Here is a 55,154-nt window from a genome sequence, read left to right on the forward strand (position 1 = left end):
GAGCGCGGGCGCGCCCCGACACATCTACGACGAGGCGAACCTGCTGCTCGGGCAGACCGTGCCGCAGGGCAGCAGGATCCGGTTGCAGAAGGACGCCGCGAACGACACCACGTACGCGGTCGACTTCGTGAGTCTGGAGCAGGCGGCCCAGCTGCCGAACCCGGACCCGGCGGCGTACGCCGTGCCGGCCGGATTCTCGCAGCAGGCCGTGCAGGACGCCCTCGACAAGGTGCGGATGGACACGACGGGCAAGCTCGTCGGCGTGTATCTGCCGGCCGGTGACTACGAGACGTCGAACAAGTTCCAGGTGTACGGGAAGGCGGTGAAGGTCGTCGGCGCCGGGCCGTGGTTCACGCGGTTCCACACGCCGTCCTCGCAGGAGAACACGGACGCCGGATTCCGCGCGGAGGCGAGTGCGAACGGATCGACGTTCGCGCACTTCTCCTTCTTCGGGAACTACACGTCCCGGATCGACGGCCCGGGCAAGGTCTTCGACTTCTCGGACGTCGCGGACATCACCATCGACGACGTCTGGAACGAGCACACGGTGTGCCTGTACTGGGGCGCCAACACCGACCGGGTCACCATCAAGAACTCCCGGATCCGCAACACGTTCGCCGACGGCGTCAACATGACGAACGGCTCGACGGACAACCACGTCGCTAATAACGAGTCCCGGGCGACCGGCGACGACAGCTTCGCACTGTTCTCGGCGATCGACGCAGGTGGCGCGGACGAGAAGAACAACGTCTTCGAGAATCTGACGTCGCTGCTGACCTGGCGGGCCGCGGGCCTCGCCGTGTACGGCGGCTACGACAACACGTTCCGCAACATTCTCATCGCGGACACGCTCGTCTACTCCGGTGTCACCATCAGCTCCCTGGACTTCGGGTATCCGATGAACGGGTTCGGCACCGGCCCGACCGCCCTGGAGAACACCTCGATCATCCGCTCCGGCGGCCATTTCTGGAACGGGCAGACCTTCCCCGGGATCTGGATGTTCTCGGCGTCGAAGGTGTTCCAGGGCATCCGGGTCAATGAAGTCGACATCGTCGATCCGACGTACAGCGGCATCATGTTCCAGACCAACTACGTAGGAGGCCAGCCACAGTTCCCGATCAAGGACACGATCCTGACGGACGTGACGATCACAGGCGCACGCAAGAGCGGCGACGCGTACGACGCCAAGTCCGGTTTCGGCCTGTGGGCCAACGAGATGCCGGAGTCGGGCCAGGGCCCGGCGGTCGGTGAAGTCACCTTCCACAACCTCAAGTTGAACGACAACGCGGTGGACATCCGCAACACGACGTCCACCTTCAAGATCAACCTGCAGCCGTAGTACGCGGCAGCGTTTCACCCCCTTCGGCGCCTAAAGGAACCTCGGTTCCTTTAGGCGCCGTTCTCCTGCTACAGTCACCTCACGAACTAACGGGACTACTGAACCGTTTACGAGGGAGACCGTCATGGAGTACCGCCAACTCGGGGCCTCGGGCCTGAAGGTTCCCGCGCTCAGCTTCGGAGCCGGGACCTTCGGAGGGCAGGGCCCCCTCTTCTCCGCCTGGGGCAGCGCCGGGATCGACGAGGCCCGGCGCATGGTCGACCTGAGCCTCGACGCGGGCGTCACCATGTTCGACACCGCCGACGTCTACTCGGACGGGGCGTCCGAGGAAGTACTGGGCGCGGCGCTCAAGGGCCGCCGCGACCAGGCCCTGATCTCCACCAAGGCGGCACTGCCGACCGGCGAGGGACCGTACGACGCCGGAGTTTCGCGCTCGCGCCTGATCAGGTCGGTCGAGGCGGCGCTGCGCCGCCTCGACACCGACCACATCGACCTGTTCCAACTGCACGCCTACGACGCGAGCACGCCGATGGAGGAGGTCCTGTCGACGCTCGACGACCTGGTCGGGGCGGGCAAGATCCGCTACACCGGCGTCTCCAACTACTCGGGCTGGCAGCTGATGAAGGGGCTCGCCGAGTCGGAGAAGCACGGCCGGCCGCGGTTCGCCGCGCACCAGGTGTACTACTCGCTCGTCGGCCGCGACTACGAGTGGGAACTGATGCCGCTCGGCGTCGACCAGGGCGTGGGCGCCGTCGTGTGGAGCCCGCTGGGCTGGGGGCGGCTCACAGGCAAGATCCGGCGCGGGCAGCCGCTGCCGGAGAACAGCCGACTGCACCGGACCGCGCAGTTCGGACCGCCCATCGAGGACGAGCACCTCTACCGCGTCGTCGACGCGCTCGACGAGATCGCCGAGGAGACCGGGAAGGCCGTCCCGCAGATCGCGATCAACTGGCTGCTGCGCCGGCCCACCGTCTCCTCGGTGCTCATCGGGGCGCGCAACGAGGAGCAGTTGAAGCAGAACCTGGGCGCCGTCGGCTGGGAACTGACGCCCGAACAGGTCGCGAAGCTCGACGCGGCGAGCGAGGTCAAGGTTCCCTACCCGTACTACCCGTACCGGATCCAGGACGGGTTCCGGCAGCTGAATCCGCCGACGGTCTGAGGCTCAAAAATGACTGTCAACCCGAGGTTGACGCCCTCCTACTGTCAACCTAAGGTTGCCTCATGGCTACTCCACACGGAACGACGCAGCCCATCCGTCTCGACGACCTCATCGCAGGCATCAAGAAGGCCCACGCCCAGCCGCTCGAACAGCTCGAGGACGCCGTCATCGCGGCGGACCACCTCGGCGACGTCGCCGACCATCTGATCGGGCACTTCGTCGACCAGGCCCGCCGCTCCGGCGCCTCCTGGACCGAGATCGGCGCGAGCATGGGGGTGACCCGGCAGGCGGCCCAGAAGCGGTTCGTCCCGAAGGCCGCCGAGGCCGACCTCGACCCGAGCCAGGGCTTCAGCCGGTACACGGTCCGCGCCCGCAACGTGGTGGTCGCGTCGCAGAACGAGGCCCGCGCCGCCAACAGCGCCCAGATCACCCCGGCCCATCTCATCCTCGGTCTGCTGCACGAGCCGGACGCGCTCGCCGCCAAGGCGATCCTCGCGCAGGACGTCCTGCTCGACACCGTGCGCCAGGCCGCGACCGCGGCGCTGCCGCCCGCGACCGAGGACATGCCGGCCCTGGTGCCGTTCGACGCGGGCGCCAAGAAGTCCCTGGAGCTCACCTTCCGTGAGGCCCTGCGGCTCGGCCACAACTACATCGGCACCGAGCACATCCTGCTCGCGCTCCTCGAGCACGAGAACGGCTCGGGGCTCCTCACCGGGGCGGGCATCGACAAGGAAACCACCGAGGCACATGTCCTCGCGGCCCTCGCCGCGCTCACCGAGGCTGCCGAGGAGGTGGGCGGGAAAGACTGAAGTACCCACCGCGAGATGGCACAGGGCCGGCGGGGCGCGGTGTCCGCGGACGTCCCATAGACGCAGGTGGGACACTGTCCGCATGACTGACCGCTCAGGAACCCCCGCCAGGCCGGACGATCTCGTCGACCTCGACGAGCTGGTCGACGCTTATTACACGAGGGAGCCCGACGTCGCGCGCCCCGAGCAGCGCGTCGTCTTCGGCACGAGTGGCCATCGCGGCTCCAGCCTCGACGGCGCCTTCAACGAGAAGCACATCGCGGCGATCACGCAGGCCATCGTCGAGCACCGCACGGCCGAGGGCATCACGGGTCCGCTGTTCATCGGCCCGGACACGCACGCCCTCTCCGCGCCCGCGCTCAAGACAGCGCTCGGTGTGCTGGCGGCCCATGGTGTACGCGTCATGGCCGACACGCACGACGGTTTCGTACCGACGCCCGCGCTCAGCCACGCGATCCTGCGCTGGAACCGCGAGGGGCCGGACGACCGCGCCGACGGCATCGTCATCACACCGAGCCACAACCCGCCGCGCGACGGCGGCTTCAAGTACAACCCGCCGCACGGCGGCCCCGCCGACTCGACGATCACGTCATGGATCGCACAGCGCGCCAACGAGCTTCTGGAGGACCCGAGTTGGGCGGCGCGCACGGCCGATTCACCGGCCGCCGAGCGCTACGACTTCCGTGAGGCCTACGTCGAGGACCTGCGGAACATCATCGATGTGGACGCCATCCGGCAGGCGGGCGTGCGGATCGGGGCCGACCCGCTGGGCGGCGCGAGCGTCGACTACTGGTCGCGCATCGCCGAGATGTACGAGCTGAACCTGACCGTGGTGAACCCGGCGGTCGACCCGACCTGGCGCTTCATGACGCTCGACTGGGACGGCAAGATCCGGATGGATCCGTCGTCGGCGCCCGCGATGGCGTCGGTGCTCGCGCGGCGCCACGACTACGATCTCCTCACGGGCAACGACGCGGACGCCGACCGGCACGGCATCGTCACCCCGGACGCCGGTCTGATGAACCCGAACCACTATCTGGCCGTCGCCATCCACTACTTGTTCTCGCACCGGCCCCAGTGGTCGGCGTCGGCGGCAGTCGGCAAGACACTCGTGTCGAGCGCCGTCATCGACCGGGTCGCCGCCTCCCTCGGCCGCGAGCTGGTCGAAGTGCCGGTCGGGTTCAAGTGGTTCGTGCCCGGCCTGGTGGACGGCTCGGTCGCGTTCGGCGGCGAGGAGAGCGCCGGGGCGAGCTTCGTCCGCAAGGACGGCAGCGTCTGGACGACCGACAAGGACGGCATCCTGCTGGCCCTCCTCGCCGCCGAGATCACGGCGGTGACGGGGAAGACGCCGTCCGAGTACTACGCCGAACTCGCCGCGGAGTACGGGGCGTCGGGCGCCGCGTACGCCCGGATCGACGCCAAGGCGACGAAGGAGCAGAAGGCGCGCCTGTCGAAGCTGACGGGGGACGCGATCACCGCGGACACCCTGGCCGGCGAGCCGATCACCGCCCGGCTGAGCGAGGCTCCGGGCAACGGGGCGGCGATCGGCGGCGTCAAGGTGACCACGGAGAACGCCTGGTTCGCGGCGCGGCCCAGCGGCACCGAGGACGTGTACAAGATCTACGCCGAGTCGTTCCGCGGGGCCGAGCACCTCGCGCAGGTACAGAGCGAGGCACAGGCGATCGTGGACGCGGCGCTCGCCTGACAGGCGCGGCACCGGCTCTCAGCCGCGGGCGGTCTCCGGCAGGCCGGGGACCGCCCGCGACCGAGCCCAGCACGTAGCTGTGCGGGTGTCGTTCTAGCTGCTCGCGGGGCAGCCTGCCCGTGAGCACGCGTCCTCCGGGTGCGCGGGGACGGGTGACCGAGCGTCGGCAGGGCGTCTACGCGAGCAGTGCGCGCGGCCACTGTTCGTGCGGGACGTGGCACCGGGCGTGCGGGCCCTGTCGGTGAGGTCGGGGGCCTCGATGTCCTCGGCGTGGGCCTTGGGCCAGACCCTGGTACTGGGGCTCGGCGCCGACGGACAGACCGCACAGAACCTGGCCGCGCGTCCCGACCTGGTGGTCGGCCTGCCGGGGCCGGGCCTGTGGCAGTCGGTCGAACGGCTGGCCCCGCTGACCGGCCGCAACCCGGTGCCCGCCACGAAGCCGCACGGCTGCCGCTTCGAGCCGGACAAGTTCGTGGCGGCGGGGCTGACTCCACAGCCGTCCGTCACGGTGCGCCCGCCGCGGATCGCCGAGTGCCCGCTGCAACTGGAGGCGCGGGCCGTAGACGTACGGCACGACGCGGGCGGGGACTTCGTCATCATCGAGGCCGCGGTGCGCCAGGTGCACGCCAGCTCCGACATCGTCGTACCCGGCACCGACCACATCGACCCGGTGGCCTGGAGCCCGCTCGTCTACAACTTCCGCCACTACTTCGGCCTCGGCCCCGAACTCGGGCACACGTACCGCAGCGAGACGGCCGACAGGACCCGGACCGGCGTCGGACAGCGGCGACGGCAGGATTGATCAAACCTTTGCCGTTGGCCGGATCGTACTGGTCGCCCGAGGCAACTGAAGTCAACGCCCCCGTCGGACAAGGGATTTGCGAAGGGGATCATTGCGGCCCGGCGGTCGGCGCGCGGCCGAAACCCTCCGGGTCGGCCGGTCGGCCGCGTTACGGCGACGTTGACCGGGCCCGCCGCCATGACACACGCTCGACATATAGATGCCGTGTACAACCGACTCGGCCCCGGGCTCCACCCCGCCTGCTCCCAAGCAGGTCAGCGGGGCCCTGTCCGGCTGTCCACGGTGGAACGTGAAGCAGGAGGAAGCGTATGTGTGGCATCACCGGCTGGATCTCCTTCGACCGTGACCTGCGGGCCTCGGCCGACGCGTTGCATGCGATGACGCAGACGATGGAGTGCCGCGGCCCCGACGACCGCGGCACCTGGATCGAGGGTCCGGCGGCGCTCGGACACCGCAGGCTCGCCATCATCGATCTGCCCGGCGGCCGGCAGCCCATGACGGCGACGACACCGAGCGGCACGATCGCTCTCGTCTACTCGGGAGAGACGTACAACTACACCGAACTGCGCGCCGAACTCGTCGCCCTGGGCCATGAGTTCAGGACCGACTCGGACACCGAGGTGGTGCTCCGCGGCTACCTCGAATGGGGCGAGGAGCTGCCCGGGCGACTCAACGGCATGTACGCGTTCGCCGTGTGGGACGGCCGCGTGGACAAGCTGCTGATGATCCGCGACCGGATGGGCATCAAGCCGTTCTACTTCTACCGGACGGCGGACGGCGTGCTGTTCGGCTCCGAGCCCAAGGCGATCCTCGCCAACCCGCTCGCCAAGTCCCGCGTCACCCTGGACGGTTTCCGCGAACTGTTCACGTTCGTGAAGACTCCGGGGCATGCCGTGTGGGACGGGATGCACGAGGTCGAGCCGGGCACGGTCGTCACCGTCGACCGTTCCGGGCTGCGCAGCCGCGCGTACTGGACGCTGGAGACCCGCGCGCACACCGACGACCGGGACACGACCATCGCCACCGTGCGGGAACTGCTCGACGACATCGTGCGCCGCCAGCTCGTCTCGGACGTGCCGCGCTGCACCCTGCTGTCGGGTGGTCTCGACTCGTCCGCGATGACGGCGATAGCGGCGCGGCAGCTGGCGGAGCGGGACGAGAGCGTCCGCAGCTTCGCTGTCGACTTCGTCGGCCAGGCGGAGAACTTCGTCGCGGACGAGCTGCGCGGCACCCCCGACACCCCGTTCGTGCACGACGTGGCGCGCCTGGCCGGTACCGACCACCGCGACATCGTGCTCGACTCGCACGCGCTGGCCGATCCGGAGGTGCGGGCCCGGGTGATCCGGGCGCGCGACATCCCGGCGGGCTTCGGCGACATGGACGCCTCCCTGTACCTCCTCTTCCGCGCCATCCGCGAGCACTCCACGGTCGCGCTCTCCGGCGAGTCGGCGGACGAGGTGTTCGGCGGATACCTGCAGTTCTTCGACGAGGACGCCCGCAACGCCGACACGTTCCCGTGGCTGGTGCAGATGGGCCGGCACTTCGGTGACGACGCCGACGTCCTCCGCCCCGACCTGAGCAAGCGTCTCGACCTGGCGGGTTATGTCGCCGACAGCTACGCGAACGCGGTGCGCGGCATCCGGCGCCTCGACGGGGAGAGCGATTTCGAGTACCGGATGCGGCGCATCTGCCACCTCCACCTGACCCGGTTCGTACGGGTGCTGCTCGACCGCAAGGACCGGGCCAGCATGGCGGTGGGCCTGGAGGTGCGCGTGCCGTTCTGCGACCACCGGCTCGTGGAGTACGTGTACAACACGCCCTGGGCGCTCAAGTCGTTCGACGGCCGCGAGAAGAGCCTGCTGCGCGAGGCGACCGCGGACGTGCTGCCGCAGTCGGTGTACGACCGGGTCAAGAGCCCCTACCCCTCGACGCAGGACCCGAAGTACGCGATCGCGCTCCAGGACCACGCGAAGGACCTGCTCTCCCGTCCCTCGCACCGCGTCTTCGACCTGGTCGACCGCGACCGCGTGGCCCGCGCCGCACAGCGCGACACACCGCAGATCACCCAGTCCTCCCGCCGCGGCCTGGAGCGCACCCTGGACCTGGCCCTGTGGCTGGACATGTACAACCCGGAACTGGTCCTGGACTGACCCCAGGCCCACCACGCGCACTGGCGGACCGGCCCGCGGTGTGCCTACTATCCGCGGCAGCATCGCGTGCCGGTCACCGTCCGGGTGAGGCATGGAGGTGCCGGAGTTGCCCATCGGAGGCAATCCATCGTGTCGGTCCAGCTCAACCACACCATCGTGCACGCCCGGGACAACCGGGAATCCGCCGAGTTCCTCGCACACATCCTGGGACTCGAGGTCGGGGCCGAATGGGGCCCGTTCGTCGCACTCGACCTGAGCAACGGCGTGACCCTGGACTTCGCGTCCATCCCCGCCGAGTCCATCGTGACGCAGCACTACGCCTTCCTCGTCACCGAGGACGAGTTCGACGGCATCTTTCAGCGCATCAAGGACGCCGATATCACGTACTACGCGGATCCGCACGGCAAGCAGCCGGGTGAGATCAACCACCACGACGGCGGTCGTGGCGTGTACTTCATGGATCCGGTGAACCACGGCATGGAAGTCATCACCCGTCCCTACGGGGGCGGCGACAACTGAGAGACGGGTGACGGGGCCGCGTCGACGACGCGGCCCCGTTCCCTACGTCCGCTCCCTCGCTCAGCGGAAGTCCGTGACGTGCAGGACGAGGTACACCGTCCCCACGATCAACGCCACCAGTCCCAGCACCCCGAGGCCGAGAGCCGTCCGCCGGGCCGGACGGCAGGCCAGTTCGGCGTCCTCCTGACGCACGCTCGCCGAGCACGGCAGCGCCGCGAGCCCATACGTCACCAGACCGGCCGTACCGAGCGTCAGGCCGAGTCCGAGCCACGTCACACCCGCGGACATAAGGGACATAGATCTGATTCTGCGTCCATTGCGGCGATCCCGCTAGCCCGGCGGGAAAGGGCCGAACGGGTGCAACCGGCCGCGGGCGTGGGGTCAGCCGCCGTACACGTCCTCCACATAGCGCCCGTCGGCGACGAGTTCGGCGAGCCACTGCTCGGCCGCGGTTGCGTCAGCGCCCGGGACGTGCTTGCGGTAGAGGTCGCGGAACGCGGCGCGCACCCCCGGAGCCATCCTGGCGCCGTCCCCGCACACGTACACCCGGGCGCCGGCGTCGAGCAGTTCCCACAGTTCGGCGCCCTCGGCGGCGATGCGGTGCTGCACGAAGGCGTGTCCGTCGACGGGTGCGTCACTGAAGACCGGGCGCAGGGAGATCGCCCCGGCGGCATCGGCGGCGCGCAGCTCGTCGGCGTGCAGCAGGTCCCGCTCCGGGTGGTCGCAGCCGAAGTAGACGAGGCCGGGCGGGAGGTGGGCGCCCGACGCCGTACGGTCGAAGCGCTCGGCGATCGCGCCACGGAACGGCGCGAGACCCGTGCCCGCCGCGATCATGACGACCGGCCCGGGCGCGTCGTGCCGGATCCGGAAGGCGTCGCGGCACGGCTGGACGCGGCCGAGCACGGTGTCGCCGGGCCGCAGGGCCGCCAGATGGGTGGAGCCCGTACCCCGGTAGCGGCCGTCGCCGGACGCGGCGGGCGCGTCCAGGACGGACACCATCAGGTCCACATGGCCGGGGAGCACGGCGGGGCTCGACGAGACCGAGTAGTGGCGCGGCTTCAACGGCGGCAGCAGGTCGAGGAGTTGCGTCCAGGTGAGGACGGAACGCAGAGCCGGGTGGGCCTCGACCAGTTCGACGAATGTACGGGGGTCGTCCTGGGGCAGCGCCTCGAGCGCGGCGGCCTCGGGCGGGCAGGGGTTCGCCGCGGCGAGCACGGCGACCTGCTCGGGGGTCGGCCGGTGCTGCAACTCGACGTGCCGGGCGAGGAGTTCACGTACCGTCAGCGGCCGGTCGACGGCGATGGCGTCGCGGCGGGGCCGGTCGGTGCGGATGTCGAGCACGGTGTCCGGGTCGAGGCCGAGCGCGCGCACGGCCCGGTCGACGAGGGCGGGTTCGTGCGCGGGCAGCACCGTGAGGTGGTCGCCGGTCCGGTAGGTGCCCCCGTCCGGCAGCGCGAGCCGCAGGAACCGCTTGGCGCGCGGGTGCTCCGCGGCCGTGAGGTCGTACGCCTCGGTGACGGTCAGCGGGGCGAGCCCGTGCCGGGCGGCGGCAAGGTCCAGCGGGCCGCCGGTGATCTCGCGGATCTCGTACGCCGCCGAGGGCGCGGGTCCCGCGTCGGTGGCGCCGGGGTCGCCGTACCGCTCCAGGAGCGCGGCGCGCAGGCCCGTGGTGAAGGTGCGCACGGTGCCGGTCAGGTCACCGGAGGCGTCGGCGGCGGCGCGCTCGCAGAGCCGCTCGGCGCCGAGCGCGGCGAGGCGGTTGTCGATCCGGGTGGGGACGTGCTGGTAGGTGGCGGCCCAGTTCCGGTCGCCGACGCCGAGCACGGCGTACACCGCTCCGTCGAGGGAGCCGTCCGCGGCCCGGTCGAGCTGCTCGACGAACTCCCGGGCGTCGTCGGCCGGTTGACCGTTGTAGGAGGCGGCGACGACGATCACCGGCTGGTCTGTGGGCAGCTTTTCGGCGTAGGTGTCGAGCGGGGCGACCTCCGTCGCGCAGCCGAGGGCGGATGCTTCGTCGGCGAGCTGTTCGGCGAGGCTCCGGCAGGTGCCGTAGTTGCTGCCGTGCAGGAACAGGGCGCGGGTCCCGGCCCTGACCCGTACCGGCAACCCGGCCACGTCGAGGACCTGTTCCGGGGCCGCGGTGTGCCCGGGCAGCGGGAGGTGGCGCCGGTCGGACGGGGTGCGCGGGGCGAGCGTCAGGGTGAATCCGTCCGGCTTCATGGTGAGGGTCTCCTTCACCGTGAGCCGGTAGTCGGCGTGGTCGCGCAGCCGGTAGCGGTGCACCAGCATCGCGAGCAGCATGGTGGCCTCGTGGAGCGCGAACTGCCGCCCGATGCAGGCGCGTTCGCCGGTACCGAAGGGCTTGAAGGCGTGCGGGGAGCGGGCCGCCTCGGCGTCGGGCGTGAACCGGTTCGGGTCGAACCGCTCCGGGTTGTCGCCCCAGACCGGCCGGCGGTGCAGCATCGGGGCGAGCACGGTGACGCCCTGTCCGGCGCGGACGGGGACGCGTCCGCCGAGCAGGGTGTCCTCGCGGGCCTCCCTGCTGAACGCCGCCGCCGTGGGCCACAGGCGCAGCGCCTCGTTGAGGACCTGGCGGGTGTAGGTGAGCCTGCCGACCTCGTCGAAGTCCGGCTCGGGGTCGGCGGTGTCGCCCCAGAGGTCGTCGACCTCGCGGCGGACGAGGTCGAGGACGGCCGGGTTCTTGGCGAGGTAGTACAGGGCGAAGGACATCGCGCCGGAGGTCGTCTCGTGTCCGGCGATCAGGAACGTGATGACCTGGTTGCGGATGTTGGCGGCGTCCAGGGTGCCGCCCTGCGGGTGCTCGGCGGTGAGCATCAGGCCGAGCAGGTCGTCGGTGTGCTGCTCGCCGCCGCGGACCCGGGCTGTGATGACGTCGTCGACGACCTGGGCGAGGTAGTCGGCGTCGGTGCGGAAGGCGGCGTCGGCCGCCGAGTGGTCGCCGCCCGGGGTACGGGCGAGGCGCTTCATGCTCCACTCCAGGCAGCGCACCATGGACTCGACGAACGGGTGCGGTTCGCTGCCCTCGAAGGACCCGAAGTCATAGCCGAACCCGGCGAGCCCGATGGTGTCGAGCGTCATCCGGGTCATGTCGCCGGGCACGTCCACGGGGCTGCCGTCGTGGGCGGCGCGGTCCCAGGTGTCGACGAGGCGGCGCGCGACGCGGTACATCACCGGGTGGTAGGCGCGCATCGAGCCGAGGGCGAAGGCGGGCATCAGGATGTCGTGGGCGCGGGCCCAGTTCGGCTCGTCGTTGTAGGCGGTGAACAGGCCGTCGGCGGCGAAGGCGCGGACGTTCTCCAGGGCGGGCCCGATGTGCTTGGCGAAGCGGGTCTCGTCGGCGAGTTCGGTGACGAGGTCCAGGTCGGCGACGAACAGGGCGTCGCGGCCGTGCAGACGGCGCACCAGGGCCGGGCCGTGCTCCCGCATCAGGCCCATGACCTGCTGCAACGGGGCCGCTCCCGGCCCGGTGGCGGAGATGTCGATGAGCGGCACGCCGTAGGTGGGGGACGGCGGGAGCTGCGTGGGGTGCGGCATGGTGCGGCAACTGCCTTTCGAGGGTGGGGGGATCGGCGCCTCCAGCTTGCGCCCGCTCCCCCGCCCGTCCGCGCCACCGCACTACATGATTGTGTAGTGAGGGAACGGCACGGCGGGCTTGTGCCGGGAGCGGGTTCGTGGGTGGCGCGGCACCCGCATCGGCGCGGGCCTCCGTCGGCGCGGATCCCCCATCGGCACGGACCCGTGGCCGGACGCGGTCGGGAGAAGGAGGAGCAAGCACGGTGGACGCGGTGGTGTGGCGCAATCGCGCGCTGGTCCTCTTCGACCGCATACCGATGCCGGTCGCGGTCTGCGATCCGTACGGGGTCGTGCGTCTGGCGAACGCCGCGCTCGCCGCCGAGTGGGGCACGACGCCGGGCCGGCTCAAGGGCCGCGAGCTGCTGCACCTGTTCGCCCCGAGCGACGGGACGCAGGTCGACCGGATCGTCGAGGCCCTCAAGCTGCGGCGCCGCTCGCGCTACGCGGTGGCGGTGACCTGGCGGGGCACCGACGGGACCGGCCGCAGCGGGGAGCTGATGGTCGACCCGGTGAGCGAGACCCCGAACGCGCTGCCCGACCTGCTGGTCATGCTGCGGGTGACGGGCGAGGCCGCACCGCACCCGGCGGCCGGACCCGCGCCGCTGCATCCGAACGAGGAGCGGATCCTCGCGCTGCTCGCCGCGGGCGCGACGACGGCACGGGCGGCCCGTGAGACGGGCCTGACGACCGACGGGGTCACCTACCACCTGCGCCGCCTGTCGCAGCGGTGGGGCGCGGCCAACCGCACCGAACTGGTCGCCCGCGCCTACGCGTTGGGCGTACTGGAACCCGGGGTGTGGCCGCCCCGGGTCAGGTCGTCCGGGCCGGGCACCGGCGCGCCGGACGGGACTCCGCCGGCTCTGTAGGCGGCGCGGCCTGCGGCAGCCGCCCGCGCCGAGGTGGTGCGCGGCGCGTTTCCCGGGCAGGCTCGTCAGCGAAGCCCGCGCAGGGACCCGGCTCTGGAGGTTCATCCCGTGAACGGCAACGACTCGCTCGGCAAGAAGGGCTTCAAACGGTCCCGCAGTCATTTCGCGGACCGGATCACGGCCGACGGCAGGGACGGCTGGCCGGTGGAGGCGGGCCGTTACCGGCTCGTCGCGAGCCTGGCCTGTCCGTGGGCGAGCCGCGCCCTGGTGGTGCGGCGGCTGCTCGGCCTGGAGGACGCCCTGCCCCTGGCGGTCACCGACCCGATCCAGGACGACCGCAGCTGGCGTTTCACCCTCGACCCGGACGGCCGGGACCCGGTCCTCGGGATCCACCATCTCAGTGAGGCGTACGACGCCCGCGAGAAGGACTATCCGGGCGGTGTCAGCGTGCCCGCGATCGTCGACGTACCGTCCGGGAAGCTCGTCACCAACGACTACCAGCAGCTCACGCTCGACCTGAGCACCGAGTGGACGGCGCTGCACCGGGAGGGCGCGCCCGACCTCTACCCGGAGCCGCTGCGCGACGAGATCGACACGGTGATGGAGGACGTCTACCGGGACCTGAACAACGGCGTGTACCGGGCCGGGTTCGCGACGAACCAGAGCGCGTACGAGGACGCGTACCGAGATGTGTTCGGGCGCCTGGACGCTGTCTCGGAGCGCCTCGCCGGCCGGCGCTATCTCGTCGGCGACACGATCACGGAGGCGGACGTACGGCTGTTCACGACGCTGGTCCGCTTCGACGCCGTCTATCACGGCCATTTCAAGTGCAACCGCAACAAACTGACCGAGGATCCGGTGGTGTGGGCGTACGCGCGGGATCTGTTCCAGACGCCCGGGTTCGGTGACACCGTCGACTTCGACCACATCAAACGGCATTACTACCAGGTGCACACGGGCATCAACCCGACCGCGATCGTGCCGCTGGGGCCCGACCTCTCGGGCTGGCGGACGCCGCACGGCCGGGAGAAGCTCGGCGGGCGTCCGTTCGGCGACGGAACGCCGCCCGCGCCTCGGTAGAGCCGGTCCGGGGCAGGCTCTAAGGTCGGTGCGTACGTCCCACCGGTCACGGAGTCGCCATGTCCCGCCCTTACGTGCTGTTGTCCGCCGCCGTCTCGCTCGACGGCTGCCTCGACGACGTCGGGCCCGAGCGGCTGCTGCTGTCCGGGCCCGAGGACTTCGACCGGGTCGACGCGGAGCGCGCGGCGAGCGACGCGATCCTCGTCGGGGCGGGGACGCTGCGCGCGGACCGGCCCCGGCTGCTGGTCAACTCGCCGGAGCGGCGCGCGCGGCGGGTCGAGGAGGGGCGGTCGGCGTACCCGCTGAAGGTGGCGGTCAGCGGCTCCGGCGATCTGGACCCGGCGGACCCGTTCTGGACGACCGGCGACGAGCGGCTGCTCTGCACCACGGACAAGGGCGCGGAGCTCGCCCGGCCGCGCCTGGGCGGCGCCGCCGACGTGGTGGCGCTCGGCCCGGCCGTCGACTGGGCGGCGCTCCTCGACGATCTCGGGGCGCGTGGCGTGCGGCGGCTGATGGTCGAGGGCGGTGCGCGGGTCCACACCCAGTTGCTCCAGCTCGGGTTCGCGGACGAACTGCGGCTCGCAGTCGCCCCGTTGGTGGTCGGCGAGCCGGACGCGCCCCGGCTGTTCGGGCCCGGCGCGTATCCGGGCGGGCCGCGCGGGCGGATGCGGGTGCTGGACACGGAGCGGCTGGGCGACGTGATCGTCACTCGGTACGCGCCGACGGTGCCCGGCACCCTCGGCGTGGCCACGGCCGCGGACCGGCACTGGCTGCGGATCGCCTGTGACCTGGCCGTGCGGTGCCCGCCGTCCGAGACCGCGTTCAGTGTCGGCGCGGTGATCGTCGCGGCCGACGGCACGGAGCTCGCGCGGGGCCATTCGCGGGAGGCCGGCGACCCGGTCGTGCACGCCGAGGAGGCGGCGCTCGGCAAGCTCGCCGCCGGCGATCCGCGCCTTGCCGGGGCCACGGTCTACAGCAGCCTGGAACCGTGCGCCCACCGGGCGTCGCGGCCGAAGCCGTGCGCGCGGCTGATCGTGGACGCGGGCGTGCGGCGGGTGGTGACGGCGTGGCGGGAGCCGGACACGTTCGTGCCGGGCGCCGACGGGATCGGGGTGCTGGCCGACGCGGGCGTCGCCGTCGCGGAGGTGCCGGAGCTGGCCGAGGCCGCGGTGCGCCCCAACCGGCACCTGGTCCCCGCGGGGACGGGTCAGGACTGAGAGCTCGCTCGCTCGCGCGGCCGGGACGGTGTTCCGCCTGACACGTGCGCGGGCTTGCGCGGGGCGCCCCGCTGGACGACCCCGACGGCGGCGAGCCCGAGGGCGAGGCCGAGCGCGGTGCGGACGCCGAACGATTCACCGAACATGAGTGCGCCCCACACCGCGGTCACCGGTGCCATCAGGAACATCAGGGTGTTGACCTGCGTCAGGCCGCGCCTGCGCAGCACGACCCAGTACAGGCCGTAGCCGCCGAACGTCGACAGGCCGACCAGCCAGGCGATCGCGAGCCAGAAGGACGGGGCGGCGGGCGGAGCGACCTGCCCGGCGGCGACGGCGAGGGCGGTGAAGACGACAGCGCTGGTGGCACAGTGCACGGTCAGCGCGGCCATCGGCTCCACGCGCGTCGGCGAGCGGCTCTCCACGAAGGTGGCCGCCACCAGTGCCAGCATGCCGAGGAAGGGGATCGCGTACGCCCATCCGGCGACGCCGGTGACCGCTGCCGCGTCGGCCGTGGTGACGACCACGACCCCGGCCACGCCCAGGCACAGGCCGAGCCACTGGCGCGCGGTGACGTACTGCCGCAGCAGCGGCCCGGCGAGGGCCCCCGCGACGAGCGGCTGGGTGCCGTCGATGAGGGCGGTGGTGCCGCTGGAGACGCCGAGCTGGATGGCGTAGTAGACGGTCAGCAGATAGCCGCTCTGCGACAGGGCGCCCACGACGGTCTGGCGTCCGATGTCGCGGAGCGTCAGACCGCGCCACCAGCGCCGGCCCGCTGTCGCGGCGACGGCTCCGAGGACGAGCGCCAGCGGCAGGAAGCGCCACATCAGCGTGGTCACGGCGCTCGCGTCGCCGGCGCCGAGCTTGGCGCCGATGAAGCCGGAGCTCCAGGTCAGGACGAAACCGAGGGACAACAGGACGTTCATGGCGCGGACACCGCCTCACGTACGAGGTATACAGATCTGTTTACTCTGGCGCCCACTATACAGATCGGTATACCCTGGAGGGCATGCGAACGACGCCGACCCCAGTCCAGCCGACCCCGGCCGCGCCGGCCGCGCCGGCCCCGGCACCTCCGGCCGTCGACCCCGACCGCGCCGATCTGACCCCGGCGGCGCGCCGCGTCCTGGAGACCGCCTCGCGGCTGTTCTACGAGCGCGGCATCCACGCCGTGGGCGTCGACCTGATCGCGGCCGATGCGGGCGTCACGAAGAAGACGCTCTACGACCGGTTCGGCTCCAAGGAGCGGATCGTCGTGGACTACCTGGCCACGCGGGACGCGCGCTGGCGGGCGTTCCTCGCCGCGCACCACGACCCGGCGGCGCTCTCACCGGTGGACCGCGTGCTGGCGGTCTTCGACGCCTCGCGGGAGTGGATGGCGGCCCACAGCGGCAAGGGCTGCAGCATGGTGAACGCGCATGCCGAGATCAGCGATCCGGCCCATCCCGCGTACGCCGTGATCACCGGGCAGAAGCAGTGGATGCTGGAGCTGTTCACCCGGCTCGCGGAGAACGTGTCGCCGGACGCCGCACGGGAGTTGGGCCGCTCCCTGATGCTGCTGCACGAGGGCGCGCTGGTCACGGACGGGCTCGACGTCCTGCCCGACGCGTTCGGCCGGGCGCGCCGGCTCGCGGCGTTCCTGCTCTCCACCGCACGGCAGGCGCGATGAGCTGGGAGCCGGGCGGACCCGGCGTCCTGCGCCTGCCCTCGGGCCGGCTCGTGCGCGGCCGCGGGCTGCGCCGTCCGCTGCCACCGGGCCCGCCGCCCACGTACGCCGTCCATCTCCTCGGCGGCCAACCGCCGCCTGTGGAATGGGAGTCGGTCTGGCTGCGCTGGCCGGACTTCCGGCTGCCGTCCGACGCCGGACGCGCCCGTGCCGTGCTGCTCGACGCCTGGCGCAGGGCCCCCGACGAGCGCGTGGAGCTGGCGTGCGGGGGCGGGCGCGGCCGGACCGGGACGGCGCTCGCCTGCCTGGCCGTCCTGGACGGCGTACCGGCCGCCGACGCCGTCGCGTACGTGCGCCGCCACTACGACCGGCACGCCGTGGAGACGCCGTGGCAGAAGCGGTACGTACGCCGCTTCCGCGCCCCCGGAAAATGAGTTGCGCGCGGCGGTGACCCGCTGCGCACCATGGGCGGGACACGTCCTCGCCCGTTCAGGAGACCCGCATGCGCCGATTCCTCGAAGCAGTTCAGCGACCCCGCCGGACCCCAGCTTTCGAGGACTCGACCTTCCATGCAGACCCAGCAGGTACGCACGACCCTGAACATCGGCATTCTCGCCCACGTCGACGCCGGTAAGACCAGCCTCACCGAGCGGCTGCTGTTCGACACCGGCGCCATCGACCGGCTCGGCAGCGTCGACGGCGGGGACACCCGCACCGACACCGGCGCGATCGAGCGGCAGCGCGGCATCACGATCCGCTCGGCCGTCGCCGCGTTCACCGTCGGTGACACGCAGATCAACCTCATCGACACCCCGGGCCACTCCGACTTCATCGCCGAGGTGGAGCGGGCCCTCGACGTGCTCGACGGGGCCGTCCTGCTGATCTCCGCGGTGGAGGGTGTCCAGGCACAGACCCGTGTGCTGCTCAAGACGCTGCGGCGGCTCGGCCTGCCCACGCTCGTGTTCGTCAACAAGATCGACCGGGCGGGCGCACGGACCGCGCCGCTGCTCGACGACATCCGCCGTCGGCTCACCCCGCATGTCGTGCCGCTCACGGAGGTGCGGGGAGCCGGCACGCCGGGCGCCACCGTCACCGCCCGTCGCCTCGGGCACCCGGCGGTGCGGGACGAGGCCGCCCGCGCGCTGGCGGACGTCGACGACACGATCCTGGCCGCGCTGGTCGACGGGCCACCGCCGGACGCCGACGCGGTGCGCGCGGCGCTGACGGCGCGGACCGGCGACGGCACCCTCCATCCCGTCCTGTTCGGCTCGGCCATCGGCGGCCAGGGAGTGCCCGAACTGATCGAAGCGGTACGGGAGTTCATTCCCGCGATCACGAAACCCGGAGCGGAGTCCGCGCTGCCGGCCGGCACCGTGTTCGCCGTCCGACGCGGCCCTGTCGGGGAGCGAATCGGCTATCTGCGCCTCTACGAGGGCCAGGTACGGGCCCGTCAGAAGGTGACCTTTCTGCGGCACGACGCCGAGGGCGGCACGGAGCGGATCGCCGGACGGCTCACCGGGATCCGGGTCGTCGGCGCCGAGGGTGACACCGCCGGGCCCGGCCAGATCGCCGAGGTGCGCGGCGCGGCCGGGATCCGCGTGGGCGACCGACTGGGTGAACTCCGGTGCGGAGAACCCAGGTTCGCCCCGCCGACCTTGCGGACGGTGGCCCGGGCCGTACGGGCGGGCCAGGGCGCCGCGCTGCGCTCGGCCCTGCTCGAACTCGCCGACCAGGACCCGCTGATCCACGCCCACCCGGAGCCCGACGGCAGCACCGCGCTCCTCCTGTACGGAGAGGTGCAGAAGGAAGTACTGGGGGCCACCCTGGTCGGGGAGTTCGGCATCGAGGCCGCGTTCGAGCCGAGCCGGATCCGCTGTGTGGAGCGCCCCGCGGGCACGGGCGAGGCCCTGGAGGAGAGGGGCCACCGCAGCACGACCGGGCTGCCCGCGACCGTCGGTCTGCGGATCGGACCGGGACCGCACGGCTCCGGCCGCGTCTTCTCGTACGAGACCGAACTGGGCGCCCTGCCGCGGGCGTTCCACCAAGCGGTCGAGGACACGGTGCACGCCACCCTGGCACAGGGCGGGCCGCGGGGCTGGCCCGTGACGGACTGTCATGTGACTTTGACCCGCTCGGGATTCGACTCCCCCGTCAGCGTGGCGGGTGACTTCCGGACCGTGACCGCGCTCGTCACCCGGCAGGCCCTGGAGCGGGCCGGGACCGTGGTCCATGAGCCGGTCCACACCTTCGAGGTCGAGGTCCCGCTGGACGCGCTCGCTCCCGTAACCGCTCAACTGTCGGCTCTGGGAGCCGAGTTCGGACGTACGACGGGTGGGCAGGAGGCATGGCTGATCACCGGCAGGCTGACGGCACGCAGGGTGCGGGAGATCGAGCTGGCGCTGCCGGGGCTCACGCGCGGCGAGGGAGTGTGGTGGTCGCGTGTGTCGGGCGACCGTCCGGTCCGGACGTCGGAGGCCCTGCCGCAGGCGTGATCAGTCGATACGGTGGAACAAGGCCTCCTAGGGATCGACGAAGGAGGTTCCGTCATGACGTCGAGGGCTGTGCCACTGCCCCGTTGGGCGAAACTCTTGGGCGTACTGGTGCTGGTACTGGTACTCGTCTTCACCGGGCTGCGTCTGATGCACCGGCTGGGCGATGTCTTCGGTACCGAGACGCACGACCGGTCGGGCCCCGCGCTGCTCAAGTCGGTGCGGGATCTGAGCCGTTACGAGGCCGCGTCCGGGAACTTCCAGGTCGTGGTGGACCTGGAGAAGGACACCAAATACCTCCCGGACGCGATCCGCGGGACCCGGACCCTGTACATCGGGGCCGGCAGCGTGGACGCCTACGTGGATCTCGGGAAGATCGGCTCCGGGGACGTCCGGGTGAACGACGCGCGGACGTCGGCGACGCTGAAGCTGCCGCACGCACAGCTCGGCAGCCCCGCCCTCGACACGGACCGCTCCTACGCCGTGTCGAAGCAGCGGGGTCTCCTCGACCGGCTCGGCGACCTGTTCTCGGACAACCCGAACGACGAGCAGGCCGTACGCAAGCTCGCCGCCCGGCACATCGGGGAGGCGGCGCGGGACAGCCACCTCACCGCCCGCGCCGAGCGCAACACGACCGACATGCTGCGGGGGCTGCTGCGCTCCCTCGGGTTCAAGGACGTCCGGGTCTCCTACGAGAGCTGACCCCGCGCCTACGGAGCCCGGTTCAGGGACGCGTCGCGATGATCACCGTGGCGTAGAGGTCGTCGTCCCGCGTCACCCGCGGTCGCAGACCGGCGGAGCGTACCGCCGCCTGTGCGGCCGCGGCCTGATGTTCGCCGGTCTCCACGAACAGGTGGCCGCCGGGCGCCAGCCAGCGCGGCGCCCCGGCGGCCACCCGGCGCAGGACGTCGAGGCCGTCGGCGCCGCCGTCGAGGGCCATGCGCCGCTCGTGGTCACGCGCCTCGGGCGGCAGCAGGGGCACGTCGCCGGTGGGGACGTACGGGCCGTTCGCGACCAGGATGTCGACCCGGCCCGCCAGTTCCGCGGGCAGCGGTTCGTACAGGTCGCCCTCGTGGACCGCGCCGCCGAGCGGCACGAGGGTGCGCCGGGCGCAGCGCACCGCCGCCGGGTCCAGGTCCGCCGCGTGCAGCAGCGCGGGGCGCCGGTCCGCGAGGACGGCGGCGACCGCGCCGCTGCCGCAGCACAGGTCGACGACGACGGCGTCGGGCGGCATCAGGGCCAGCGCCTGCCGGGCCAGGAACTCGGTGCGGCGGCGCGGCACGAAGACGCCGGGGTCGACCGTGACGCGCCGACCGCAGAACTCGGCCCACCCGACGACGTGTTCGAGCGGGAGCCCGGCCGCGCGGCGCTCGACCATCGCGGTCAGCTCAGCGGTGTCCCGGGCGCTGGAGAGCAGGATGTGCGCTTCGTCCTCGGCGAAGACGCAGCCGGCCCGGCGCAGGATCGCGACGACCGGGGCCGGGTCGGCGGCCGGAACGGAGGAGGAGAAAAGGGGCGACGGGGACGGCGAAGGGGGAAGCGACATGGCTGATGTATGACCTCTCGGGAAGCCGATGGGGCTCCCGGGCGCCGGACGGTCACCGGCCCGCTCGAAGACGGAACGTCAGAGCGAGCGGACGGTACGTGCGACAGGAGAAGGGAGCTCCCGACCTGACACAGCAGTGATCGGACTCACCTCCTCGGTCCCTCGTGGCGCTGTTGGGCCCGGTCACACTACCGCACCGAACGCGCTGTCCGATTCCCGCCAGCACCGTCCCGCGCGCGCGGGCAGCCTGGAGGCATGACCAGCACCAGCACCCTCCACGGCACGGCGCAGGACCGGCTCGACGCGGTCGACTGGACCGCACTCGCCGGGGAGCTCGACGAGTTCGGCAGCGCCCTGACGCCGCGGCCGGTGCTCACCCAGGCACAGTGCCGGTCCGTCGCCGCGCTCTACGACGACGTGGCCCGGTTCCGGTCGACCATCGACATGGCCCGCTACCGGTTCGGCCGGGGCCAGTACCGCTACTTCGCGCACCCGTTGCCCGACCTCGTAGGGGAGTTGCGCGCCGCGTTCTATCCGCGGCTGCTGCCGATCGCGCGGGCCTGGGCGCGGCGGCTGAACCGGCCCGCGCCCTGGCCGGACTCGCTCGACGAGTGGCTGGAGCGCTGCCACGCGGCGGGCCAGACCCGGCCGACGCCGATCCTGCTGCGGTACGGGGCGGGCGACTGGAACGCCCTGCACCGTGATCTGTACGGCGAATTGGTGTTCCCGCTCCAGGTCGTCATCGGCCTGGACGAACCGGGCGTGGACTACCGCGGCGGCGAGTTCCTGATGACGGAGCAGCGGCCCCGCGCGCAGTCACGCGGTTTCTCCACGACCCTGTCGCAGGGGCACGCGCTGGTGTTCACGACGCGGGACCGTCCGGTGCGCTCGGTACGCGGCTGGGCGAACGGCCCGATGCGGCACGGTGTGAGCACGGTCCGCTCGGGCCGCCGGCACACGCTCGGGCTCGTCTTCCACGACGCCGAGTGAGACCGAGGGGCTGCTCTAACTCCCGGCCCGGTGCAGGGCACGGTCCGTCAGGGTGAGGGCCACGAGCAGGACGCCGAGGACGACCGAGGCACCGGCCATCAGGTGCAGGCCGCCGTCGTCGGCGCGCTGCCCGTAGGCGAGGGCGATCAGACTGGACGCGGTGATGGCGCCGATGTACTGGGCGGTGCGCTGCAGTCCGGCGGCCGAGCCGATGTCGGCGGCGGGCGCGTACTCCTGGACCGCGGCCTGGTTGCTGGTGCCGATGAGCCCCTGCGGGATGCCGAAGCAGGCGCCCGCGAGGAGCAGGACGACGAGCGGGGTGGAGCCGGAGACGACGGTGAGCAGTCCCGCGCCCGCGGTCAGCAGGACGCAGGCCACGGTGAGCGGGGCGCGGATGCCCTTCGTGCGGGCGCCGAGCAGGGAGCAGAGCAGGGCGGCCACGGACATCGGCAGCATGAGCAGCCCGGTGTGCCCGGAGGAGTAGCCACGCCCTTCTTCGAGCCACTGAGTATAGCCGTACATGACGCAATAAATCAGCAGATAGCTCAGGCCGTGGCGGAGGTAGGTGCGGGCGAGCGGGCCGTTCGCGGCGAGCGTCCGGACGTCGATGAACGGGGTGCGGCAGCGCAGTTGCCACCACAGCAGCGCGGCCGTGATTACGGCGAACGGGGCGAGCAGCCACCACAGGGGGTGGGCGAGGTCGAGGAGGAAGAAGACCAGCACGGTCAGGGCGGTGGAGAAGAGGCCGATGCCGAGCGGGTCGAGGGCGAGCTTGGGAGCCGGTTCGCCGTCCGTGGCGCGCGGGAGATCGGCGGGGATCCAGGCGAGCGCGCAGACGAACGCGATGACGGCGACGGGCACGTTCACCGCGAAGATGCCGCGCCAGCCGACGACGGTGACGAGCAGCCCGCCGAGGGTCGGGCCGACGGCGGCACTGCCGAGCGCGGCGAAGGAGAGCCGGGCCATGACGGGCCGCGGCGGGCGGCGCCCCACGCGGCGCCCTTCGTCGCGCAGGACGGCCATCGCCGCGGGGTAGGCGGCCGACGTGCCGATGCCGAGCAGCAGCCGGGAGACGATGAGCCAGCCGAAACCGGGGGCCAGGACGCCGACGATCCCCGAGGCACACACGACCACGAGCCCCGCGAGGAAGACGCGGCGCGGGCCGAGGGCGTCGGCCAGTTTGCCGAGCACGGGCTGGGCGACGGCGCTGGCGAGGTAGAGGACGGAGATCAGCCAGGCCGTGTCGGCGGCGCCGATCCCGAAGTCGTGCCCGATCGCCACCAGGGCGGTGGAGATCATCGTCGTGTTGAGCGGGTTCAGGAGCGAGCCGAGCAGCAGCGGCGCGGTGAGCCGGGCGTGGAACCCCGCTGGCTCAGCAGCGGGCTCCTGAGGGACGGCGACGCGGGTGGTGGCTGTGTCGCTCGCGCCACCGCTCACTTCTGCACCAGCCGCTCCAGGAGCAGCGTCGCCTCGGTCAGGGTGCGTCGCTCGGCTTCGTCGAGTTCGGAGGTGAGGGCCTCGGCGAGCCAGCCGTGCTTGGCGGCGCGCACGGAGGCGAGGGTGGCCCGGCCGCTGTCGGTGATCGACATGACGGACTGGCGCCCGTCGTTCGGGTCGGCGGAGCGCTCCACGAAGCCCTGCTCCTCCAGGGCGCCGATGGTCAGGCGCATGGACTGCGGCCGGACGTACTCGGAGCGGGCGAGCGCGGCGGTGGTGGCGGGCCCCTCGGTGTCGAGGCGGGCCAGGACCGTGCGCTGGGTCGGCGTGAGGAGGCTGTCCGGCGACGCGGTGCGCAGCCTGCGCGAGAGCCGCCCGACGACGGTGGCGAGATCGGCGGCGATGCGCTCGGTGGGCGGCTCCGCGGCCGTGGGTCCCTGCGTTCCTGACATGCCTCCACCGTAAGAGATAGACAGGAAGCCTTGCAAGTTTTCCTTACGATCCCGCGGCCGGTCGGGGCGGTCCGGTTCCGGACGGTGGCAACCCGCGCCTCAGGACTCCAGCGCCCCCAGCAGCGCCCGCGCGCACAGGTCGCGGACCTGCGCGCGGGTCAGCTGTGGCTCGTCGAGCCAGTCCAGGCAGACGGCGACGAGGAAGGCGAGCCAGCCGCGCACCGCGAGGCGCAGCACGGCCGGTCCGGGAAGCCGGTCCACCATCTGCGGATCGGCGGCGAGCGCGGCCATGATCTGCGCTTCGTGGGCGGCGAGGCCCTCCCGGTACACGGTGCGCACGGCGGGGTCGCCCGCCGCCTCCGCGCGGTGGAACGCCCGGAAGCCCTGCGCGTGCGAGGCGACGTACTCCAGGAAGGTGTCCAGGCCGGTGCCGAGCTGCTCGCGTACCGGAATGCCGGGGACGGCGGCGGTCAGCCGCAGCATCCGGGTGCTCTCGCGGTGGACGACGGCGGCGAAGAAGTCCCGCTTGGTCGGGAAATAGTGGTACAGCAGGCCGCGAGAGACACCGGCGATCTCGGCGACCTGTTCGATCCAGACGTCGTCGTACGGGTCCTGCGCGAACAACTTGGCGCCTACGGACAGCAGTTGCTCCCGCCGCTCCTCGGTGCTCAGCCTGCGCCGGGTCCGCTCCCCCGAGGCCCGCGCTCCCCCTGACTCTGCGCTCATGCAGGCACCTTACTGGACGTTCTTCCGCTTACTTGACGTCGGTTCAACAGCGGACCACACTGTGGCGCATTATTGAATCCACGTCTAACAAGGTGCGGGGTCGGGCTCAACCCGTCGGTCGCGCAAGGGAGATGGGCACGATGGCGCAGGTGACGCAGACGGCGGAGGGCGTGCTGCCGCGGGGCTTTCGCAGCGCCGAGCAGGGCTGGCCGCTCCTGGACCGGATCCCGCACCCGCCGCGCCGTGTCCCGCTGATCGGTGACGTGCTGGGCAGCAACGTCCGCACGCCCCTCCAGGACTCGATGCGGATCGCCGCCGAACTGGGGCCGATCTTCCGGCGCAAGGCGTTCGGCAAGGAGATCGTGTTCGTGGCGGGCGCCGAGCTGGCCGCGGAGCTGGCGGACGAGTCGCGGTTCGCCAAGCACGTCGGGCTCGGCGTCGCGAACCTGCGGCCGGTGGCGGGCGACGGGCTGTTCACCGCGTACAACCACGAACCCAACTGGCAGCTGGCGCACGACATACTCGCCCCCGGCTTCAGCCGCGACGCGATGGCCGGCTACCACCCGCTGATGCTGGACGTGGCGGGGCAGCTCACCGCCGCGTGGGACGCGAGCGAGGCGGCCGGGCGGACGGTGGACGTGCCCGGGGACATGACCAAGCTGACGCTGGAGACGATCGCGCGGACCGGCTTCGGGCACGACTTCGGCTCGTTCGAGCGCGACTTCGACAAGGAGGGCGCGCATCCGTTCGTGACGGCGATGGTGGGCGCCCTGTCGTTCGCCCAGCGCCGCAACGTGGTGCCCCCGCTGCTCTCCCCGCTGCTGCGCGGCGCCGAGCGGCGCAACGCCGCGGACCGCGCCTACCTGAACCGCACCGTCGACGAGGTGATCGCCGCGCGCCGCGCCGACGGCGGCGGGCCCGGCGATCTGCTCGACCGGATGCTGGAGGTGGCGCATCCCGAGACGGGCGAGCACCTCGCGCCGGAGAACATCCGCCGCCAGGTGATCACGTTCCTGGTCGCCGGGCACGAGACGACGTCCGGCGCGCTCTCCTTCGCGCTGCACTACCTCGCGCAGAATCCGGCCGTGCTCGCGAAGGCGCAGGAGGAGGTCGACCGGGTGTGGGGAGAGACGGCCGTGCCCGCCTATGAGCAGGTCGCCAAGCTCCGCTACCTGCGTCGGGTGCTCGACGAGTCGCTGCGGCTGTGGCCGACGGCCCCGGCGTTCGCGCGCGAGGCGGTCGCCGACACGACGCTGGGCGGGACCCATCCGATGCGGCGCGGCGCCTGGGCGCTGGTCCTGGTGACGATGCTGCACCGGGACCCGGCCGCGTGGGGCGAGGACCCCGAGTCGTTCGACCCGGAGCGGTTCGCGCCACAGGCGGTGCGGGGGCGTCCCGCGCACGTGTTCAAACCGTTCGGCACGGGGGCCCGGGCCTGTATCGGCCGTCAGTTCGCCCTGCACGAGGCCACCTTGGTACTGGGCCTGCTACTGCGCCGCTACGACCTGCACGCGGAGCCGGACTACCGGCTGCGGATAGCGGAGCGGCTGACGCTGATGCCGCGCGATCTGCGACTGCGTCTGACGCGCCGCTGAGCCGCTGGGCCCCTTGAGCTGCTGAGCCCGCGTCACCGGCTGACTTGATGTCCGGGCCGGACCGGCGGCCGGCCCGGCGTCACTCGTCCGCCGCCGACTCCATGGACGCCACGTCGAGAACCCCGCCGAGTTCGGCCAGCACCGCGACCAGGGCGGGGACGTCGGCGGCGCCCTCGATCTCCATACGGACGGCCATCGTGCCGGGCCGGTCGGGGCCCTCCTCCCATTCGGTGCGGTCGGTGCGGTCGGTGCGCAACTCCACGACACGAAAGCCCCGGCTCGTGCACTCCTCCAGAACGCGCGTCAGGACACTGCTGCCGACCCGGTAGGCGAGGTACAGGCCCGAGCGCCGTTCGGTGGCCAGCGCCGGGACACGCCGGGTCAGGTAGGGGTATCCCCGTACGACGAGGAAGTGGACGGCGGTCGCGGCGAGGGCGAGCAGGGGCAGGCCACCGCCGCAGGCCATCCCTATGGCGCAGGTCAGCCAGACCGTGGCCGCGGTCGTGAGACCCCGGACGGCGTCCCTTCGTACGAAGATGAGCCCGCCGCCGATGAACCCGATGCCGGAGACGATCTGCGCGGCGACCCGGGAGGGGTCGAACGACACGCCCTCCAGGGCGAGCACGGAGTTGAACCCGTGCTGCGACACCTCCATGAACAGGGCGCTGCCGACGCCGACGAGCGTGTGGGTGCGCAGACCGGCACTCTTCTGCTGGACGGCGCGCTCGGCACCGATGAGGGTGGACAGGACCAGCGCGAGCCCCAACTCGGCGAGCTGCCGGGCGCCTTGGCCCGCCGCTGGATCGAACAGGGGAACTGCGAGCGAGGACAACAGCAGATCCCTCCTTTCCGTGCACGCCCCGGCAGACGTCCCGGGGCTCCCACGAGGCTAGCGCTGCCCCATTGGCGACGGATTGTCAGACCCGTGCGCAAGAGTGGGAACATGAACGGGACCAGGAACGGCAATCAGCACGGTCGGCAGACGAAGAACCACGAGGTGGCGGCGGCGCAGGCCTGTCTGCGCCTGCTGCACACGGCACGCGCCGCCCTCTCCGGCAGCGAGCCACCGGCGACCGCGTCGGTGCTCGCCGTGCCCATCGCGGAGGCCGACGAGGCGCTGCGCCGCGCGGGCCTCACGGGCAACGAGGCGTGGTTGCTGGATCGGATCTACGACCTGGGCCTGGAGTCGGGGGCACCGTAGGATCCGAAGGCCGTCGCGCTCGGGGGAGTTGACGGGCCGGTCAGGGCCGGGCGCTCCCCCGGCCTCGTCACCCGACCTGTCAGGAGCCCGCACGTGACCTCCTCCGCCGACGCCGAAGCCACCGGCATCGCCAGCACCCGCCCCACCGACACCGGCACCGGCACCGGCACCGGCACCACGACCGGATCCGCCGCGCCGTCCCCCGATGGCGCCGGGGCGCACCGCATCGACCCGGCGGGCGGCTGTCCGCACGCGCGCAACGCCCGGTTGCGGGAGCGCGGCGCCGTGGCTCCCGTCGTGCTCCCCGGTGACGTGCCCGGCATGCTCGTCCTCGGCCACGACGCGCTCAGGGAGTTCCTCGCGCACCCCGATGTCGCCAAGGACGCCCGGCATTTCACGGCGCTGGCCGAGGACCGGATACCGCCGGGCTGGCCGCTGCGGACGTTCGCGACGGTGCGCGGCATGACGACGGCCGACGGCGACGACCACCGGCGGCTGCGCTCCCTGGTGAGCCGTGCGTTCACGATCCGCCGGGTCGAGGGGTTGCGGCCGCGCATCGAGGCGCTTGTCGACGAACTGCTCGACGGGGTCGCCCGGCAGGCGGCCGTCGACGGCGTGGTCGAGCTGCGGTCCCGGTTCGCGCTGCCGCTGCCGATGCGCGTCATCTGTGAACTCTTCGGTGTGGGTGAGGAGTTCAGGGACCGGCTGCATCACCTGTCGAGCCAGGTCGTCTCCACGGACACGACACCGCAGGAGGCCCTCGCCGCCAACAAGGAGATGGTGGCGGTGCTCGCCCAGGTCGCCGCGGCCCGGGCGAAGGAGCCGGGGGACGATCTCACCAGCGCCCTCATCGCGGCGCGCGAGGAGGACGGCGACCGGCTGAGCCAGGAGGAGCTGATCGGCACGCTCATCCTGTTCGTCATCGCCGGGCACGAGACGACGCTGAACCTGATCACGAACGCGGTGCGGGCCCTGTGCGGCCACCGCGACCAGCTCGCGCTCGTGCGCGCCGGATCGGCGACCTGGATGGACGTCGTGGAGGAGACGCTGCGCTGGGACAGCCCGGTCAGCTACTTCCCGTTCCGGTATCCGACCCGGGACCTCACCGTCGACGGCACCGTGATCCCGCAGGGCACCCCCGTCCTCGCCGGGTACTCCGCGGCGGGCCGCGACCCGGCGGCCCACGGCCCGGACGCCGACCGCTTCGACCTCACCCGCCGGGCTGCGAGCCGGCATCTCTCGCTCGGGCACGGCGCCCACTACTGCCTGGGCGCGCCGCTGGCCCGCCTCGAGGCGACGGTCGCCCTGGAGCGGCTGTTCACCCGGTTCCCCGACCTGGATCTGGCCGTGCCCGACGAGGAGCTTCCCGCGCACGCCGGTTTCGTCGGCAACAGTGTCCGCCGGCTTCCGGTCCGGCCGGGACCCGATGCCCGGGAGGGGTGACACTGGCCCCATGGCTGACCAGGACCGCACCCGCACGGCCGCCGCTCCGGACCGCACCCGCACCGACGCCTATCTGGCCCGCATCGGCGCCGCGCGCCCGGCGGCCCCGACCGCCGGGGCGTTGCGCGCCCTGCACCTGGCGCATCTGCGCGCCGTGCCGTTCGAGAACCTCTCCGTGCACCTGGGCGAGGACATCACGCTCGACGCGGACGCACTCGTCGCCAAGCTGGTCGACCGGCGGCGCGGCGGCTTCTGCTACGAGCTCAACGGCGCGTTCGCCGCGCTGCTCGCCGCCCTCGGCTACGACGTGACGCTGTTGCAGGCGCGCGGCGTGGGCGAGGGCGGCCGGCCCGGCATCCCCTACGACCACCTCGCGCTGCGCGTGCGCGACGACCGCGGAGGCGACTGGCTCGCCGACATCGGGTTCGGCACGCACACGCACTTCCCGCTGGCGTACGAGGAGCGCGGCGAGCAGCGCGAGCCCGGCGGGGTCTTCCGCATCGAGGACGCCGCCGACGGCGATCTGCTCGTACTGCGCGACGGAGAGCCCCAGTACCTGCTCGATCAACGCCCGAGGGCCCTCAGGGACTTCGAGGCGGGCGCCTGGTACCACCGCACCTCGCCCGCCTCGCACTTCACCCGTTCCCTGGTCTGTTCGCTGCTGACCGAGGACGGCCGGATCACCCTCAGCGGTCATACGCTCACCACGACGGTCGGCACGGAGCGCACACGCACCGAGCTGCCCACGGACGCCGCCGCCCTCAAGGCCTACGACCAGTACTTCGGCATCACGCTCGACCGGCTCCCCCCGGAGCCGGAGCTCCCCGAGGGCTGACCCCGTCCGGCCCCCGCTGGTTATGCTGCCGCGGAAGCGTTCACCGAAGCGCTCAAACGAACAGCGGTTGTGAGGGGGCCATCAGCATGCGCGAACCGGTCGATCTCAGGCGGCAGCGGATACTCGCGGTCGTGCGGTCGCGCGGCGCGACCCGGGTCAGCGATCTCGCCGCAGAGCTCGCCGTCTCGGTGGTGACCCTGCGCCGCGACGTCGAGGAGCTGGCCCGCGAGGGCAAGCTGCGCCGCGGCCACGGGGTCGCCCGGCCGGTGCTGGCGGAGAGCGAGCAGCCCGCGCCGGCCACGGCTCCGGCGCCGCCGCCCGTGGACGGCGGCCCGGTCGCACTCGTCGTACCCGAGCGGCACGCCTATCTGTACGAGACGCTGCACGGCGCCCGCACGGCCTTCGAAGAGGCCGGTGTCCGTACCGCGCTGCACATCGCACCGACCGTGCCCGGCGCCGAACAGCCCCTCGTGGAGCGGGCCCTGGCGGAAGGCGCGTGCGGGCTGCTGATCGCACCGCGCTGGCGCAGCCGGGAGACCGAGGAGGCGGACTACGCCTGGCTGGCGCGCCTGGAGGTGCCCGCCGTCGTGATGGAGCGCAGGCCGCGGCGCGGCAGCGCGCTGCACGCCCTGGACACCGTCTGCACCGACCACTGGTACGGCATCCATCTCGCCGTCGAGCACCTCACGGGCCTCGGTCACCGGCGGATCGTGCTCGCCGCGCGCGACGACAGTCCGACGGCGCGCGCCATCCGTGCGGCGTTCACCGACATCGCGGCGGACCACCCGGACGTCGACAAGTGGGCGATCGCCCTCAGCGCGCCGGGCGCGGCCCCCGACCCGGATGCGGAGAACGCGGAGAGGGCGATCGAACTCCCCACACTGATCCGGGAGTTGGGCGCCACCGCTGCCGTGCTGCACGGCGACGTGGACGCACTGATGCTGGTCCAGTCGCTGCGTGACAACGGGGTGCGGGTCCCGGAGGACTGCTCCGCGATCGCGTACGACGACGTGGTCGCGGCGCTCGGCAGCACACCGCTGACCGCCGTGTCGCCGCCGAAGGCCGATGTGGGCCGGGCGGCGGCGGAGCTGCTGCTGCGCCGGCTCGGCGACCGGACGCCGGGCGGAGCCTCGGGTCCTGTACGCCGGATGGAGCTGCTGCCCGAGCTGAAGGTGCGCGGCTCGACACAGGCCCCGGGCGCCCCTGCCGCCCCCGGACCAATGAGCGTTTGACCGTTTGATTTTCTTCTGATCGATCTATTGACCAGGTCCGCTCAGCCGATCAGTATTCCCGTGACTCGAACACGCAGGAGCCGCGGGAGGCGCCCATGCCTGGTCGACAGAGCCGTCGATCCATGCTCGCCGCGATCACCGCGCTGCCACTGACGGGCGCCCTGAGCGCCTGTAGCGGAAACGACAGCGCGTCATCCGGGAGCAGCAGCACGTCCGGTACCAAGAGCAGCAGATCCACCACCACCATCACCTTCTGGTCCGCGCTGCGCGGCAGCCAGGAGGTGGTGGACGCGTTCAACAAGACGCACGACCACATCAGGGTCGCCTTCGAGCAGATCCCCTCCGGCACCTCCGGCGGATATCTCAAGCTCAGCAACGCGGCCCGCGCGGGCAATGCGCCCGACGTCGCCACCATCGAGTACCCGCAGGTCCCGGGGTACGCGATAGACGGTGTGGCCCGTGACATCACGGACATGATCAGCGACAGGCTGCGGGCGAAACTGCTGCCGCAGGCTCTCGGCCTGACGACCTTCGAGAAGCGCACCTACAGCGTGCCGCTCGACGTCGAACCGATGGTGCTGCACTACCGCAAGGACCTCTTCGACGAGTACGGCTTCGAGGTGCCCACCACCTGGGACGAGTACACCGAACTGGCCCGCGCCGTGCGCCGCACCGGCGGCAAGCGCAAGGTGACCTTCTTCTCCACGGACATGGGCCAGTTCTCCGGCTGGGCCTGGGCGGCCGGCGCGCGCTGGTTCGACACCTCGAAGGGCGCCTGGAACGTGTCGCTCGCCGACGCGCCCACGCGCCGCGTGTCCCGGTACTGGCAGCGCCTCATCGACGAGGACCTCGTCTACGTCAATCCGCCCAACAGCCGCGAGGCCGACGCCCAGGTCGGCAACGGCCTGGTGCTGACCCGGCACAGCGGCGCCTGGGACGCGGGGGCGCAGATGAACGCACGCCCCCAGCAGAAGGGACTGTGGCGGATCGCCCCGCAGCCTCAGTGGGACCCGGCGAAGCCGGCGCTCGGCACCAACGGCGGCTCGACCTTCGCCATCACCAAGGACAGCAAGCACCCCGAGGCCGCCATGGAGTTCATCGAGTGGCAGGTCTCGCACCCCGACGCCCTCAGGGCCCGGCTCTCCAGCGGAGCGAGCAGCCAGTACCCGGCCGTGACCGAGCTGATCGGGGTGGGACGCGCGGCCTTCGACCGCTCGTACTACGGCGGGCAGGACATCTACACGCTGTTCGAGCAGGAGGCCCGGAAGATCAGCGACGGCTGGGTCTGGGGCCCGCGGATGACCGCGACCGGACAGGTCATGTCGGACGCCTTCGCCCGGGCGGCGGCGGGCTCGGGAACGATCGAGTCCTCCATGCGCGCCGCGCAGGACGGCACGATGCCCGACCTCAAGGCGCTCGGCCTGAACACCACGCAGCACTCCACGTGAACGCCCGCACCCCGAAAGGCAGGTGAGTCCCATGACCGCGACAACCCATGCGCCCGCGACGGCGGCCGCGCCCCCGAGGGAGGCGGACGGCTCCCGGCGCAAGGCGCAGCGTGCGGCCAAGCGCCGCCGGGGCGGCGCCGCGGGTGTCCTGATGGCCCCGTTCTTCGTCCTGCTCACGCTCGTCTTCCTGATCCCGGTCGGCACCGCGGTGTGGCTGAGCTTCTTCAGCGACGACCAGCCGGGTCTCGGTTTCGGTCCGGAGCGCACGGTCTTCGTCGGCCTGCGCTCGTACGCCGCCGTGCTCACGGACCCCTCGTTCCTCTCCGGTCTCGGCACGGTCGCGCTGTACTGCGTGATCTACATCCCGGTGATGACCGCCGGCTCGCTGGCCCTCGCGCTCCTGCTCGACTCGGGGGTCGTACGGCTGCGGTCCTGGGCCCAGCTGGGGCTGTTCCTGCCGCACGCGGTGCCCGGCATCATCGCCGCGCTGATCTGGCTGTACCTCTACACCCCCGGCATCAGCCCCCTCATCGAAGTGCTCGGCAAGGCCGACATCACCATCGACTTCCTCGGTCTGCACACCGCGATCCCGTCGATCGTGAACATCGCGGTGTGGAGCAACCTCGGCTACAACATGGTCGTCTTCTACGCGGCCCTCCAGGCGGTCCCCCGGGAGGTCCTGGAGGCATCGGTGGTCGACGGGGCGGGTCCGGTGCGTACCGCACTCCAGGTGAAGGCGCCGCTGGTGCGCTCCTCGATCATCATGGTCGCGATGTTCACGCTGATCTGGGCGCTGCAACTGTTCACCGAACCCATGCTGCTGCGCGCGGGCTCCCAGGTCGTCGACGCCCGGTTCTCGCCGAGCATGTACATCTACGACGCCGCGTTCAGCCGTAACAACTACTCGCTCGCGGCGGCCGCCTCGGTCATCCTCCTCATCATCACGATCGCCGTCTCCTACGGCGTGACCCGCTGGACCAACCGCGTCAACTCGGCCGAGGGGAACGCCTGATGAGCGCCACGGACTCCACTGTGCTGCGGCCCCGGCTGCTCGGACGGGCGACCGTCAACCTCGTCGTCGTGATCTCCGTCCTCTACACCCTGCTGCCGGCCCTGTGGCTGGTGCTCGCGTCCACGAAGTCCCGCGACGCCCTGTTCAGCAGCAGCATCCTGTCGTTCAGCGACTTCTCGCTCGTCCAGAACGTCAAGGACCTCTTCGCGATGGACGGCGGTCTCTACAGCCGCTGGTACGGCAACAGCCTGCTGTACGCGGTGCTCGGCGCGGCCCTGGGCGCGATGATCAGCGTCGCCTGCGGATACGCCTTCGACAAGTACCACTTCCGGCACAAGGAGAAGCTGTTCGGCCTGGTCCTCGCGGCGGTCATGGTGCCGCAGACGGTGCTCGCGCTGCCGCTGTACCTGCTCGCGTCCGCGACCGGGGTGGTGAACACCTTCTGGTCGGTGTTCATCCCGGTCCTGTTCAACCCGTTCGGTGTCTACCTGGGCCGCATCTTCGCGCAGGGCTACGTCCCGAACGAGGTCCTGGAGGCGGCGCGGGTCGACGGCGCCGGGGAGCTGACCACGTACGTCCGTGTTTCGCTGCGGATGCTCGGCCCCGGCCTGGTCACCATCTTCCTCTTCCAGCTGACCTCGATCTGGAACAACTTCTTCCTGCCGATGGTCATGCTCTCCAACCAGAACCTGTATCCGGTCAGTCTCGGCCTGTTCCAGTGGAACAGCCAGGCGACCGTCTCTCCCGAGTACTACCCGGTGGTGATCATGGGCTCGCTCCTCGCGGTGCTCCCCCTCGTCCTCGCGTTCATCTTCCTCCAGCGGTTCTGGCGGTCCGGCCTGACGGCGGGGGCGGTCAAGTGAGCAAGCCCCGCGTGGCGCTGGCCATGTCCCCCCAGGCCGCGGCGGCCGTCTTCACGCCGCGGTCCATGGCCGCGCTCCGAGGCGTCTGCGACCTGGCTCCGCTGCCCGTCCTCGACGACCTGAGGAGCGTACGGGCGAAAGAGAGCCTCGCCGACGTGGACGTCCTGGTCACCGGGTGGGGCTGCCCCCGGCTCGACGCGGACGTCCTCGCGGCGGCGCCCCGCCTCAAGGCCGTGGTGCACGCGGCCGGTTCGGTGCGCGGACACGTCACCGACGCCTGCTGGGACCGGGGCATCGAGGTCACCTCGGCGGCCGCGGCCAACGCCCTGCCGGTCGCCGAGTACACCCTCGCGATGCTCCTCCTGCACGGCAAGCACGTCCTGGAACGGGCCCGCGACTTCCGCCAGGCCCGCGCCCGCGACGCCTGGCTGCTCACCCCGCACGCGGTCGGCAACTACCGGCGCACCGTCGGCCTGCTGTCCGCCTCCCTGATCGGCCGCCGCGTCATCGAACTGCTGCGGCCCTTCGACTTCGAGGTCCTGCTGCACGACCCGTACGTCACCCCGGTGGAGGCGGCCGAGCTGGGTGTGGAGTGGGTGGAGCTGCCCGAACTGTTCATGCGTAGCGACCTGTTGAGCGTCCATACGCCGCTGCTGCCCGCCACGCGCGGGCTCGTCAGCCGCGGCCTGCTCGCCTCCATGCGCCCGGGCGCCACGCTCATCAACACCTCGCGCGGCGCCGTCGTCGACCAGGACGCGCTCACCGACGTGGTGCGCGCGGGCCGCATCCGGGCGGTGCTCGACGTCACCGACCCCGAGGTGCTGCCGGTGGACCACCCGTTGTGGGACTGCCCGAACGCTCTGATCACTCCCCACCTCGCCGGATCCCAGGGCAGCGAGTGGGAGCGGCTCGCAGACACGGCCGTCGGCGAGCTGGCCCGGTGGGCCGCGGGCGACGGTTTCGCCCATCCCGTACGACGCGAAAGGCTGGCGTTCCTGGCATGACCGTTACTGGTGGCACAAGTATCCCCTTCGAACTTCCCCCGGAGGACCGGGCGCTGAGCCCGTACACCGGCTACACCCGCGCCCACTGGGAGGCCGTCGCCGACGGACTGCTCGGCGCCGCCTGGCGCTGGGCCACCCCCGAGGGCGCCCTGCTCGACCTGCCGGGCCGCCCCTCCGGTTCGGGGGTCCGCTCGGACGGCCTCGAAGGGTACGCGCGGACGTTCCTGGCGGCCGGGTTCCGGATCGCGGGCGCCGACGGCAAGGACCCGCACGGCTGGCTGGAGCGGTACGCGAGCGGCCTCACCGCGGGCACCCGTACGCCGGGCGCGGACGACGCCGAGTCGTGGCCGCTGATCCTCGACCACCATGTGCAGGGCCAGCCGATGGTCGAGTCGGCGTCGGTGGCGCTCGGCCTGATGCTGACGCGGCCGTGGCTGTGGGACCGGCTCGATGGCGACGTACAGGACCGGGCGGAGAAATGGCTGCGCGGCGCGATCAACCACACGCCCGCCCCCAACAACTGGTACCTCTTCCCCTTCATGGTCGCGTCGTTCCTGGAGTCGGTGGGCCGGGGCGACGGGGCCACGGCGCGTGCCATGGAGCGGGCGCTCGGCCTGATGGAGACGTGGTACCGGGGCGACGGCTGGTACGCGGACGGTGACGGGCGGGCCTTCGACCACTACAACGGCTGGGCGCTGCATCTGTACCCGATGCTGCACGCCCACCTCTCGGGCGACACGGCGCTCTCGGACCGGTTCGGCCCCCGGCTGCGCGAGCACCTGGAAGGCTTCTCCCTCCTGTTCGGCGGGGACGGCGCGCCGATCCACTTCGGGCGCTCGCTCACCTACCGCTTCGCGGCCTCGGCGGCGATCGGCGCGGGCGCGCTCACCGGCCACACACCCCTGACCCCCGGCACCTCACGCCGCCTCATCAGCGGCAACCTGCGCTACTTCCTGGACCGGGGCGGCGTCACGGACGCGGGCCTGCTCAGCCTGGGCTGGCACGGCCCGCACGACGCGACGCTGCAGCACTACTCGGGCCCCGCGTCCCCGTACTGGGCGTCGAAGGGCTTCGTGGCGCTGCTCGCCCCGCAGGACGACCCGCTGTGGACCGCGACGGAGGAGGAGGCGCCGAGCGAGGGCCCCGACCGGGTGCTCGCGCTGCCCGCGCCCGGACTCCTCGTGCAGTCGACGCGGGCCGACGGGATCGTACGGCTGCACAACCACGGCAGTGACCATGTCCGGCCGCACGAGGGCGAGTTCGCGGCGCAGGACGACGTGCTCTACAGCCGCCAGGCGTACTCCACGCACACCGGGCCGACGTCGAAGACCAACGTCGCGGACAACCACCTGTCCGTCGAGGTCGGCGGCGTCGCGAGCACCCGGCGCCGGATCCGTCCGCTGGGCGCGGGCCAGGGCGACGGCTGGGGCTGGGCGGCGTCCTGGCACCGTCCGGTGTTCGCGTCCGGGCCGCCGATGGTGCCGGGGCTGCGCGTGGAGAGCGTGACCGTGGCGCGGGGCCACCATGAGCTGCGCGTGCACCGGGTCGTGGGGGCTCCGCACGGGGCACGGGTGACGCTGACCGGCTGGGCGACGGAGGCGGTTCGCTCGGACCTTGTCGGGTTGCACGGGTGGGATGAGCGGGATGCCGTGCGGGCGCCGGAGGGGACGGCGTTCGAGGGGTGGGTGCGGGTGCCTCGGCTTTCGGCGGGTGTCGAGGGGGGCGGGGTTTTTGTGGCGCTGGCCTCTCTTGGTGGGGAGCCTGATGTGCCCCTCGCTGAGGCGGTGAGCGAAGTTGTCTTCCTGCAGGAGGAGTTGACCGTGCGCTGGGCCGATGGGTTCGAGACCGTTGTGGGGTTCGAGCCGCTGCGCGTTCAGTGACGGTGAGTGGGGGCTGGTCGCGCCCCGCGGCGGAGCCGCTATTCGATACGGCCCCGCGCCCCTGAGGGGGAAGCCAGCTGGGCCTGCACGGCCGGGGCGTACCGGTCCACCACCTCCTCGATGTCCGCGGCCCGCACATGCGGGCCGCGGGCGATGCCGTACATGACGCCGAGGCCGAGCAGCATCGACACGGCGAGTTCGGCACGCAGGCCCGCGTCCTCGCCGGTGAGGCGTTCGGCGAGGCGGCCGCTGACCTGGGAGCGGAAGTTGGAGCGCAGGATCTCGCCCTGCTCGCCGTGGAGCGGGGCGAAGACGATGCGCAGGATGGGGTCGGCGCCGCGCTCCACCTGGCCGGTCAGGACGTGGCGCACCATGTGGGCGCCCAGTTCGGCCAGGGGTGCGTCGAGGAAGACCTCCACGTCGGCCTCGAAATTCATGACGCTGGAGAACAGGGCGTCCTTGTTCCCGAAGTACTTGAGGACGAGGGGCGGGCTGACGCCGGCCCGTTCGGCGACCGCCCTGAGCGTGATGTCGGCGTGCGCGTGCCGGGCGAGCAGGTATCTGGCCGCCTTCACGATGGCGGCCCTGGTCGTCTCGGCGTCGCGCCGGCCCGTGCCGGGTCCCCGCTCGTCGGCGTAGGCCGTGCTCATCACCTCAGGCTCCTTTCGTGGTGGCCACCCGGACCGCCGCGCCCGCACCCTCGTGTGCGCGGTCGGAGGGGACGGCGAGGGCGACGGCCGTGGCCACCAGCGCGACGGTACCCGCCATGGCGAAAGCGAGCTGGTAGCCGGAGAGGGTCGGAACCTCGGCGCCGCCCACCCGCGTCGTGTGGTGGACGAGTACGGCGGCGACGGCGGCACTGGAGACGGCCTGGCCGATGGTGCGCATGAGGACGTTGACGCCGTTGGCGGAGGCGGTCGCGCCCGACGGGACGGCGCGCAGGATCAGCGTGGGCAGCGCCGAGTAGGCGAGGGTCGTGCCCGTCGAGACGACGGCCGCGCCGACGAGGATGACCCACAGATCGGTGCTGTCGGCGATGCGCACCGCGTAGCCGAGGGCGAGCACGATCCCGCCGGCGGCGAGGGTGACGCGGGGGCCGCGCGCGGTGGAGACACGGGCGGAGACCGGGGAGAACAGCAGCATGATGACGCCGCTGGGCAGCATGCACAGGCCGGTCGCGACGATGGACAGGCCCAGGCCGTACCCCGCGGCGACGGGGGCCTGCACGAGCTGCGCGGTGACGAGCGAGTTGGCGTAGAACGCGAAGCCGGTGAAGAGCGCCGCGACGTGCGGCAGTCCGACGCGGCGGCCGGCGGCGAGCCGCAGGTCCACCAGCGGGCTCGCGGTGCGCAGTTGCTGCCACGCCCACAGGCCGAGGATCACGACGGCGCCGGCGAACAGGCCGGCGACGCGGGCGCTCCCCCACCCCCACTGCCCGCCCTGGGAGACGCCGAGCAGCAGGCTGATCAGGCCCGCGGCGAGGCCGAGGGTGCCGAGCGCGTCGAAGCGGCCCGGCGATCGGACCGGCGATTCGCGCACCGTCCACCAGGCGAGCGCGAGGCCGAGCGCGCCGAGAGCACTGGTCGCCCAGAACATCACGTGCCAGTTCGCGTACTGCACGATCAGCGCGGCCAGCGGCAGCCCGAGGGCGGCGCCGATCCCGACGGTGGAACTCATCAGGGCGACGGCGGAATGGGTGCGGTGCGGCGGGAGTTCGTCGCGCAGGATGCTGATGGACAGCGGGACGACGGCCGCGGCGGCGCCCTGGAGTGCGCGGGCCGCGATCAGGACGCGGATGTCGGAGGTGAGCGCGCAGAGCACGGAGCCGATGGTCATCAGGCCGAGCGCGATCAGCAGGACCCGCCGCTTTCCGTACATGTCACCGGCCCGGCCGAGGACGGGCGTGAGGACGGCGCCGGCGAGGAGGGTCGCGGTGACCATCCAGGAGACGGCCGCGGGGGATGCGCCGGTCAGCCGGGGCAGGTCCGGCAGCAGCGGTACGACGACGGTCTGCATGACAGCCATGAGGATGCCGCCGAAGGCGAGCACGGGCACGGTGAGGCGCTCGCGCAGGCGCGGCGGCGCGGGTATCGGGGCGGAGGCGGGGACGGGGTCCATGGGGCTCCTGCTCGGGGACGCGAGCGGCGGCCCGGCGTCGGGAGAGTGGGTGAATGGGCATTCACCCAGGTGGTGAATCAGTATTCACCATTCCGGTGTCCGGTGTCTGTGCCCGGACCGGACCCGGCCGTGCCCGCTGTCCGTGTCCGGGCGGGACCGGCCGTGGCCGCGCCCGGGCGCCCGGCGCGCCGTCGCCTTCGGTTCCGGGCCCGGCCGGGCGATACTGCCGGTCATGACCTCGACTGACGTGCTGCGCTTCGGACTTGTCGGCACGGGCCCCTGGGCCCGGCGGACCCACGCCCCCGCCCTCGCCGCCCATCCGCACACCGGCTTCACCGGAGTCTGGGGGCGCCGCCCGGAGGCCGCCGCCGAACTCGCGGCCGAGCACGGCATCACGGCGTACGACGACGTGGACGCGTTGTTCGCGGCGTGCGACGCGGTGGCGTTCGCCGTGCCGCCGGACGTACAGGCGCCCCTGGCCGCCCGGGCCGCGGCGGCCGGCTGCCATCTGCTGCTCGACAAGCCCGTCGCCACACAGCCCGCGGCGGCCCGCGCCGTGGTGGAGGCCGCCGACGCGGCGGGGGTCGCCTCGGCCGTGTTCTGCACGATGCGCTACGCCTCCGCGCCCTCGGCCTGGATCGCCGAACAGGCGGCTGAGAAGGGCTGGTTCACGGGCCGCGCCGACTGGTACGGCGCGCTGTACACACCCGGCGACGACGCCGAGGTGCGGGCCTCGACGCCGTGGCGGGCGGAGCGCGGCGCGCTGTGGGACGTCGGCCCGCACGCCCTGTCGGTGCTGCTGCCGATCCTGGGTGACGTGGTGGCGGTGACGGCCCGGCGCGGCGCCGGTGACACCGCGCATCTCGTCCTGCGGCACACGTCCGGCGCCTCCAGCACGGCGACCCTGAGTTTGACGACTCCGCGGGCGGCTGCCGGGACCACCGTCGAACTGCGCGGCCCGGCGGGCGCGTTGACGATGCCGTTGGGCGGCACGGCGCAGGAGTCCTTCGCCGTGGCCGTCGACGTCCTGCTGGAGTCGGCGCGTACGGGCGTGGCCGCGCCGTGCGATGCGCGCTTCGGGTTGCGGCTCACCGAGATCCTCGCGGCGGCGGAGCGGTCCCTGGAGTCGGAGGGCACCGCGCACGAAACGGAAGGCAGCGAACACAAAACGGAAGGCGCCGCACGCGAGCCCGGCGCTTAAAGCCCGCAACCGCTTCCGTAACCGCTTCAGCAAGCCCTTCCGCACCCGCTTCGGCAAGCGCTTCAGCAAACGCTTCCGCAAGCGCTTCCACCGCGAGCCGGGTCGCCCGCGCGGGCCGCTTACGCTTATGACCATGCCGCTCCAGATCAGCGCCACCAACCCCGAGCACCCGGTGCTCCTGCTCGCCCTGCCCTGGCACATCCCGCTGGAGGAGTGGCCGCAGGAGTACCTCGTGCCGCTGCCGCGCGGTATCTCGCGGCACGTGGTGCGCTACGCGCGCGCGGGTGACGAGGTCGTGGCCGTGAAGGAACTGGCCGAGCGGCCGGCGCTGCGCGAGTACGAACTGCTGCGCACGATCGACCGCCTTGGCATCCCGGCGGTCGATCCGCTGGCCGTCGTCACGGGCCGCGAGACGCCGGACGGCAGCCCGCTCGAGCCGGTCCTGATCACCCGGCACCTGGGCGGATCCCTGCCCTACCGCTCCATGTTCGAGACGACGCTGCGCCCGTCCACCGTGCACCGCCTGATGGACGCGCTGGCGGTGCTCCTGGTCCGGCTGCATCTCGCCGGTTTCGCCTGGGGCGACTGCTCGCTCTCCAACACGCTGTTCCGCCGGGACGCGGGCGCCTACGCCGCATACCTGGTGGACGCGGAGACCGGCGAGCTGCACCCGAAGCTGAGCGACGGGCAGCGCGAGTACGACATCGATCTGGCCCGCGTGAACATCAGCGGCGAGATGCTCGACCTGGAGGCGTCCGGGGCGCTGCACCCGTCGATCGACCCGATCGAGTTCGGCACGGAGATAGGCCAGCGCTACGCGAACCTGTGGAGCGAGCTGACCCGCACCTCGGTGTACCCGGCGGGCAAGCACCACTACATGGAGCGCCGCATCCGGCGCCTGAACGACCTGGGCTTCGACGTCGCCGAGATGCAGATCTCCCGCTCCCCGCAGGGTGACACCGTCACCTTCGTGCCGAAGGTCGTCGACGCGGGCCACCACCAGCGTCAGCTGCTGCGCCTCACCGGCATGGACGCGGAGGAGAACCAGGCGCGGCGGCTGCTGAACGATCTGGAGAGCTGGATGGCGACCCAGGAGGACGCGCCGGACGCCCGTCCCGAGGTACTCGCCCACCGCTGGGTGCGCGATGTGTTCCGGCCGACGGTCCGGGCGGTGCGCGACCGGATCCCGACCCCGGCCGATCCGGCCGAGCTCTACCACGAACTGCTGGAACACCGCTGGTACTTGTCCGAGCGCGCCCAGCACGACATCGGCCTCGACGCCGCGGCGGAGGACTACGTACGCAATCTGCGCAAGACGGACTGACCGCTGCGGACTGACCGCTGCGGACTGACCGCTGCGGACTGACCGCTGCGGACCGGCCGCTGCGGGCGGGCGCGGGTGGCCGGCGCGGCCGGTGCCGTGGCCGCTACGTAATGGCGAGTGACGGCACCGACCGCAGCCAGTGACCTCCGGACACCGCTCGCGGACGAGTACGGGACGTGCGTCGTGCAACGCATTTTCCGGCCACATCGAACAATTGGTGGCCCGGTCCCGCCCTCTCTTCCTCGAACAGCCCGAAGGCTCGTGAGTTACCCGACGCCGGGAAATTTCGGCCATTTTCGAGCGGCCCGGCACAGGTGCCCCATCACTGCGTCTACATGCTCACAGACGATGAAACCGGCAGGTGGGTAACCCCGCACGAGTCATCATGACGGGGCATGTGATGGTTTTCTTCGGGCAATGTTTATTACCAAAGGCGATGGGATTATTTAGACTGCATACGCTCAACTCGGCGTGTACGAAGAGGGATTACCCACCATGAACAAGAAGGCGCTCCGCGCCCTGCTCCGTGAACGGCGCGCCCTCATAGCCCCCGAGTCGCACGGTTTCAGACGCCCCACGGGCCAGGGCCGGCGCGCGCCCGGCCTGTCCCAGCACCAGGTCGACCAGCTGCTGCACCGGACACTCGGGACGTATCACCGGCTGGAGTCGGGGAGTTACCCGAGCCCGCCGGTGGATCTGCTGCGCGATGTGGGCCGGCTGTTCGGGCTCAACGAGCAGGAGTGGCAGCTGCTGTGCCGCTACGCCCTGCTCCAGGACCCGCCCGGCCCTCTGTACCTGTCGTCCGGCAAGGAGATCCCCGGCGTATGGCAGGAGGCGGTCGACGGCATCAACCACATCGCCTACGTGTCCGACGCGTCCTGGGACCTGCTCGCCTGCAACAGGGCCTTCATCGAACTCTTCCCGGGCCATCGGCCCCCCTCGAACACGATGCGGTGGATGCTCCTCGACCGGCACGCCCACCACATGCTCACGGACTGGGCCACCTCCTGGGCGCCCCTGCTCCTCCCCCAGTTGCGGGCCGCGCTGGCCGCCCGCCCGGAGGACGACACGCTGCGCCAGATCGAGAAGGAGGTCCTGGCCGACCCGGAAGCGGCCCCGATCTACGAGGCGGGAGGCTCGGCCATCCACCCGGACGGCGACGAACGGCCGCTGCTGCACGCCCGGCTGGGCCCCGGCTGGGCGACGATGTGCGCGGCACAGCCGCTCACCACCCCCGGGGCGCGCCTGATGATCCTCGTCTTCCATCCCGGCGTCCGGCGGGCGCACCCCCGGATGCCCGCGCTGCAGGCAGGCTGACAGCCCTTCAACGGTCATACACAATTGACGTACGTTGATCCGGCCCCCCACACCCCCAAGATCCGTGGGAGCCACCACATGCCTGTTTACGTGTCCAGACCCCGAACCGTCCTGGGAGCCCACAAGGTCACCACCGACGAGATCGCGGATGACATACGTGCGCACCACCCGGACCATCCGCGGCTGGCCGCGGCCGTCCGCGCGGTGCGCGGGTGCGGCGTCCACACCCGCTATTTCAGCCGGCCGCTCGCCTCGGCGACCGCGGCGACGGAAGGCGGTGTCGGCGAGCGCGCCCCAGGCGCGTTCGCCGACGCGCTCCAGCTCGCCCAGGAGGCGGCCGAGGCGGCGCTCGCCGGCGCGGGCCTGTCGGCCCGAGACCTCGGCGGCATCGTCACCACGCATTCCACCGGCTGGGCGGCGCCCAACCTCGATGTGGGGCTGATGACTTCGCTGGGCATGCGCCCCACCGCCCGGGCCCTGGCGCACACCACGCTCGCGTGCACCGGAGGCACCAAGTCCCTGATCCGCGCGGCGGACATGGTGACGGTCAGACCCGGCGCCCCCGTGCTGGTCGTCGCCGCGGAGGTGATCTCCGCCGTGTACCACCACAGCGACACCGGGATCGACGCGATGATCTACAAGGCGCTGTTCGGCGACTCGGCGGGCGCCGCCGTCGTCAGCGCCGAGCCGCTCGGTCCCGGTTACGCGATCGAGGACAGCTACGAGCACGTCCTTCCGGACACCGCGCATTACCTGAGCGGCCGGATCACCTCGGACGGTCTGCACTTCGACGCCACGAAGGAGGGCCGGGCCGCCTCCCGTGACGCGCTGCCCCCGTTCCTCGGCTGGCTGGGCGGACGCCGCTCCGACTTCGCGGTCATCCACCCGGGCAGCCCGCGCATCATCTCCGACACCGCCGCGGGCCTGGAACTCGACGAGCACGCCGCCCGTCACTCCACCGACACCCTGACCGACGAGGGCAATCTCGGCGGCGTCAGCGTGCTCCGCGTCCTGGAGCGCACGCACGAGGACCCGCCGCCCCCGGGCGCCCGGGGAACGATGGTGGCCTACGGCCCCGGCTTCGCCACCGCCGCCCTGCACGGCCACTGGCACGCCTGACCCCTCGGTACACCGGTCCGTGAAATGTCCCGCCGGGACTCATGTCCCACCGGGACATCAAGGTGTACGCTGAATGCATGAAGGCGAACGAGGGCACCCCCACCCCGCCCCCCGAGGACCGACGACAGGTCAAGGCCCGCCGGACGCGTGAGGCGCTGGCACAGGCCGCCGTCGAGCTGGTGCTGGAGCGGGGGCTGGGGGACGTGACCGTCGAGGCGATCGCCGAGCGCGCGGACGTCACCCGCCGCACCTTCAGCCGGCACTTCTCCGGCAAGGAGGACGCGGCGCTCGACTTCACCCGCGCGGACGGCGCCCGGATCAACGCGGCGCTGCGCGCCCGGCCCGAGGACGAGCCCCCGCTGCTCGCGTACCGCGGCGCCGTCGCGGACTGGCTGGCCGACCGCGAGACCCCGGCCTGGCACCACCGCCCGGGACTGCGCGAGCTGTACACCGCCCTGGACGAGGAGCCCGCCCTGTTCGCCGCGTACGAACGCATCCGGGTCGACGCCCAGGACGAGTCCGTGCGCATCATCGCCGACCGGCTCGGCACCGACCCCTCCTGGGACCTGCGTCCCGAGGTCGTCGTCGGCGCCGCCGCCGGTGTACTGACCGCCGCGCTGCGCACCTGGGCGCGCGGCGCGGACAAGTACGCCGAAGACCTCGCCCCTCTGGTGACGCGGGCCTACGACGAACTCATCGGGGAGGCCGCCCGATCGGCGGCGACCTCCGACATCGCCAGCAGAGAGTGACACGCACCATGAGCACCACCCCCACCACCGGCCAGGTCATCGAGTACGCCGCCGAGTTCGCCGGCAAGACCGCCCTGGTCACCGGCGCCGCCTCCGGCATCGGTCTGGCCACCGCCCGCCGCCTGGGCCGCGGCGGCGCGGCCGTCGTCATCGCCGACTACAACGAGCAGGGCGCGAAGGAAGCCGCCGAGACCCTGAAGGGCGAGGGCATCGAGGCCGCCGCCGTGGCGCTCGACGTGACGCAGCCCGCCTCGGTGGAGGCCGCCGTACAGTTCGCCGTCGACATCTTCGGCGGACTCGACCTGGCCGTGAACAACGCGGGCATCGGCGGCCCCAGCACGCCCACCGGTGAGTACGACATCGACGCCTACAACCGGGTCATCCGCACCAACCTCGACGGCGTCTTCTACTCGATGCGCTACGAGCTGCCCGTCATCGAGGCCGCCGGCCGTGGCGGCGCGATCGTCAACGTCGCCTCCATCCTCGGCTCGGTCGGCTTCGCCGGCTCCCCCGCCTATGTCGCCGCCAAGCACGGCGTCGTCGGGCTGACGAAGACCGCCGCCGCCGAGTACGCGGCCAAGGGCATCCGCGTCAACGCGGTCGGCCCGGGCTTCATCGAGACCCCGCTCCTCAAGGAGATGGACAAGGCCGCCTACGACGGTCTCGTCGGCCTGCACCCGGCCGGGCGGCTCGGCCTCTCCGAAGAGGTCGCGGAGCTGATCGCGTTCCTGCTCTCGGACCGCGCCTCGTTCGTCGCCGGCAGCTACCACCTGGTGGACGGCGCCTACACCGCCGTCTGATCCCTGGCCCGATGGGCCCCCGGCGACGATTCCCCTCCTGTCGCCGGGGGCCCATCGCTGTCTTTCCGTGTCATCCCTGGTGCCACGGCCGTCCCGGCAAGGCGCTTGTGTCACGTCCCGAGTCATGGAACGGTCTGCAGTGGGCAGGCGGGGGACGTGGTCCGGCTCGAGGAGGGGCGCAGCGGCGCGATGGTACGGCAGGCAGCGCAAGGCATATCCGGCAGCGGCGGCAAGGCACGCGAGTCGTATTTCGACAACGTGAAGTACCTGACCATCGTGCTCGTCGCGTGCGGACACGCATGGGAACCGCTGACGTACGGAAGTCGCGCGGTGACGGCGTTGTATCTCACCGTCTACGCCTTCCACATGCCGGCGTTCGCGCTGGTGTCCGGGTACTTCTCACGCAGCTTCGACATGGCGCCCGGGCGGCTGAAGCGCCTGGTGACGGGGGTCGTCGTCCCGTATGTCGTCTTCGAGGTGGCGTACACGCTGTTCTACCGGTGGCGGCAGGACGACCCCGGGTATCCGATCAGCCTGCTGGACCCCTGGTATCTGATGTGGTTCCTGGCGGCTCTGTTCGTCTGGCGGCTCTCGACGCCGCTGTGGCTGCAGATGCGCCATCCCGTGGCGGTGTCGCTCGCGCTGGCCACGGGGGTGTCGATGATGCCGGACGCGGGCGGTGACCTGGCGCTTCAGCGGGTGATCCAGTTCCTGCCGTTCTTCGTGGTGGGGCTGGTGCTGCGGCCCGAGCACTTCTCGCGGCTGCGTACCTGGCGGGTGCGCGGGGCGGCGGCTCCGGTGGCGCTGGCCGCGGTGGTGGCCGCGTACTGGGTGGCGCCGTGGTTCGACGCCGGGTGGTTCTATCACCGCGGGGCCGTGCAGGGGCGCGGGGTGTCCGCGTGGGCGGGCCTGCTGGCGACGCCCGCCCTGTTCGTCCTCGCGCTCGTGCTCTCCGCCTGCTTCCTGGCGTGGGTGCCGGGGCGCAAGCTGTTCTTCACGGCGCTGGGGACCGGAACGATCTACGCGTATCTGCTGCACGGTTTCGTCATCAAGTCCTCGCGCTTCGGCGGCTGGTACGACCATCCCTGGCTGCACACGCCGCTGGGCGAGCTGGCGGTGACGGCGACGGCGGTCACGGGCATCACCCTGCTGTGCACCGACCCGGTGCGCCGTGTCTTCCGGTACGTCGTCGAACCACGTATGGACTGGGCGTTCCGGCGCGCCGCGCCGCAGCCGGAGCCGGAGCGGCCCGCCGAGCGCGAGAAGGTCACCTCCGGCGGCGGCTGACCGCCTGCGCCGAGGCGAGCAGGCAGTGCATGCGCTCGGTCAGCGCGGTCAGGTCGTCGGCCGGGCTGTGGAACGGGATCCGTACGTCGGCCTGGCCGCGGGCACGTTCCAGGCGCAGCGTCAGTCCGTGCCGGTCGACGGCGAGGGGCTGGACCCGGACGACGCCGTGCAGGCTGTCGGGGGCGATGAGCAGGGTGAGCTGCTCGACGGCCTCGGGGTGCGCCTCCGCCAGATGGGTCAGCAGGCGGGGCTCGGCGAGAGCGAGCGGATCCGGCGCGGCCGCGGCGAGCTCGTCGAGGTCGATACCGAGACGCTCGGTGCGGGTCTGCAGCACGGCGCGCAGGGGCCGCAGCACCATCTCCTCCTCGTCGGGCACGAGTTCGCCCGAGAGCCAGAGCCGGGCGCGGACCCGGTCGCGTACCGGGACGGGCGCCGCGTCGGCGAACTCCAGGAGGGTCGTGGGCCGGCCGTGCGGGGAGCAGAGCACAGCGGCGGCGAGCACGCTGTCCGGCGGGGGCGCGATCCGCACCGTGCCGTCCTCGGCGACGCGGTGCGCGCCGACGAGGTCGTCCTGCCCCACATCGGTGGTGACGCCGCAGGTCCATGCGGCGGCGAGCACGGAGCGTGCGCGGGTCGCCGTGTTGGGCACGGCACTAGCGATCTGTCGGACACCCATCCCGAACCTCCATTAGGTAAGCCTTGCCTAACTTAACGGAGATCGGCAACGGGGGTCCACCCCACCGACGGGGACCGCCCCTCCGGCCGAGCGGCAGACGTCACGCGAACGAGGGGCGAATATGCCATCCGCCCCCGCTCCGGGATCCGGAACGGCATCATGCGGCCATGGACGGTACTGCGCTTCTGCGGGAGCTCTTCACGCCCGACGAGTACGAGGCGGTTCGGGGGCACGCGGATCATCTGGGCGTGACAGTCATCGAGTACGTTCGCCGCACCGCCGCCGAACGGGCCCTGGGACGGCTGCACTTGACGGAGGCCATCGAGACTCAGTCCCTGCACCTCGGGAAGGTGTCGATACCGCAGGTGGACCGGGTGCGCTGCGGCGGCGGCGCCTCGTCACCGGCGGTGGAGCGGTTCCTGGACACACTGACCCACCCCACCGAGGGAGATTGACGCACCGTCAGCCAGCGTGTTCCGGCCGACTCCGGGCACTAGGGGCCCATGACTTCGGTGACGGCACGAACCAGTAAGGCGGACCGGGCTCGCCCCGGAGGCTGGTGGCGGGTACTCGTGCGGGTGCTGGTGGCACTTGTCGCGTTCGTCGCTCTCATCCTCTTCTCCGCCGTGTTGGCCCGTCTCACGCTGACCCCGTCCCCGGCGTCCGACAAGCTCGCCGGGTCCAATCTGCGGCCGGGTGCGTCCCTGCGGCAGTACGCGGAGTCGTACACCTTCCTGGCGGCGTGCAAGCAGATCGGCGGCAATCTCCTGCTCGGGGCGCCGTTCGGGCTGCTGCTGCCGGTGCTCGTGGCGCGGCGGATGCGGATGATGCGGGTGCTGCTGCTGACCGCGATCGTCATGGTGCTCGTGGAGCTGGCGCAGGGCGCGCTCGTGCAGGGCCGCGCGTTCGACGTGGACGACGTCATCCTCAACACGGCGGGTGCCCTGATCGCGTACATCCTGGTCGGCCGGCGCATCGGGCACGGCTACCACGCGCTCGCGGGTTCGCCCGAACGGACCCGCTTGCCGATCACGCTCCGTGGGAAGGGTGCCCGTTACCGATCCAAGAGCCACGCAGGAGACAACGAGAGGAAGTGATCGTCATGCGTGCGACCCGGAGCGCCGAACGGCGTGCCGCACGCGTGGAGTACCTGATGCCGCGGGGCTCGAGCGCCGCCCGTTGGGCCCGTCGACTGACCCGCTCTTTCCTGGCGGGGCGGTCCGACGAGGCGGCGGCGGACGCCGAGCTGGTGGTGTCGGAACTCGTCACGAACGCCGCCAGGGTGTCCGAGCACCGCTGCCGGATGAGCCTGCGCATGGACGCGGGTGAACTGATCGTGGAGGTGCGCGACGACGGGCCGGGACTCCCTCAGCTCAAGCCGGCGTCGCCGACGGCCGAGTCGGGGCGCGGGATCGCCCTGGTCCACGCCCTCGCCCAGCGGTGGAGCGTGCTGCCGGACCGGCGCGGCGGCAAGACGGTGCGGGCGGTCTTCGCCCCGTCCTGAGCCTGAGTCCTGAGTCCACAGGTGCGTGTGAGTTCCGCCCGGGCCGGGCGGCGGTCTCTGTCCGCCGCCCGGCCCGGGCGCGCAGGCCCCTCAGTGGCCGCGCTTGATCCACTCGTCGAGCCCCGGCGCCTCCGCGCCGATCGTCGTGCTGTCGCCGTGTCCGGTGCGGACGACCGTCTCGGACGGCAGGGTCAGCAGTTTCTCGCGGATCGACTCGACGATCGTCGGGAAGTCGCTGAAGGTGCGCCCGGTCGCGCCGGGGCCGCCCTGGAACAGCGTGTCACCCGTGAAGACGGTGCCGAGCGCGGGCGCGTACAGGCTGACCGCCCCATGGCAGTGCCCGGGCGTGTGCAGCACGGTCAACTCCACGCCGGCGACGCTCAGTTGCTGACCGTCCGCCAGCTCCGCGTCGGGCGCCCGGTCCGGATGCGTACGCTTCCACAGCTCCGTGTCGGCGGGGTGCAGCAGGATCGGCGCGCCCGTGCGCGCCGCGAGTGCGGGCGCCGCGTCGATGTGGTCGTCGTGGGCGTGGGTGCACACGATGGCGACGAGCCGCCGGTCGCCGACGGCCGCCGCGATGGCGTCGGCGTCGTGCGCCGCGTCGATGACGAGCACCTCGGAGTCGTCACCCACGAGCCATACGTTGTTGTCGACGTCCCAGGTTCCGCCGTCCAGGGAGAACGTGCCGGAGGTGACCAGGTGCTCGACGCGCGCGCCGTTGTCGGCGGGGGCGGCCATCAGAACATCACCACCGAACGCAGCACGTCACCGTGGTGCATCCGCTCGAACGCCTTCTCCACGTCGTCGAGCGCGATGGTCTCGGTGACGAACGCGTCGAGGTCGAGGCGCCCCTGCAGATACAGGTCGATGAGCATCGGGAAGTCGCGCGAGGGCAGGCAGTCGCCGTACCAGGACGACTTGAGCGAGCCGCCGCGGCCGAACACGTCGAGCAGCGGCAGTTCGAGCCGCATCTCGGGGGTCGGCACCCCGACGAGCACCACGGTGCCCGCCAGGTCGCGGGCGTAGAAGGCCTGCTGGTAGGTCTCCGGGCGGCCGACCGCCTCGATGACCACGTCCGCGCCGAAACCGCCGGTCAGCTGGCGCACGGCCTCGACCGCGTCGGTGGAGCGGGAGTTGACGGTGTGCGTGGCGCCGAGCGAGCGGGCCGTCTCCAGCTTCTTGTCGTCGATGTCGACGGCGATGATCTTCGCGGCGCCTGCCAGGGCGGCACCGACCACCGAGGCGTTCCCGACGCCGCCGCAGCCGATGACGGCGACGGAGTCGCCCCGCCCGACGCCGCCGGTGTTGATGGCGGCGCCGATCCCGGCCATCACGCCGCAGCCGAGCAGTCCGGCCGCGGCGGGCGAGGCGGACGGGTCCACCTTGGTGCACTGGCCCGCGGCGACCAGCGTCTTCTCGGCGAACGCGCCGATGCCGAGCGCCGGGCTGAGCTCGGTGCCGTCGGCGAGGGTCATCTTCTGCTTCGCGTTGTGGGTGCTGAAGCAGTACTCGGGCCGCCCACGCCGGCAGGCGCGGCACTGGCCGCACACCGCACGCCAGTTCAGGATCACGAAGTCACCGGGCTCGACCTCGGCGACCCCCTCGCCCACCGACTCCACGACGCCCGCCGCCTCGTGCCCGAGCAGGAACGGGAACTCGTCGTTGATCCCGCCCTCCCGGTAGTGCAGATCCGTGTGACAGACCCCGCACGCCTGGATCTCCACGACGGCTTCGCCCGGCCCCGGGTCCGGCACCGTGATCGTCGTGATCTCCACCGGCGCGCCCTTGGCTCGCGCGATCACGCCCTGCACCTGCTGTGCCATGACGGTCAGCCCTCTTTCTCTCGGCGTCGTCTCTCTACGCTGTGTTGCCCACCCATCGTCCCGCACGTACGGGCCCTGGCACAGCACAGCACAGCACAGCACCGGTGCCCAGGTCGGAGCGTTCTAGGCTGCGGGAATGCGTGATCGAACGGTGGCCGCGGCCACCCTCCTGCCCGTCAACGGCGTCCTCGCGGCCACGCTTGTCGCCCTGCTTCTGGTGGCAGTGGCCACAGCGGCGGTGTTCCGGCTCGCGCCGGACGCCTCGTGGCGGCGCGCCCGGGAGATCGCGGTGGCCGGTGGCCGCGCGACCGTCCAACTCGGTGCGGTCTCCCTGGTGATCGGCTGGGTGATCCGGCACGGGGCCGCACTGCTCGCGTTCGTGCTGCTCATGTTCTGTGTGGCGGCGCGGACGGCCGGCCGGCGCATCACACCGGACCGCAGCTGGGTGTGGGCGGCGCTGCCGATCGCCGCACCCGTGGTCCCGATCGTCGGCGCGCTCGTCGCCTCGGGCCTGCTGCCGCCGCGCGGTGTCGCGCTGATCCCCGTCACCGGCATCCTCATCGGGGGCGCGCTCACCACGACGGTCCTGGCCGGGCGGCGCGCACTGGACGAGCTCACGGCGCGCCACGGCGAGGTGGAGGCCTGCCTCGCCCTGGGCCTCCTGCCCCACGACGCCCGCCTGGAGATAGCCCGCCCCGCTGTGTCCGACGCCCTGCTCCCCGGCCTCGACCAGACCCGCACGGTCGGCCTGGTCACCCTCCCCGGCGCGTTCGTCGGCATGCTCCTGGGCGGCGCGTCCCCCGTCCAGGCCGGCGCGGTCCAGCTCTTCGTCCTGATCGCCCTCATGGCGGTCCAGACGATCGCGGTGGCGACCACCCTCGAACTGGTGGCGAGAGGCCGCCTCCACCGTCCACCCGCCTGACGGACGCGCCCCGCGGACTTCCGGTGGCGCACCCGCCGAGGCGGAAGGTCCTGTCGTCAGCGGGGCAGGACGGATTCGATGGCACCGGTGACGTCGTCGGCGTCGGGCTCGGTCTGCGGGGAGAAGCGCGCCTTGACCGTCCCGTCGGGAGAGACGAGGAACTTCTCGAAGTTCCAGCGCACGTCACCGGAGTGCCCTTCGGCGTCGGAGGTGGTGACCAGCCGCTCGTAGAGGGGGTGCCGCTCCGCGCCGTTGACGTCGACCTTCTCCGTCATGGGGAACGTCACGCCGTACGTCGCCGAGCAGAACTCCGCGATCTCGTCGGCGGTTCCGGGCTCCTGGCCCATGAACTGGTTGCAGGGCACGCCCAGCACCGTGAAGCCGCGCGCCGCGTACTGCTCGTGCAGCCGCTCCAGGGCGCCGTACTGCGGGGTGAGGCCGCACTTGGAGGCCACGTTGACGATCAGGACGGCCTTGCCACGGTACTGGGCCAGGTCGGCGGGGCCGCCGCTGAGGGCGCCGATCTCGGTGTCGAGGACGGACATGGGACTCCTTGTGTGTATGAGGGGGTCACGGGTGCTGTCGGTCGGCCCATTGTGTGCATGCGCCGCAGACGGGCCTCGCGCGGGGGCCAGTGACGGTGGGCGACGGGGTCGCGCCGCCCACCGGCGTCCGGGTGACGGTCGGGAACGGGCGTGCCCGCGGCCGAGAGGGGCTCGTTGTCCGGGCATGCGTATGCCGAAACTGCTCCCTCTCGCCCTGGCGACCGCCGTCCTCACCGGAGCGGCCCCTCTCGCGCTCGCCGCCGCGTCGCCGGTCACGGTCGCTCCGGCCGCCGTCGACCCCGTAGTCCGTCCGCAACCGGACGGCATGTCCCGCCCGTCCGACGCACCGGCGCCCGTACGCGGCAACGCCTAGCCTCGCGCGTTCAGTCCGCTCCGTACTCGTGGGCGGGCGCTCCGCGCCACTCGATGTGCGGGGAGTCGCCGAGCACGAGGTCCTCCGCGTTCTCCAGGCCCGCGCGGCGCAGGAACTCGACGACGTCCGCGTCCGAGTGCGCGAGGCCGAGAGGCACGGCGTTGACCGTGACGCTGCGCCCGCCGGCCGGGGACGGGCGGTGGACGACTACCACTGGACCCATGAGCCCGCCCCACAGACGCCGCCGCGGACCCGCGCCCCGGTCGGCGGCCTCACGACTCTCCCCCGCCCTGCCGCGCGCGACGGCGCAGCTCCGCCTCGGCCGCCGGGGTCAGCCGCTCGCCGGCCAGCACACGGGACAGGTGCAGCAGGCGGCGGCGCAGGGCGGTACGGCCGGGATGCTCGGCCAGCCGCTGGTAGGTCTCGGTCCATTCCTGCCGTGTCCGTACGAGATCGTCGGTGATGGTGTGCCGCATACTCGCGATTAGATCGCATGTTCGAATTTGCGTGCAAGCAGGGCCGTGTCGGGCGGGTGCGCGGTTTGTGAGCAGGCCGTCTAGCGCCGGCCGCCGAACTCCCAGTCGTGGACCTCTACGTCGGCGTACCGGTCCGCGGTCAGGACGGCGCGGGCCGCGTCCGGGTCCGGGGCCCTGAGAAGCGCCGCCGTCCCGACCCAGGCGCTGTCGTCGTCGCTGACCAGGGGGCCGTACGCGATCAGCTCGTCCCGGCCGGGCGGTACGTCGAGGTCGGCGGCCGGGCCCGAGCCGAGGCCGAGCACCAGATAGCGGTTGCCGCCGGTGGGTCCGCCGGGGAAGTCCCACATCGTGCGCCCCAGCCTGTCGTGCCAGCGGCGCAGCAGTACGTCCCGGTACGCGCCCGCCTGGTAGTTGGGCTCGTCGAAGGCGAACGCGCGAGCGGCGGCGGGATCCGGCAGGTCGACGATGTGCACGCTGCCCGTCGGGGTCTCGCCGTCCGCGGCGAAGGTCGGGCCGCGAGCAATCAACTCCCGTTCGTAGCGGTCCATGTAGGACCAATGCGCCTCCGTGTGCTCCAGGCGCAACGCGAGTGATCCCGGTCGATCACGGTGGTACACGAAGAACTTCATGGTCACAGAGTCCCCTCTACGTACGGCACGTTCCGCATGGGCACATGTGATCATGCCGGGATGGCCGTGGGCCGCATCATCTTCCGTGATGGCACGTCCAGTTCGGGCAGAACGAGCATCGCCCGGGAGTTGCGCTCCAGTACGACCTGGTGCACCGGCACGGCGTCTACGACCTGGAGTGCGACACGGGTACGGCGAGCCCGCGCGCCCGCGCCGAGCGGATCAGGGACTTCCTCCCGGGCCGCCCGGCCCGACCGCCTTCACCCGGCTCCGGGAACGCGAAATGGGCGGCCGACCACCCACGGCCGGCCGACGTTCTTAGAATGTGCCCGATGGCTGCGACGGAGCACCCCCGACCTGATGCCGCCCCGGACGTCCGGCTCTCGTCGGCGCGCGGGCGGTGGATCCTGGCGTGCGTGGTGCTGGCGTCCGGGATGGCGATGCTGGACGGCACGGTCGTCAACGTGGCGCTGCCGACCATGGGACGTGACCTCGGGGCCTCGCTGTCCGCGCTGCAGTGGGTCGTCAACGCCTACATGCTGACGCTGTCCGCGCTGCTGCTGTGGGGCGGGGCGATGGGCGACCGGATCGGGCGGCGGCGCACGCTGGTGCTGGGTGTCGCGTGGTTCGCGCTCGCGTCGGCGCTGTGCGGGTTCGCCCCGGGCGAGGGAACGCTGATCGCCGCACGGGCCTTGCAGGGAGTCGGTGCGGCGCTGCTGACACCGGGGTCACTGGCGCTGGTGCGGTCCGTGTTCCACCCCGACGACCAGGCACGGGCCGTGGGCGCGTGGTCCGGTCTCACCGGGGTGGCGGGGGCGCTCGGACCGTTCCTCGGCGGCTGGCTGATCGACGGGCCCGGGTGGCGGTGGATCTTCCTCATCAACGTGCCGATCGCCGCGATCGTCCTCGCGATCGCCCTGCGGTACGTGCCCGAGAGCCGGGACGCCACGGCGGCCGACGCCCCGTTCGACCAGGTCGGCGCCGTGCTCGCCGCGCTGTGCCTGGGCGGGGTGAGCTACGCGCTGATCGGCGCGTCCGGCGGCGCTTCCGCAGTCTCGACCGGGTTGCCCGCGCTCGTCGGCGTCGTAGCCGGTATCGCCTTCGTCCTGGTGGAGCGGCGCCGGGCCGCGCCGATGCTGCCGCCGTCGTTGTTCGCCTCGCGGCTGTTCAGCGCGACGAACGCCATGACGTTGTGCCTGTACGCGGGGATCGGCGGGATCCTGTTCCTGCTGCCG

The 55,154-nt window shown here is 72.1% G+C and carries 55 protein-coding genes (2 of these 55 running past the window's edge); 38 read left to right on the forward strand and 17 right to left on the reverse strand.

Annotated elements, in window-relative coordinates; translation table 11 throughout:
- The 7 genes from ABD366_RS06480 to ABD366_RS06510 all read left to right on the forward strand — a co-directional run.
- Positions 1 to 1,339: the 3' portion of a discoidin domain-containing protein gene (locus ABD366_RS06480; RefSeq protein ID WP_324774500.1), read on the forward strand. Its footprint begins 2,981 nt before the window's first position; only the last 1,339 of its 4,320 coding nucleotides appear in the window; its start codon lies off the left edge, out of view; its stop codon occupies positions 1,337 to 1,339.
- A gap of 124 nt (positions 1,340 to 1,463) precedes the next feature.
- Positions 1,464 to 2,498, forward strand: a complete 1,035-nt coding sequence (locus ABD366_RS06485; RefSeq protein ID WP_324774503.1) for an aldo/keto reductase — start codon at positions 1,464 to 1,466, stop codon at positions 2,496 to 2,498.
- Between the two features lie 62 nt (positions 2,499 to 2,560).
- Entirely contained in the window at positions 2,561 to 3,307 is a 747-nt protein-coding gene (locus tag ABD366_RS06490; RefSeq protein WP_324774505.1) for a Clp protease N-terminal domain-containing protein, read from the forward strand.
- Positions 3,308 to 3,389: 82 nt separating this feature from the next.
- A complete protein-coding gene (pgm, locus tag ABD366_RS06495) occupies positions 3,390 to 5,012 on the forward strand; it encodes a phosphoglucomutase (alpha-D-glucose-1,6-bisphosphate-dependent) (protein ID WP_324774507.1) in 1,623 nt (540 codons plus the stop codon).
- 259 nt (positions 5,013 to 5,271) lie between these two features.
- Entirely contained in the window at positions 5,272 to 5,814 is a 543-nt protein-coding gene (locus ABD366_RS06500) for a flavin reductase family protein (RefSeq protein WP_324774509.1), read from the forward strand.
- Between the two features lie 308 nt (positions 5,815 to 6,122).
- Positions 6,123 to 7,964: an asparagine synthase (glutamine-hydrolyzing) gene (gene asnB / locus ABD366_RS06505; RefSeq protein ID WP_324774511.1), complete on the forward strand. Its 1,842-nt coding sequence runs from the start codon at positions 6,123 to 6,125 to the stop codon at positions 7,962 to 7,964.
- A 129-nt stretch (positions 7,965 to 8,093) separates the two neighbouring features.
- Complete coding sequence (locus ABD366_RS06510; RefSeq protein WP_324774513.1) at positions 8,094 to 8,483, forward strand: VOC family protein; 390 nt, start codon at positions 8,094 to 8,096, stop codon at positions 8,481 to 8,483.
- A 60-nt stretch (positions 8,484 to 8,543) separates the two neighbouring features.
- Here ABD366_RS06510 and ABD366_RS06515 read toward each other — a convergent pair whose 3' ends face one another.
- Positions 8,544 to 8,780, reverse strand: a complete 237-nt coding sequence (locus tag ABD366_RS06515) for a hypothetical protein (RefSeq protein WP_324774515.1) — start codon at positions 8,778 to 8,780, stop codon at positions 8,544 to 8,546.
- A gap of 84 nt (positions 8,781 to 8,864) precedes the next feature.
- Positions 8,865 to 12,038 (reverse strand): bifunctional cytochrome P450/NADPH--P450 reductase, encoded by a 3,174-nt coding sequence (locus tag ABD366_RS06520; RefSeq protein ID WP_324774517.1) that lies wholly within the window; start codon positions 12,036 to 12,038, stop codon positions 8,865 to 8,867.
- Positions 12,039 to 12,280: 242 nt separating this feature from the next.
- Here ABD366_RS06520 and ABD366_RS06525 point away from each other — a divergent pair, with 242 nt between their 5' ends.
- From ABD366_RS06525 to ABD366_RS06535, 3 genes are all read left to right on the forward strand, one after another.
- The gene (locus ABD366_RS06525) at positions 12,281 to 12,943 is read left to right on the forward strand and encodes a PAS domain-containing protein (protein WP_324774519.1); all 663 of its coding nucleotides are present in this window, start codon (positions 12,281 to 12,283) and stop codon (positions 12,941 to 12,943) included.
- Positions 12,944 to 13,051: 108 nt separating this feature from the next.
- Entirely contained in the window at positions 13,052 to 14,023 is a 972-nt protein-coding gene (locus ABD366_RS06530; protein ID WP_324774521.1) for a glutathione S-transferase family protein, read from the forward strand.
- 59 nt (positions 14,024 to 14,082) lie between these two features.
- Positions 14,083 to 15,240, forward strand: a complete 1,158-nt coding sequence (locus tag ABD366_RS06535) for a dihydrofolate reductase family protein (protein WP_324774523.1) — start codon at positions 14,083 to 14,085, stop codon at positions 15,238 to 15,240.
- Here the strand turns inward: ABD366_RS06535 and ABD366_RS06540 are convergent.
- A complete protein-coding gene (locus ABD366_RS06540) occupies positions 15,231 to 16,163 on the reverse strand; it encodes a DMT family transporter (RefSeq protein ID WP_324774525.1) in 933 nt (310 codons plus the stop codon). The two genes, ABD366_RS06535 and ABD366_RS06540, sit on opposite strands and share 10 nt — an antisense overlap.
- 176 nt (positions 16,164 to 16,339) lie before the next feature.
- Between ABD366_RS06540 and ABD366_RS06545 the strand changes: the two genes are divergently transcribed.
- From ABD366_RS06545 to ABD366_RS06560, 4 genes are all read left to right on the forward strand, one after another.
- A complete protein-coding gene (locus ABD366_RS06545; RefSeq protein ID WP_324774535.1) occupies positions 16,340 to 16,906 on the forward strand; it encodes a TetR/AcrR family transcriptional regulator in 567 nt (188 codons plus the stop codon).
- Positions 16,903 to 17,337 (forward strand): protein-tyrosine phosphatase family protein, encoded by a 435-nt coding sequence (locus tag ABD366_RS06550; RefSeq protein ID WP_324774527.1) that lies wholly within the window; start codon positions 16,903 to 16,905, stop codon positions 17,335 to 17,337. The genes ABD366_RS06545 and ABD366_RS06550 overlap by 4 nt, the downstream gene beginning before the upstream one ends.
- A 135-nt stretch (positions 17,338 to 17,472) precedes the next feature.
- The gene (otr(A), locus tag ABD366_RS06555) at positions 17,473 to 19,395 is read left to right on the forward strand and encodes a tetracycline resistance ribosomal protection protein Otr(A) (RefSeq protein WP_324774529.1); all 1,923 of its coding nucleotides are present in this window, start codon (positions 17,473 to 17,475) and stop codon (positions 19,393 to 19,395) included.
- Positions 19,396 to 19,449: 54 nt separating this feature from the next.
- Positions 19,450 to 20,094 (forward strand): DUF4230 domain-containing protein, encoded by a 645-nt coding sequence (locus tag ABD366_RS06560; protein ID WP_324774531.1) that lies wholly within the window; start codon positions 19,450 to 19,452, stop codon positions 20,092 to 20,094.
- 22 nt (positions 20,095 to 20,116) lie between these two features.
- On the opposite strand, the gene ABD366_RS06565 is transcribed toward ABD366_RS06560, so the two are convergent.
- Positions 20,117 to 20,938, reverse strand: coding sequence for a putative protein N(5)-glutamine methyltransferase (locus tag ABD366_RS06565; protein WP_344441260.1), 822 nt, complete (start codon positions 20,936 to 20,938; stop codon positions 20,117 to 20,119).
- A gap of 255 nt (positions 20,939 to 21,193) precedes the next feature.
- On the opposite strand from ABD366_RS06565, the gene ABD366_RS06570 reads away from it, so the two are divergent.
- On the forward strand, positions 21,194 to 21,928 hold the full coding sequence (locus ABD366_RS06570) for a 2OG-Fe(II) oxygenase (RefSeq protein ID WP_324767322.1): 735 nt from the start codon (positions 21,194 to 21,196) through the stop codon (positions 21,926 to 21,928).
- A gap of 15 nt (positions 21,929 to 21,943) precedes the next feature.
- Here the strand turns inward: ABD366_RS06570 and ABD366_RS06575 are convergent, their stop codons facing one another.
- From ABD366_RS06575 to ABD366_RS06585, 3 genes are all read right to left on the reverse strand, one after another.
- The gene (locus tag ABD366_RS06575) at positions 21,944 to 23,266 is read right to left on the reverse strand and encodes an MFS transporter (RefSeq protein ID WP_324767326.1); all 1,323 of its coding nucleotides are present in this window, start codon (positions 23,264 to 23,266) and stop codon (positions 21,944 to 21,946) included.
- A 95-nt stretch (positions 23,267 to 23,361) separates the two neighbouring features.
- Positions 23,362 to 23,817, reverse strand: coding sequence for a MarR family winged helix-turn-helix transcriptional regulator (locus tag ABD366_RS06580; RefSeq protein ID WP_324767321.1), 456 nt, complete (start codon positions 23,815 to 23,817; stop codon positions 23,362 to 23,364).
- Positions 23,818 to 23,916: 99 nt separating this feature from the next.
- Positions 23,917 to 24,543: a TetR/AcrR family transcriptional regulator gene (locus tag ABD366_RS06585; protein WP_324767320.1), complete on the reverse strand. Its 627-nt coding sequence runs from the start codon at positions 24,541 to 24,543 to the stop codon at positions 23,917 to 23,919.
- 140 nt (positions 24,544 to 24,683) lie between these two features.
- Between ABD366_RS06585 and ABD366_RS06590 the strand changes: the two genes are divergently transcribed.
- Entirely contained in the window at positions 24,684 to 26,138 is a 1,455-nt protein-coding gene (locus tag ABD366_RS06590; RefSeq protein WP_324767319.1) for a cytochrome P450, read from the forward strand.
- A 79-nt stretch (positions 26,139 to 26,217) separates the two neighbouring features.
- Here ABD366_RS06590 and ABD366_RS06595 read toward each other — a convergent pair whose 3' ends face one another.
- Positions 26,218 to 26,970: an MgtC/SapB family protein gene (locus ABD366_RS06595; RefSeq protein WP_324767318.1), complete on the reverse strand. Its 753-nt coding sequence runs from the start codon at positions 26,968 to 26,970 to the stop codon at positions 26,218 to 26,220.
- Between the two features lie 111 nt (positions 26,971 to 27,081).
- Between ABD366_RS06595 and ABD366_RS06600 the strand changes: the two genes are divergently transcribed.
- From ABD366_RS06600 to ABD366_RS06640, 9 genes are all read left to right on the forward strand, one after another.
- On the forward strand, positions 27,082 to 27,339 hold the full coding sequence (locus ABD366_RS06600; RefSeq protein ID WP_324767316.1) for a hypothetical protein: 258 nt from the start codon (positions 27,082 to 27,084) through the stop codon (positions 27,337 to 27,339).
- A gap of 225 nt (positions 27,340 to 27,564) precedes the next feature.
- The gene (locus ABD366_RS06605) at positions 27,565 to 28,782 is read left to right on the forward strand and encodes a cytochrome P450 family protein (protein WP_324767325.1); all 1,218 of its coding nucleotides are present in this window, start codon (positions 27,565 to 27,567) and stop codon (positions 28,780 to 28,782) included.
- Between the two features lie 10 nt (positions 28,783 to 28,792).
- On the forward strand, positions 28,793 to 29,617 hold the full coding sequence (locus ABD366_RS06610; RefSeq protein WP_324767315.1) for an arylamine N-acetyltransferase family protein: 825 nt from the start codon (positions 28,793 to 28,795) through the stop codon (positions 29,615 to 29,617).
- An 86-nt stretch (positions 29,618 to 29,703) separates the two neighbouring features.
- The gene (locus ABD366_RS06615; RefSeq protein WP_324767313.1) at positions 29,704 to 30,849 is read left to right on the forward strand and encodes a substrate-binding domain-containing protein; all 1,146 of its coding nucleotides are present in this window, start codon (positions 29,704 to 29,706) and stop codon (positions 30,847 to 30,849) included.
- 95 nt (positions 30,850 to 30,944) lie between these two features.
- A complete protein-coding gene (locus tag ABD366_RS06620; protein WP_324767312.1) occupies positions 30,945 to 32,297 on the forward strand; it encodes an ABC transporter substrate-binding protein in 1,353 nt (450 codons plus the stop codon).
- A gap of 31 nt (positions 32,298 to 32,328) precedes the next feature.
- Complete coding sequence (locus ABD366_RS06625; RefSeq protein WP_324767311.1) at positions 32,329 to 33,309, forward strand: carbohydrate ABC transporter permease; 981 nt, start codon at positions 32,329 to 32,331, stop codon at positions 33,307 to 33,309.
- A complete protein-coding gene (locus ABD366_RS06630; protein WP_324767310.1) occupies positions 33,309 to 34,172 on the forward strand; it encodes a carbohydrate ABC transporter permease in 864 nt (287 codons plus the stop codon). Before ABD366_RS06625 ends, ABD366_RS06630 begins: the two co-directional genes overlap by 1 nt.
- Positions 34,173 to 34,195: 23 nt before the next feature.
- On the forward strand, positions 34,196 to 35,176 hold the full coding sequence (locus ABD366_RS06635) for a hydroxyacid dehydrogenase (protein WP_324767324.1): 981 nt from the start codon (positions 34,196 to 34,198) through the stop codon (positions 35,174 to 35,176).
- Positions 35,173 to 37,056, forward strand: a complete 1,884-nt coding sequence (locus tag ABD366_RS06640; protein ID WP_324767309.1) for a DUF2264 domain-containing protein — start codon at positions 35,173 to 35,175, stop codon at positions 37,054 to 37,056. Before ABD366_RS06635 ends, ABD366_RS06640 begins: the two co-directional genes overlap by 4 nt.
- A gap of 38 nt (positions 37,057 to 37,094) precedes the next feature.
- Here the strand turns inward: ABD366_RS06640 and ABD366_RS06645 are convergent, their stop codons facing one another.
- Positions 37,095 to 37,706 carry a TetR/AcrR family transcriptional regulator gene (locus ABD366_RS06645; RefSeq protein ID WP_324767308.1) on the reverse strand — a complete coding sequence of 204 codons (612 nt, stop codon included), beginning with the start codon at positions 37,704 to 37,706 and terminating at the stop codon, positions 37,095 to 37,097.
- Between the two features lie 4 nt (positions 37,707 to 37,710).
- Positions 37,711 to 39,174, reverse strand: a complete 1,464-nt coding sequence (locus tag ABD366_RS06650) for an MFS transporter (RefSeq protein ID WP_324767307.1) — start codon at positions 39,172 to 39,174, stop codon at positions 37,711 to 37,713.
- Between the two features lie 232 nt (positions 39,175 to 39,406).
- Between ABD366_RS06650 and ABD366_RS06655 the strand changes: the two genes are divergently transcribed.
- The 7 genes from ABD366_RS06655 (at position 39,407) to ABD366_RS06685 (ending at position 46,971) form a co-directional block, all read left to right on the forward strand.
- Positions 39,407 to 40,375: a Gfo/Idh/MocA family protein gene (locus ABD366_RS06655; RefSeq protein WP_324767305.1), complete on the forward strand. Its 969-nt coding sequence runs from the start codon at positions 39,407 to 39,409 to the stop codon at positions 40,373 to 40,375.
- A gap of 133 nt (positions 40,376 to 40,508) precedes the next feature.
- Complete coding sequence (locus ABD366_RS06660) at positions 40,509 to 41,699, forward strand: DUF4032 domain-containing protein (RefSeq protein WP_324767304.1); 1,191 nt, start codon at positions 40,509 to 40,511, stop codon at positions 41,697 to 41,699.
- Between the two features lie 495 nt (positions 41,700 to 42,194).
- Positions 42,195 to 43,016: an MmyB family transcriptional regulator gene (locus ABD366_RS06665; RefSeq protein ID WP_324767303.1), complete on the forward strand. Its 822-nt coding sequence runs from the start codon at positions 42,195 to 42,197 to the stop codon at positions 43,014 to 43,016.
- A 90-nt stretch (positions 43,017 to 43,106) separates the two neighbouring features.
- Complete coding sequence (locus tag ABD366_RS06670; RefSeq protein WP_344441267.1) at positions 43,107 to 44,135, forward strand: beta-ketoacyl-[acyl-carrier-protein] synthase family protein; 1,029 nt, start codon at positions 43,107 to 43,109, stop codon at positions 44,133 to 44,135.
- 77 nt (positions 44,136 to 44,212) lie between these two features.
- Positions 44,213 to 44,884, forward strand: coding sequence for a TetR/AcrR family transcriptional regulator (locus ABD366_RS06675; RefSeq protein ID WP_324772326.1), 672 nt, complete (start codon positions 44,213 to 44,215; stop codon positions 44,882 to 44,884).
- An 8-nt stretch (positions 44,885 to 44,892) separates the two neighbouring features.
- Entirely contained in the window at positions 44,893 to 45,684 is a 792-nt protein-coding gene (locus ABD366_RS06680) for an SDR family NAD(P)-dependent oxidoreductase (protein WP_324772325.1), read from the forward strand.
- A 189-nt stretch (positions 45,685 to 45,873) separates the two neighbouring features.
- Positions 45,874 to 46,971 carry an acyltransferase family protein gene (locus ABD366_RS06685; RefSeq protein ID WP_324772330.1) on the forward strand — a complete coding sequence of 366 codons (1,098 nt, stop codon included), beginning with the start codon at positions 45,874 to 45,876 and terminating at the stop codon, positions 46,969 to 46,971.
- Here the strand turns inward: ABD366_RS06685 and ABD366_RS06690 are convergent.
- A complete protein-coding gene (locus ABD366_RS06690; RefSeq protein WP_324772324.1) occupies positions 46,952 to 47,647 on the reverse strand; it encodes a DUF2470 domain-containing protein in 696 nt (231 codons plus the stop codon). The genes ABD366_RS06685 and ABD366_RS06690 overlap by 20 nt on opposite strands.
- Positions 47,648 to 47,814: 167 nt before the next feature.
- Between ABD366_RS06690 and ABD366_RS06695 the strand changes: the two genes are divergently transcribed.
- The 3 genes from ABD366_RS06695 to ABD366_RS06705 are packed head-to-tail and all read left to right on the forward strand — an operon-like array spanning position 47,815 to position 49,151.
- Complete coding sequence (locus tag ABD366_RS06695; protein ID WP_324772323.1) at positions 47,815 to 48,102, forward strand: hypothetical protein; 288 nt, start codon at positions 47,815 to 47,817, stop codon at positions 48,100 to 48,102.
- 48 nt (positions 48,103 to 48,150) lie between these two features.
- Complete coding sequence (locus ABD366_RS06700) at positions 48,151 to 48,744, forward strand: VanZ family protein (RefSeq protein ID WP_324772322.1); 594 nt, start codon at positions 48,151 to 48,153, stop codon at positions 48,742 to 48,744.
- Positions 48,745 to 48,749: 5 nt separating this feature from the next.
- A complete protein-coding gene (locus ABD366_RS06705) occupies positions 48,750 to 49,151 on the forward strand; it encodes an ATP-binding protein (RefSeq protein WP_324772321.1) in 402 nt (133 codons plus the stop codon).
- 90 nt (positions 49,152 to 49,241) lie between these two features.
- Here ABD366_RS06705 and ABD366_RS06710 read toward each other — a convergent pair whose 3' ends face one another.
- Together ABD366_RS06710 and ABD366_RS06715 are read right to left on the reverse strand one after the other, a co-directional pair.
- On the reverse strand, positions 49,242 to 49,889 hold the full coding sequence (locus ABD366_RS06710) for an MBL fold metallo-hydrolase (protein WP_324772320.1): 648 nt from the start codon (positions 49,887 to 49,889) through the stop codon (positions 49,242 to 49,244).
- Positions 49,889 to 50,974 carry an S-(hydroxymethyl)mycothiol dehydrogenase gene (locus tag ABD366_RS06715; protein WP_324772319.1) on the reverse strand — a complete coding sequence of 362 codons (1,086 nt, stop codon included), beginning with the start codon at positions 50,972 to 50,974 and terminating at the stop codon, positions 49,889 to 49,891. Before ABD366_RS06715 ends, ABD366_RS06710 begins: the two co-directional genes overlap by 1 nt.
- A 136-nt stretch (positions 50,975 to 51,110) precedes the next feature.
- Between ABD366_RS06715 and ABD366_RS06720 the strand changes: the two genes are divergently transcribed.
- Positions 51,111 to 51,896 carry an ABC transporter permease gene (locus tag ABD366_RS06720; protein ID WP_324772318.1) on the forward strand — a complete coding sequence of 262 codons (786 nt, stop codon included), beginning with the start codon at positions 51,111 to 51,113 and terminating at the stop codon, positions 51,894 to 51,896.
- Positions 51,897 to 51,952: 56 nt separating this feature from the next.
- Here the strand turns inward: ABD366_RS06720 and ABD366_RS06725 are convergent, their stop codons facing one another.
- Positions 51,953 to 52,441, reverse strand: a complete 489-nt coding sequence (locus ABD366_RS06725) for a glutathione peroxidase (RefSeq protein WP_324772317.1) — start codon at positions 52,439 to 52,441, stop codon at positions 51,953 to 51,955.
- 184 nt (positions 52,442 to 52,625) lie between these two features.
- On the opposite strand from ABD366_RS06725, the gene ABD366_RS06730 reads away from it, so the two are divergent.
- On the forward strand, positions 52,626 to 52,814 hold the full coding sequence (locus tag ABD366_RS06730) for a hypothetical protein (RefSeq protein WP_324772316.1): 189 nt from the start codon (positions 52,626 to 52,628) through the stop codon (positions 52,812 to 52,814).
- A 10-nt stretch (positions 52,815 to 52,824) separates the two neighbouring features.
- Here ABD366_RS06730 and ABD366_RS06735 read toward each other — a convergent pair whose 3' ends face one another.
- From ABD366_RS06735 to ABD366_RS06745, 3 genes are all read right to left on the reverse strand, one after another.
- Complete coding sequence (locus ABD366_RS06735) at positions 52,825 to 53,037, reverse strand: hypothetical protein (protein WP_324772315.1); 213 nt, start codon at positions 53,035 to 53,037, stop codon at positions 52,825 to 52,827.
- A gap of 49 nt (positions 53,038 to 53,086) precedes the next feature.
- Complete coding sequence (locus tag ABD366_RS06740) at positions 53,087 to 53,290, reverse strand: hypothetical protein (RefSeq protein WP_324772314.1); 204 nt, start codon at positions 53,288 to 53,290, stop codon at positions 53,087 to 53,089.
- 80 nt (positions 53,291 to 53,370) lie between these two features.
- Complete coding sequence (locus ABD366_RS06745; protein WP_324772313.1) at positions 53,371 to 53,919, reverse strand: YciI family protein; 549 nt, start codon at positions 53,917 to 53,919, stop codon at positions 53,371 to 53,373.
- A gap of 332 nt (positions 53,920 to 54,251) precedes the next feature.
- On the opposite strand from ABD366_RS06745, the gene ABD366_RS06750 reads away from it, so the two are divergent.
- Positions 54,252 to 55,154, forward strand: the 5' portion of a protein-coding gene (locus ABD366_RS06750; protein WP_324772312.1) for an MFS transporter. The gene runs 609 nt beyond the window's last position; 903 of the gene's 1,512 nt are visible here — the first part of the coding sequence; it begins with the start codon at positions 54,252 to 54,254; the stop codon falls past the right edge of the window.

The organism is Streptomyces kunmingensis (assembly GCF_039533535.1).
In the GTDB taxonomy this organism is placed as follows: domain Bacteria; phylum Actinomycetota; class Actinomycetes; order Streptomycetales; family Streptomycetaceae; genus Streptomyces; species Streptomyces kunmingensis.

Bases quoted from the DNA above. Each gene is read 5' to 3' on its own strand.
- ABD366_RS06630 (WP_324767310.1), top strand. From the start codon at position 33,309: ATGAGCGCCACGGACTCCACTGTGCTGCGGCCCCGGCTGCTCGGACGG.
- ABD366_RS06620 (WP_324767312.1), top strand. From the start codon at position 30,945: ATGCCTGGTCGACAGAGCCGTCGATCCATGCTCGCCGCGATCACCGCG.
- ABD366_RS06710 (WP_324772320.1), bottom strand. From the start codon at position 49,889: ATGGCCGCCCCCGCCGACAACGGCGCGCGCGTCGAGCACCTGGTCACC.
- ABD366_RS06685 (WP_324772330.1), top strand. From the start codon at position 45,874: ATGGTACGGCAGGCAGCGCAAGGCATATCCGGCAGCGGCGGCAAGGCA.
- ABD366_RS06610 (WP_324767315.1), top strand. From the start codon at position 28,793: ATGGCTGACCAGGACCGCACCCGCACGGCCGCCGCTCCGGACCGCACC.
- ABD366_RS06640 (WP_324767309.1), top strand. From the start codon at position 35,173: ATGACCGTTACTGGTGGCACAAGTATCCCCTTCGAACTTCCCCCGGAG.
- ABD366_RS06720 (WP_324772318.1), top strand. From the start codon at position 51,111: ATGCGTGATCGAACGGTGGCCGCGGCCACCCTCCTGCCCGTCAACGGC.
- ABD366_RS06580 (WP_324767321.1), bottom strand. From the start codon at position 23,817: ATGTCAGGAACGCAGGGACCCACGGCCGCGGAGCCGCCCACCGAGCGC.
- ABD366_RS06730 (WP_324772316.1), top strand. From the start codon at position 52,626: ATGCGTATGCCGAAACTGCTCCCTCTCGCCCTGGCGACCGCCGTCCTC.
- ABD366_RS06625 (WP_324767311.1), top strand. From the start codon at position 32,329: ATGACCGCGACAACCCATGCGCCCGCGACGGCGGCCGCGCCCCCGAGG.
- ABD366_RS06665 (WP_324767303.1), top strand. From the start codon at position 42,195: ATGAACAAGAAGGCGCTCCGCGCCCTGCTCCGTGAACGGCGCGCCCTC.
- ABD366_RS06700 (WP_324772322.1), top strand. From the start codon at position 48,151: ATGACTTCGGTGACGGCACGAACCAGTAAGGCGGACCGGGCTCGCCCC.
- ABD366_RS06550 (WP_324774527.1), top strand. From the start codon at position 16,903: ATGAGCTGGGAGCCGGGCGGACCCGGCGTCCTGCGCCTGCCCTCGGGC.
- ABD366_RS06715 (WP_324772319.1), bottom strand. From the start codon at position 50,974: ATGGCACAGCAGGTGCAGGGCGTGATCGCGCGAGCCAAGGGCGCGCCG.
- ABD366_RS06600 (WP_324767316.1), top strand. From the start codon at position 27,082: ATGAACGGGACCAGGAACGGCAATCAGCACGGTCGGCAGACGAAGAAC.
- pgm (WP_324774507.1), top strand. From the start codon at position 3,390: ATGACTGACCGCTCAGGAACCCCCGCCAGGCCGGACGATCTCGTCGAC.
- ABD366_RS06520 (WP_324774517.1), bottom strand. From the start codon at position 12,038: ATGCCGCACCCCACGCAGCTCCCGCCGTCCCCCACCTACGGCGTGCCG.
- asnB (WP_324774511.1), top strand. From the start codon at position 6,123: ATGTGTGGCATCACCGGCTGGATCTCCTTCGACCGTGACCTGCGGGCC.
- ABD366_RS06745 (WP_324772313.1), bottom strand. From the start codon at position 53,919: ATGAAGTTCTTCGTGTACCACCGTGATCGACCGGGATCACTCGCGTTG.
- ABD366_RS06490 (WP_324774505.1), top strand. From the start codon at position 2,561: ATGGCTACTCCACACGGAACGACGCAGCCCATCCGTCTCGACGACCTC.
- ABD366_RS06680 (WP_324772325.1), top strand. From the start codon at position 44,893: ATGAGCACCACCCCCACCACCGGCCAGGTCATCGAGTACGCCGCCGAG.
- ABD366_RS06735 (WP_324772315.1), bottom strand. From the start codon at position 53,037: ATGGGTCCAGTGGTAGTCGTCCACCGCCCGTCCCCGGCCGGCGGGCGC.
- ABD366_RS06725 (WP_324772317.1), bottom strand. From the start codon at position 52,441: ATGTCCGTCCTCGACACCGAGATCGGCGCCCTCAGCGGCGGCCCCGCC.
- ABD366_RS06615 (WP_324767313.1), top strand. From the start codon at position 29,704: ATGCGCGAACCGGTCGATCTCAGGCGGCAGCGGATACTCGCGGTCGTG.
- ABD366_RS06690 (WP_324772324.1), bottom strand. From the start codon at position 47,647: ATGGGTGTCCGACAGATCGCTAGTGCCGTGCCCAACACGGCGACCCGC.
- ABD366_RS06500 (WP_324774509.1), top strand. From the start codon at position 5,272: ATGTCCTCGGCGTGGGCCTTGGGCCAGACCCTGGTACTGGGGCTCGGC.
- ABD366_RS06560 (WP_324774531.1), top strand. From the start codon at position 19,450: ATGACGTCGAGGGCTGTGCCACTGCCCCGTTGGGCGAAACTCTTGGGC.
- ABD366_RS06585 (WP_324767320.1), bottom strand. From the start codon at position 24,543: ATGAGCGCAGAGTCAGGGGGAGCGCGGGCCTCGGGGGAGCGGACCCGG.
- ABD366_RS06570 (WP_324767322.1), top strand. From the start codon at position 21,194: ATGACCAGCACCAGCACCCTCCACGGCACGGCGCAGGACCGGCTCGAC.
- ABD366_RS06705 (WP_324772321.1), top strand. From the start codon at position 48,750: ATGCGTGCGACCCGGAGCGCCGAACGGCGTGCCGCACGCGTGGAGTAC.
- ABD366_RS06645 (WP_324767308.1), bottom strand. From the start codon at position 37,706: ATGAGCACGGCCTACGCCGACGAGCGGGGACCCGGCACGGGCCGGCGC.
- ABD366_RS06515 (WP_324774515.1), bottom strand. From the start codon at position 8,780: ATGTCCCTTATGTCCGCGGGTGTGACGTGGCTCGGACTCGGCCTGACG.
- ABD366_RS06535 (WP_324774523.1), top strand. From the start codon at position 14,083: ATGTCCCGCCCTTACGTGCTGTTGTCCGCCGCCGTCTCGCTCGACGGC.
- ABD366_RS06485 (WP_324774503.1), top strand. From the start codon at position 1,464: ATGGAGTACCGCCAACTCGGGGCCTCGGGCCTGAAGGTTCCCGCGCTC.
- ABD366_RS06695 (WP_324772323.1), top strand. From the start codon at position 47,815: ATGGACGGTACTGCGCTTCTGCGGGAGCTCTTCACGCCCGACGAGTAC.
- ABD366_RS06590 (WP_324767319.1), top strand. From the start codon at position 24,684: ATGGCGCAGGTGACGCAGACGGCGGAGGGCGTGCTGCCGCGGGGCTTT.
- ABD366_RS06740 (WP_324772314.1), bottom strand. From the start codon at position 53,290: ATGCGGCACACCATCACCGACGATCTCGTACGGACACGGCAGGAATGG.
- ABD366_RS06675 (WP_324772326.1), top strand. From the start codon at position 44,213: ATGAAGGCGAACGAGGGCACCCCCACCCCGCCCCCCGAGGACCGACGA.
- ABD366_RS06635 (WP_324767324.1), top strand. From the start codon at position 34,196: ATGTCCCCCCAGGCCGCGGCGGCCGTCTTCACGCCGCGGTCCATGGCC.
- ABD366_RS06655 (WP_324767305.1), top strand. From the start codon at position 39,407: ATGACCTCGACTGACGTGCTGCGCTTCGGACTTGTCGGCACGGGCCCC.
- ABD366_RS06540 (WP_324774525.1), bottom strand. From the start codon at position 16,163: ATGAACGTCCTGTTGTCCCTCGGTTTCGTCCTGACCTGGAGCTCCGGC.
- ABD366_RS06650 (WP_324767307.1), bottom strand. From the start codon at position 39,174: ATGGACCCCGTCCCCGCCTCCGCCCCGATACCCGCGCCGCCGCGCCTG.
- ABD366_RS06660 (WP_324767304.1), top strand. From the start codon at position 40,509: ATGCCGCTCCAGATCAGCGCCACCAACCCCGAGCACCCGGTGCTCCTG.
- ABD366_RS06565 (WP_344441260.1), bottom strand. From the start codon at position 20,938: ATGTCGCTTCCCCCTTCGCCGTCCCCGTCGCCCCTTTTCTCCTCCTCC.